This is a genomic window from Amycolatopsis sp. NPDC051128 (assembly GCF_040682715.1).
Classification (GTDB): Bacteria; Actinomycetota; Actinomycetes; order Mycobacteriales; family Pseudonocardiaceae; genus Amycolatopsis.
The window spans coordinates 1-57,408 of the sequence record NZ_JBFBBN010000018.1; the positions used below are offsets into that span (position 1 = coordinate 1).

Here is a 57,408-nt window from a genome sequence, read left to right on the forward strand (position 1 = left end):
GCCGCGAACCGCGCCCCGGCGGCGTCGTCTTGATCATCGACGCGGCGTCGGGGATCCGCGGGTTGTCGCCGCGCAGGTACTCCTTGATCAGGGCCCCTACACCGCTACATAGTTGCCAGTCAGGATCAGCAGCACCTGGACCGTGATGCCCGTTCCGTAGTAGTCCGTCGCGTCCGGGGACCAGGACGAAACGGCCGTCCACAGCTTGTCCAGCCAGGCCTGGCTGCCCACGTCCGTCATCGCCGCCACCGCGAACGGCGCCGTGAAGCACGGGTGCCGGCCGCTCTCGGTCTTCGAGCCCGACAGCGAATACCCGCTCTGGATCTTCGCCGGGTCACCGCCGGTGGCCGACTTGATCCACGTGTTCATCTTGCGCACCTGGTTCAGTGCCGCGCTGCCGGACGCCGTGATCGCGTCCGCGCCCAGCCGCCACGGGTCGCGGCAGGCGTTCCAGCTGTACTTGCCGTCGTACTGGCCCTCGAGGAAGTTCGCCGGAGCCGGCTTCGGCGTCGAGTTCGTGTTGACCACGAAGTCCGGAAGCAGGCCGGTGTTCGGCGCGTACTGCGACTGCAGCTGGCTCACCGCCGTCTCCGACCGGGTGCGGACCGCGTCCCAGAAGCTGTCGCCGGTGACCTTCGCGAACGCGCGCAGGTGCCCGGGCATCCAGTCCGACGAGCGCGAGCTGTTCTTGTACTCCGCGTCGTTGCCCCAGTCGCCGAGCAGCGTGAACTTCGTCGTGCCGTTGACTTCGCTCTTCTTGATCGCGTTGATGATCCGGACGGCTTCGGCCTTGTAGTTGACGGAGCCGGCGCTGCCCCACTTCTGGTCCGCGACCAGCAGGCCGTAGGCGATTTCGAGGTCGCCGTCGGTGGCGGAGTCGCTGCCGTTGACACTCTTGCAGTTCGCGTTCTGCTCGGCCGCGTGCAGATCCTTGTTGTTGACCGACGGGTGCGCCTTCACGAACTTCAGGATCCCGTCGACGATCGAGCGTGCCTGCGGGTCCTTGTCCGCCATCATCGCGGAGATCGTCATGCCGTACCCCTCGCCCTCGGCGACGAAGGAGTGGTCGGCGTCCTTGGACAGCACCGCGTAGGTGCCGCTGCCGCACTTGGTGGTGAGGAAGTTCTTCTTCCAGAAGTCGTAGTACTTCTGCAGCGCCTGGTCCTGCGTGGCCTGCGAGACGGACGGCCGCAGGGTGCCCGGCACGTACGGGGTGCCCGCTGCCGCCGCGGTCGCCGGCACGCTCAGCAGCCCGCCGGCGAGCGCGGCCGTGGCCGCCACCGCCCGGACGATTCTCTTCATCGCTCCTCCGTAAACAGACATCGTTGGCTGCGGCGACGGCGATCAGAGCGTGGCAGACGATTCGAGAGCCGGTCAAGAGTGTTAGGAAACTTTCCTTACTATCACCGTGAGTGGTCTCACCCCGGCGGGTCCACCCGGACGGGCTAGCGTGGACCCCATGAAGATCGACCTCGACGGCCGCGGGCCGGACTTCCGCACGTTCTGGACCGAGCGCCACCTGGCCACCTTGTCCACGGTCCGGCCGGACGGCACCCCGCACGTCGTCGCGGTCGGCGTGACCGTGGACTTCGCCGCCGGCCTCGCCCGGGTGATCACGTTCGACACTTCGGTCAAGGCGCGGCTCGTCCGCGCCGCGGGTGCCGAGGGGATCCCGGTCGCGGTCTGCCAGCTCGACGGCCCCCGGTGGTCCACTTTGGAGGGACGCGCGGTCCTGCGCGACGACCCGGAATCGGTGCGGGACGCGGAAAACCGCTACGCCGCCCGCTACCGGCAGCCCAAGCCGAACCCGCTTCGGGTGGTCCTGGAAATCACGGTGACCCGGGTGCTCGGCAACGCCTGACCGCGCGGGAGTGCACCAGCCGCGTGTACTCGGCGAGCAGGGTCGCCAGCTCGCTGTGCTCCCCCGCCGACGCCAGCTGCTGGTGCCCCACCAGCATCGCCATGCCCAGGGACGTCAGCGTGCGGGCCGTGGCGGACTCGCCGACGATGCCCTTGACCGCCTTGCCGACCGTCCGCAGCCGGGCCTCGTCGACGCGCTTCTGCGCCGCCCGCACGGTTTCGTCGTTCGCCGCCCACGCGCGGATGGCGGCCTCGGCCTCGTGCGGCAGCCCGAGCGTCAGGTCCATGAGCTCGGCGAAGTCCGCCGCCGGGCCGCCGGTGCCGAAGTCCCGCTCGCGCAGGATGAGCACCTGCCGGTTCTCCCAGTGGTCCAGGAGCTGCGCCACGAAGCCCGGCCAGCCGCCGAAGTGGTGGTAGAACGACCCGCTCGTGACGCCGAGGTCGCGGCACAGCCGTCCGACGTTCAGCTCGGTGAACCCGTGCTCCGCCAGCACGTCCAGCGCGGCCGCGAAATACGCCTGCCGCGTCACCGAAGGCATCAGACGTTCCGGTCCCGGTCCCGCCAGTACGGCTCGCGCAGGGACCGCTTGAGGATCTTGCCGGTCGCGTTGCGCGGTAAGGCTTCCACGACGTCGACGCTGCGCGGGCACTTGAAGTGGGCCAGGCGCTCACGGCAGAACTCCACCAGTTTCCCGGTGTCGAGCGGCTCGCCGGGCGCGGGCGCGACGACGGCCTTGACCTGCTCGCCCCACCGGTCGTCCGGCACGCCGATCACGGCCACCTCGGCGACGCCGGGGAACTCCGCGACCACCCGCTCGACCTCCGGCGAGTAGACGTTCTCGCCACCGGTGATGATCATGTCCTTGACGCGGTCCTCGAGGAACAGGAACCCGCCGTCGTCCAGGCGGCCGACGTCGCCGGTGCGCACCCAGCCGTCGACAATGGTCTCCGCGGTGGCTTCGGGCTTGCCGAGGTACCCCGCCATCCGCTGCTCGGTGCGGACCCAGACCTCGCCGGCCTCGGCGTCTTCGGCCGTGACCGGGTCGACGATCCGGATGTCCACACCGGACAGTGCGGTGCCCGCCGAGGCCAGCCGTTCGGGGCGCGAGGTGTCCCGGTGCGCCTCCGGGTCCAGCGCGGTGACCGCGCCGGACAGCTCGGTCATGCCGTAGACCTGCGCGAACCTGACGTCCGGCCAGGCCGCGAGCACCGTGCGCAGCAACGGGAGCGGCATCGGCGAAGCGCCGTAGCAGAGGTACTTCAGCCGGGAGAACGCCTGGAGCGCCGCCTCCCCGGCCTGCGCGATCCCGGCGACCACGGCCGGCACCAGGAAGGCGTGCGTGACACCGGCCTGGAGCGCGGCGAACAACGACGCCGCGTCCGGCTCGCGTGTCAGGTACGACGGTTCGCCGTAGAGGAAGCCGGAAACCGCGTAACAGCTGCCGCCGACGTGGAACAGCGGCATCGCGACCAGGTTGACGTCGCCGGGGCCGATCGGGAACGCGGTGCCCGCCGCGAGGCCGTGGGCGATGACGCTGCGGTGCGTCAGCACGGCGCCCTTGGGGAAACCGGTGGTGCCGCTGGTGTACATGATCAGCACGCCGTCGTCCGCGTCGAGATCGCTTCCCGGGTGCGGCGCGGCGGAAGTCAGGAAGGGCTCGTACTCGTCGTGCTCCCCGCCGACGACGACCACGCGTTCCAGCGCGGGCAAGCGGTCGCGGATCGCGTCGAGGGCGGGCAAGAACTCCGCGCCGGCGAAGACCACCTTCGCGCCCGCGTCCTTGAGCACGTACGCGAGTTCGTCGCCGGCGAGCCGCCAGTTGACCACGGCGTTGGCGGCGCCGATCCCGGCCGCCGCGAAGGTCGTTTCCAGGCAGGCGGGGTGGTTCTTGTCGACGAACGCGACCCGGTCGCCCTTGGCGACCCCGGCGACCGCGAGGGCACCCGAAAGCCGCCGGACCCGCTCGTCGAACTCCGCCCAGGTCCAGGACCGGTCACCGAAGATCAGCGCGGTGTCCGCCGGACGTTCGCGCGCCCAGTGCGCCAGGAGCTCGCCGAACAGCCGGACCCGGGGGCGGACGTCTTCGGGCATGGGAGTTCCCTTCGGGCCGGCGCTGGACCATGGACCGCGCTGTGTCATGGACCACAGTGACCATAGACTGCTCTATGGTGCGCCGCGGCGTCGCGGGCGTCAATACCGGACAACCGGTCGCGGACCGGCCCTCCGATTCGTGTTTTCCTTACGCCGTCAGCCGTCGAAGCTGCGCCGGGCGGCTTCGATGTCCTCGATGAATCGCCGGGTCCAGCCGCACATGCTGTCCACCGTCGCGCGCAGGCCCTGGCCGGGCTCGGTGAGGGTGTATTCGACGCGCGGCGGGACGGTCGGGTGCACCTCGCGGTCGATCAGCCCGTTGCGCTCCAGCATGCGCAGGTTCTGCGTCAGCATCTTGTGGCTGATGCCGTCGACTTCCTTCCGCAGCTCGCTGAACCGCAGCGTGCGGTCGCCGAGGGTCTCGATGATCAGGAACGCCCACTTGTTGGCGACGTCCGAGAAGATTTCGCGCGCCAGGGAATCCGCGCGGGCGAGGTCCGCGTCCTGCATGGTCACCATCTGGTTCCCCCGTCACCGAAAAGTGCCTTCTTCCACATGGTCCATCACTCTCCTATGGTTCCTGAGTAACCACAAGAGAGCACGGAGGACAAGATGACCGTCACCATGGTGAACCCCGGCGAACTCCCCGAGATCGACGTCTACCACCAGGTCGCCGTCGGCGAGGGGACGAAGCTCGTCTTCGTCGCCGGGCAAGTCGCCTGGGAGACCGAAGGCGACCTCGCCGCCCAGGTCGAGCAGGCCTACGTCAACGTCGGCACCGCGCTGGCCGCGGCCGGCGGATCGTTCGACGACATGGCGAAACTGACCATCTACGCCGTCGACTGGACACCCGACAAGATGCCCGCCCTGCTCGACGGCATCGACCGCGGCAGCGCCAAGATCGGGACCACGGCGAAGCCGCCCGTCACGCTCATCGGCGTCGCGGCGCTGGCCGCCCCGGAGTACCTGGTCGAGGTCGAAGCGACCGCCGTCCTCTAGGCGAACAACGAAAGCAGACCTTCGGTCGAGCGCACGACCACGTGCGCTGCGGTCCGTTCGGCGTGGGGACGGTCCGGCCGCTCCGCCTCGTGCCGCCAGCGCCGCAATGCGTCCAGGCCGGCGTCGTAGATTTCGCCCGGGTCCGCGTCCGGCTCCAGGCCGAGGCGGTCGGCCGGGGCGGTGCCCTGGGCGCCGAGCAGCCGGACCGCCTCCTCCGCGGGCTCGCCGGACAGCGCCGTCCGGCCGCCGCGGATGTCCGCGATCAGGCGCAGCTCGCGGAAGTCGTGCGCGGCCGCGGCGAACCGCTCCACCCGGGCCACCAGCCGGTCGCCGCCCGGGCGAGGGTGCGCCGCCAGCAGCGTCTCCAGGCGGATGATCGCCGTGCGGGCCTTCAACGCTTCGGCCCGCGCGACGAAACAGCCGGCCAGGGTGTCCCGCAGTTCGCCGAGGCCGCTGCGGCGGGCCAGCTCCGCGGAGAGCTTGACCCGGTCGTCGCAGCCGGTGCGGATCAGCGTGAGCGCGAGCCGGACGCCGAACATCCCGAACCGCACCACCAGCGACCGCCGCGTCTCCACCGGGATGGGGCCGGGGAACGCCGGATCGGTGAACGAGTCCACCGAGAGCACGTGCCGTTCCAGCTCTTCGCGCGGCACCGCGGCGAACGCCGCCAGCAGGTCGAACTCGTCGTCGCGCAGCGACCGGCCGCCGTACGCCAGCTGGCCGGCGACGGCGATCACGCCGAGGAAGCCCGTGCACAGCGGGTCTTCGCGCCAGGCTCGCCGCGCCAGCTGCTTCGCGGTCAGCAACGCGTCGATCCGGCCGGCGCCGACCTCGTCGGCCCGCGACAGGACCAGCACCGAGTTCACCGCGCTCTGTCGCGCGAACGGCGAGCCGGCCGGCGGGTGCGCCGCCGCGAGCTCGTCCGGTTCGAGGTGCCGGACGAGCCGCACCGTCGCGTCCGGGACGTCGTCGGCCGGGCCGGGGTCGTCCAGGAGCACGAGGTCGCGCAGCGCGCGCGTCGGCCATTCGCCCAGCGCGGCGGCGAGCGTCGTCTTGCCCGACGACGGCGCCCCGGCGAACGCGACGCGCAGCGGTTGCTCCAGCCGGTTCTGGCAGTCGTGCAGGACCGCCGAAGCGCGCGGCTCGTCCCGGTACAGCCCGGCCGCGGCGGCCAGGAGGTCGCGGACGTCCTGGGTCACGCCGAAAGCTCCCGCCGCTGCCGCCCGGCGATCGTGCCGAGCTCGCCCGCGCGCTGGTGCAGGCCGGCGAGCCGGTCGATCTCGCGGCGGATGTGCCCGGTCCGCCGCTCTCGCTCGGCGGTGCCGGCGAGGATCGTCTCGCGTTCGCGCGTCAGCTCGTCGGCGAGTTCCTCGGCCAGCGCGGTGAAGTGGTCGCGCAGCCGCCGCTGGACGAGGCGGATCGAGTCGCGGCATTCCTTGCTGAACCGCAGGAAGACGTCGTCGACGTGGCGCTGCGCCGCCTGCTTGGCGACGGCCTGGCGGCGCTGCAGCCGCATCCCGCCCTCGTCCTTGATCGTCTTCGCGGCGAACGCCGCGCCGGCGCCGATCGACACCGGGTTGATCAGCGGCAGCCCGGCGAGACTGGTGACCAGGCCGAACATCAGCACGCCGCCGTACGACCCGCGCAACCCGGTGAAGGCCTGCTGGCCGACCTTGAACTTCTCGATCTTCGGGCGCCGGACGTCGTCGAGGCCGTCGACGCCGTAGCCGTCGAGCCGCAGGTCGGGCAGGGCCTGGTCGTACTGGGCGCCGAAGCACGCCGCGACCGCCTGCGCGATCCACTCCGCCCGGTCCGCCAGCCACGTGTAGTTGACGTCGACGGCCTCGGCCAGCGCGTTGTCCAGCCACGGCGCGAACTCGTCCCACACCTTCGCGGGATCGCCCTCGTCGAAGGTCTGGTCGATCGTGGTGACGATCTTGCGGGTCCGCTCGCGCAGGTCGTACTCGGCGTCGGACAGCAGGTCGGTGATCTCGTCGGAAAGCAGGTTCTGCCACCGGGTGTTCTGCCGCCGCAGGTCGTCGGCGCGGCGCTGCGCCCGCTGCAGCAGCGCGGCCTGGCCCAGCCCGGCGTCCTGGCCCGCCGCGGCGGCGCGGTCGCGCAGCGACTCCACCAGTTCCGCGGCGGCGGCGCGCACGCCGACCGCGGCGAGCAGCGCGCGGGACTGCTCGGGCGGGCGCGCGGCCTGCTCGGCGATCCAGCCGAGCAGCTCGGGAAAACCCGAGCGGGCGTTGAGATCGGCGTCACCCGTCTTCGCGGCGGCTTGCCGCACCACGGCCGAAACCGGCATGACTGGCGCGTCGATGCCGGCCTCGGCGAGCATCGCGCGGTCGCGTTCGGCGACCGCGCGCCACCCGGGGCAGGCGTCGATCTTGGTGAGCGCCACGACGACGTGCGGGCACCAGGTGCGCACGTGCCGGGCCAGCGCCAGTTCGGCGGCACTCAGCGGCGCGGTCGCGTCGGAGACGAGGATCACCGCGTCCGCTTCGGCGAGCAGGTCGAGCGCGGCGGCGGTTCGCGGTGACCGCGGGTCACCGACCGGTGGGGTGTCGACCAGGACGAGCCCGGCCGAAAGCAGTTCCCGCGGCACGCCGACCTCGACGCGGCTGAGCGTGCCGGCGGGCCGGGCGCCGAGCTCACCGGTGAGCCGTTCGACCGCGACGGGGATCCGTTCGCGGGACCGGCCGACCAGGGTGGCGGCGGGTTCGGCGGAGTAGGCGATTTCCGTGGGCACCGCGGGAGTCGGGGCGTCGCCGACCGCGCACACCGGCGCGTTCAGCACGGCGTTGAGCAGGTAGCCCTTGCCCTGTTTGGGGAAACCGAGCACGCCGAGCCGGGTCTGCTCCGGCGGAGCGTCCCGGCGTCTGCGCAGGCGCTCGGCGAGATCGGCGCGGCCGTGCGTGCGGCACGCGTCCAGCGTCTCGTTGAGCACTTCGAGCCAAGGTGGGGCGGTCACAGCGAAGGAGTGTCCCCGGTTTACTCCCCGTACGCACACCGGGTGCCCGTCCCGCGGCTGCACCCAGACCGCGGGACGGGCACCGGTGACCGGTTCGGGGGTCAGTGCCCGATGTGGATGTCGTTGTTCGAGGCGATGTCGCCGATGTGCAGGTTGCCCAGCGCGTTGTGGCTGACGTCGGCGACGTCGGAGACCACGTCGTGGACGGCCGTGGTGTTGCCGGTGGCGACCTCGCCGACCTGGCCGAGACCGTTGTGGTCGGCGCTGATGCCGGTGGCCGAGGTCACGGTGTTGGTGACGTCGCCGAGGCCCTCGGTCGCGTGCGAAACCTGGCTGGTGACGTGCCCGAGGTCACCGGCGCCCTGGAGGACACCGGAGAAGTCGCCGACGTGGCCGACGACCGAGTTGACGGTGCCGTTCAGGTCACCGCTGACGTCGCCGAGGTGGGTCGTGGTCTCGTACACCGGCGCGGTCGCGTTGTTGGAGAGGTTGCCCACAACGCTGTTGCTCAGGGCGGAAGCCTGCTCGACGGCACCCACGGCGGAGCTGTGGTCGACGTCGGTGACCGAGTACACGAGGTTCCCGGCGACCTGGGTCGCGTCGAGGCTCGAGCCGAGGTCGCCCGCCACGCCGAACGCGCCGGTCGGGTCGCTCGCCAGGGCGGTGACGCCGGCGGCGGTGTTCGTGAGGTCGTTCACACCCGGCAGGGCGCCGACGCCCGGGACGGCCGGCAGACCGAGGTCGCCGACGCCCGGCAGTTCGCCGCTGCCGAGGTCGCCGACACCCGGCAGCGCCGAGGTGGCCGGCAGGCCGAGGCCCGCGGTGAGGGCGGTGAGCTGGTCGATCGCACCCTGGATGCCCGTGGCGTCGGTGCCCAGCGAGGACAGGTCGCCGACCTGCGGCAGGCCGCCGACGGCCGGGAGGCTGTCGACCGGCACGTAGTCGAGCACCAGCGGGATGACCTCGTGCACGTCGGCGGCGCTCACGTCGCCGAGACCGGCGAGGGCGAGGGCCTGCTGCGGGTCCGTCCCGAAGGCCGCGAGCGCGGTCGGGTCGTTGAGCAGGTTGAGAGCGAAGTCGTGCAACGTCTGCACGGAGTCCATGGGGATTTCTCCTGGTCTGGTGGATCGGGGACAGCACCGGCCGCAAGAACCGGTGCTCCGTGATCAAGGTAGGGAGCCGGTCCCCCCGGACACATCGGGGATTACTCCGAGTCGCAGTCTGGTCAGCCCATAGGGGATCGATATGTCATCGTTAGGGAGTTAGGGGCTCATCCGTGACGCGCCCAGTTGGGTTTAATCCCTCCAGGCTCTTGTCTGACTAGCCCGTTTGGGTGAGGATGCCCCCAGCCCTAGGGGGAGCCACATGCCCCCGATCGGTCGCGCGAGGTGAGGAGGAAGCGCCGTTGCCCTACGTCCTCGGGATCGATGTGGCACAGGGACGGACCCACGCCGCCACCTGCCGCCGTCAAGGCCCCGGCTGGGGTGAGCCCGAGCCTCTCTGGCTGGGCGAGCGGTCGCCCGCCGCGGCGTCCGCGCTCTTCCTGGACGACGAGGGGTACCTGCTCACCGGGGACGCGGCCGCGCAGGCGGGCGCCCGAACCCCCTCCCGGCTGCTCACCGGCTTCCACCGGCGGATCGGCGACGACGTCCCGATGCTCGTCGAAGGGGAGGCGTTCCCGCCCGAGACGCTCACCACGGTGCTCGTCGAAGGCATCGCCGAGCACGCCGCGAACCTGTTCGGCGGCACCCCGCACCACCTGGTGCTGACCCACCCCGGCGACTGGGGCACCTACCGCCGTGACGTGCTGCGGCGGGCGCTGGCCGACGCCGGGTTCACCGCCGTCACGCTGGTCCCCGGCTCGATCGCCGCGCTCGGCGCGCACCTGCCCGTCCCCGGCCCCGGCGCGCAGGTCGCCGGAGTGTGCGAGTTCGGCGCCGACGGCGTGAACGTCACGCTGGCCACGGCGACCGGCGCGAGCGGGTGGCAACCCGGCGCGAGCGCCGAAGGCGTGGCCCCGGCGGCCGCGCTCGGCACGCTGTTCGCGCTCGCCGGCACGACGTCGACGTCGCCGAAGGGCCTCGCCGGAGTGGTGTTCTGCGGCGACGTCCCGCCGCACGCGCTGCCGGCCCGGCCGCCGTGCCCGGTGTTCGCGGGACCGGTTCCGCCGGCGACCGCCGCCCTCGGCGCCGCGGCCCTCGCGGCGCTGCGCGCCGACCACCGGGGGGCACCGCAGGAGCTCCCCGTCGAAACCACGTTGCTCCCCAAGGTGGACACGCTCAGTGAGCTCGGCGAGCGGCCGCCCCGGCCGCCGGTCGAGATCACGCCGTTCGAGCTGCCCGAGCGGAGCGGCCCGATGAACCTGTTCCGCCGTCGGCGTCCCCTCGCGGCCGCGGTCCTGGTGCTCGCCGCGGCCGTTTCGGCCGTGCTGATCACCATCACCGCCCGCGAAGCCACCGCCGGCCCCGGCCAGTCCCCCACCCCGAGCCACTGCGCCCCCTCCGAAGGTCACTGTTGAACACACTGCTCACGCAGCTCCCCCCGCTTCGCGCCATCCCCGTGCACCCGGCGGCCCGGCCGCTGCTCGACCGGATCGCCGCCGACCCGGCCGCGCCGCTGCGGCTCGCCGTCGTCGCCCCCGGCGGGTACGGCAAGAGCGTGCTGCTCGCCGCGCTCGACCGCTGCTACCGGGAAGCCGGGGCCGAAGCCCTGCTCGTCGACGACGCCGACCGGCTCGGCCCCGCCGAGCTCGAGGAGCTGCTGACCGGCGCGGACGGGCCGATCGTCGTCGCGCACCGGCCGGCCGCGGTGGCGCCCGGCTGGACGTTGCTCCAGCTCGGCCCGCTCGGCGTCGAGGACATCGCGCGGCTGATGGCGGCGGTGACGGGCGCGCCCGTCGACCCCGCGAAGGCGGCCGAGCTGCACGCCCGCAGCGGCGGCGTGCCGCGGCTGGCCGAGCGCGCCCTGCTCGGGCGGCTGGAGGAGTTCCGGCCCGAGCTCGACGAGCTCGACGACGACGTGCTGCGCTACCTGATCGCGGCCGAAGCCGGCGCCGGGCGCAACCTCGACCTGCTGTGCGCGCTGCTGGACCGCGACCCGGACCAGCTGCCCGGGATCGTCGACGGCGCCCGCGCGACCGGCCTGCTCGCCCCGGACGACACGCTGCTGCCGCTGGCCGCGGCCGCCGTCCGCGACTTCGGGCCGCCCGCGCGCCGGCTGACCACGGTGCAGCGGCTGGTCGAGCTGCAGCTGGCGAACGGCCTGCCGGTGCTCGACCTGGCGCGCTCGCTGCTCGGCACCGGCAGTTCCGGCGCGTCCGCCGCGGCCGCGTTCGCTTCGGCGGCGGCGGAAGCGCTGCCGTCCGACGCGCGGCTGGCGACCCGGCTGTACGAAGCCGCCGCCGAAGCGGGCGACCGCTCGTCCGCCGTCACCGTGGGCTGGGCACGCGCGGCGGCGCTGTCCGGCGACCTGGACACGGCGCTGCGCCTCGGCGACGGGATGCTCGGCGCGGACGACGCCGAGACCCGCGCGGCCGGGGCGGAGATCGCCGCCACCGTGCTCGCGCACCGCGGCGAACTGGCCCGCAGCGCCGAGCTGTACCACTGGGCGGGCCGCGGCGGCGCCGACGCGTTCGCGGCGACGGCGCTGGTCGGCACCGGCGATCTCGACGGCGCGCGCCGGCTCCTCGACTCCCCCTCCCCCGGCGTCGCGCCGACGCTGTTCGCCGGCGCGGCGACCCGGATGGCCCGCGGCATCGCGGATTCGGTGTCCGGCTGCGCGACGGAGACGTTGTCCACCTTGCTCGGCGCGGCCGCGATGCTGGAGCCGGCGCTCGGCGGCACGCTGCTGCCGGACAGCCCGGCGGCGCTCGCCGCCCTCGCCGCCCTGCACACCGGGGAGCTGGCGCTGGCGGAATCCGTGCTAAGCCGGGCGCTGGACGGCCGGATCGGCGGAGATCTGCTGGCGGTCCGGCACCGGCTGCTGCTGGGCTGGGTCGCGATGACGGCGGGCGACCTCGCCACGGCGGCGGAACACCGCGACGCCGTGGCCGGCCGTTCTTTGGAGGCTCGCGACGAGCTGTTCTTCGCCACGCTGGAACTCGGCCTGGCGCGACGGGCCAGCGACCTCGTCGGGCTGCAACGGTCGTGGAACCGCGCGTACCAGGCGTCGATGCGGCAGCAGACGGACCTGTTCACGCTGCTGCCGCTGGGCGAGCTGGCGATCGCGGCCGCCCGCACCGGCGCCTTCCCGAAACTCGCCGGCCAGCTGGAGCGCGCCCACGGGCTGCTGGCCCGCCTCGGCGAGCCTCCACTGTGGACGGTCTCACTGGTCTGGCACGAGCTGCACGCGGCGATCACGCGGGAGGACGCGGAGGCGGCGAAGGCGCACCTGGCGACGTTGACCACGCACGCCCACTGCGGCCGCCACCCGCTCGCCCTGGCCACGGCGGCCCAGGGCTGGCTGGCGGTGCTGGGCGGCGGATTCGACCCGGACGCGATTTCCGCGGCGGCGGCGGAGCTGCACGACCTGGGGTTGCGCTGGGACGCGGCCCGCTTGGCCGGCCAGGCGGCGATCCGCACCTCCGACCGCAAGGCGATGGTCCAGCTCCTCGAGGCGGCCCGCCAGTTCCAGGGAACGGCGGCCCGCCGCGACCCGGGCACCACGGAACCAGCGGCGGCGGGCACGGGCTTGGCGGCCCTGAGCGAGCGCGAGCTGGAAGTGGCCCGGCTCGTCGTGGAAGGGCTGACGTACAAGCAGGCGGGCAGCAAGCTGTTCATCTCGGGCAAGACGGTGGAACACCACATGGCCCGCATCAGGGGAAAACTCGGCGCGGCCGACCGGCGCGAACTGCTGTCGACGCTGCGGGAGTTGCTTTCGCGCCCCGAGGCCCCGTAGGCCTGGTGACCTCGGTGCGGTGATGGCACCGAGGTCACCTGGGCGCTTCCGGGGTGGGTCAGGCCGTCGTTGTCGCCGTGAACGTGGCCGCCGGGCCGGTTCCCGTCGCCGTGATCGCCGCGACCGTGAACGTGTACGGCGTCGCCGGGTTCAGGCCGTCCACCACCCTGGTCATGCCCTTGATCGTCGGCTGCGTGACCAGCGCGTCGCGGCCTTCCACCCGGATCGCGCGGCCGTCGGACACCGTGATCACGTAGCCCAGCACCGGGGTGTCGCCCGTGGTGGCCGGCGGGTTCCAGCGGATCGAGGCCGCCGTCGCGTCCGGCAGGGCCCGGGCGTTCGTCGGGACCGCGGGCAGCGCGCCGGGCTTCGGGCCCGGCGTCACCGGGGCCGCGGGCAGAGATGGCTCGCTCGTGCCGAACGCGTTGCGCGCCGCGACCGTCACCGTGTACGCCGTTCCGTCCGTCAAGCCCGGGACCTCCGCGTACGCGCGCTTTTCGAAGCCGGACGCCGATACCGTCGTCGAGACCGTCCGGCCGCCGCCCGATGCCGTGACCACGTAGGCCGTGACCGGCGCGTTGTTGAAGGCGAATGTCGGGTTCCAGGTCGCGTACAGCTTCCCCGCGACCGCGAACGTGCCGACCCTCGACGGCGCCTCGGCCGGAGCCCGCCCGCCGACCTGCCGGGTGAGCAGGCCGCGGTAGGCCGGTTCGAGGCCCGCGTTCGCGACGATCGCCGCCGGGGCGTCGGACGGGTGCGCCAGAATCCGGTTGCCGCGGGTGATCGCGCCCTTGTCGACCTTGTCGCGGTCGCCCTGCTCCCAGTAGTTGCCCTCGATCAGCGTCGGGTCGTTGTTGCCGAGGCCGTCGCGGTAGTCGACGTGCACCGTGCCGACGTTGAAGTACGCCGTGCCGTAGAGGACGTTGCCGCGGATCGTCTCGTAGGTGTTGCCGTTGTCGGTATAGACGGCCTTTCCGAGCCCCCACTGGTCGTGGACCACGTTGCCGGTGACCTTCTCGCCGTCGTCGAGAGAGCTGCCGGTGATGCCCTGCGTGTAGATGCCGCCACCGTCGTCCAGCATCAGCATGTAGTCGAAGATCAGGTTGTCCGAGACGGTGTTGTCGTGCGACAGGTTCGGCGTCGCCGGGCGCTGGATCTTGTCCGGCCAGCCGCCCCAGCCGACCGAGATCGCCGAGTAGCCGACATGGTCGATCTGGTTGTGGGAAATGCTGTTCCGCACGGTGTAGCCGTCGACGATCGGCACGCCGCCGTGGAATTCGCGCGGCAGGCCGTAGAGGTGGTTGTCGGTGACCTGGACGTCGCGCACGACGTCGGCGTCGGTGTCCGTCACCGGCTTGTCGACACCGCCGATCTGCACGCCGTTGCCGGAGATGTCGGTGAAGACGTCGCCACGCACCCGGGATTCCTTGGTGCCGTCGATGAGGTCGAGGCCCGCGCCGCCGAGGTGGGCGAACACGCTGTCGCTGAACTCGACGCGCCGGCCGTGGGACACGGAGACGTTGGCGGGTTCGCGCGTCCACGAGGCGTACGGGCAGGTGCCGCCGGGCACGAACTGGCAGAGGCCCTGCACGGCCCAGCCGTCGGCGCCGGTGATCGTGTACCCCGCCTGGATTTCGGAGAAGCCTTCCGGCGAAGACGGCGTCAGCCACGTCGCATACGAGTACCGCAGCCCACGGAACGCGACGTCGTGGATCGGTGCGGCGGCCGTGCCGCGCGCGTCGACGAGCTTCTCCAGCACCGGCATTTCGACGTCCGCGCGGCGCAGGTCCTGGCCCGGCTTCGGCTGGTAGTAGACGACCCGGGCGGACCGGTCGAAGTACCATTCGCCCGGGGTGTCGAGCAGCTCGAAGGCGTTCTCGGCGTAGGTCGGGTGCCGGCCGTTGGTGAGGTCGGCCGGGCCGACCATGTTCACGCTGCGGCCGGGGATGTCCGGGAACAGCAGGCGTTTCGTCGAGTTGTCCCAGCACGGCTGAGCCATCGTGATCGTCGTGCCGTCGGCCCCGGCCAGCGGGCAGCGCGGCTCGGTCCACTGGCCGAGGCCGTCGCGCTGGATGTTCCAGAGCGCTTCGCCCGCGGTGTACACGAACTCGATGTCCTTGGGGTTGCGCCAGTGCGCCAAGGTGTCCGCACTCGCGGTGTACCCGGTCGCGGTGGCCTTGACGGTCACCGGCAACGGGCCGCGCGCGCGTTGTTCACGGACGCCGTCGACGTACAGCTGCCGGGTGTTGCCGAGTCCCGCCGGCGCGGGCGCGGCGAACAGCCCGGGCCGGCCCGCGACCGGCCGCCAGCCGGTGACCCGCACGCCGCCGTTCAGCTCGGTGTCGCCTCTGCCCTGCCAGATGACGCGGTGGCCGTTGCCGCCGGAGTCCCGGGCGTCGAGCCGCAGCGGGGCGGTCAGCCGGAAGACGCCGGGCGCGAGGTGGACGGTGAGATCGCGGGTCAGGTGCGGCGCCCGTTGCCGCACGAGGTCGCGGGCCTGGTCGAGGGTCCGGACGGGGTGCCCGGCGGTACCGGAGGCCCGGTCGGAGCCGTCGGGCGAGACGTAGACATCGCGGCCGGCGGCATCCGGATCGGCCGCGGCCACCGGGCCGGTCGTGGCGAGCAGCGCGCCCGCACCCAGGAGAACGACCACCGCGGTGCGGCGCCGCTTCGAGCCCCACTTGGTCAGCATGGACGAAACATAGGATCTCTTGACGCCAATGTCGACAATTTCCCGCTCAGCGGGGCACAATGTCACCTATTCATCGGATGGGCGCGCAGGTCGGCAAGGGAGGCTGGACGGCGGGGAAATGGAGCGCCGGTCGAACGATGCCACGCCCGGCGGCCTGGGGCCGCTCAGTCTCGGCCGGGGCGCTCGATCGCGCGGCCGGGGCATTCAGTCACGACTGAGGACTCGCCTTCAGCCATGACACTCAATCGCGGCCAGGGCGCTGGGCTCGGCCGGGCGCTCGGTCGCGGCCGGGCGCTCGGTCGCGGCCGGGCGCTCGGTCGCGGCCAGGGCGCTGGGCTCGGCCGGGCGCTCGGTCGCGGCCGGGCGCTCGGTCGCGGCCAGGGCGCTTGGGCTCGGCCGGGCGCTTGGTCGCGGCCAGGGCGCTCGGTCTCGGCCGGGCGCTCGGTCGCGGCCGGAGCGACCAAACACGCGATCGGGCATTCAGTCGCGGCTGGGATGCTCAGTCGCGGCTGGGGCCGAAGCGTTCCGTGCGGATGCGGTGCGGGTCGTGGCCGAGGGCGACCAGGATGTCCGCGACCGTCTCCACGAAGCCCGTCGGGCCGCAGACGAAGCACGATGCGCCGAACTCCGCCGGCCAGCCCGCCGTGTTGAGCGTGGCTACGTCGACGCGCCGCGGGATGCCCGGGCGGCCTTCGGGCAGCTCTCGCGTGTGGACGTACGTGATGTCCAAGCCCGCCACGGGCGTGCGCAGTTCCTCGGCGTAGTACTGCTCGGCCGGGGTGCGCAGCGAGTAGACCAGCTTGAACGGCGTGCGGACGCCCGCCGCGCGGCGGGCGCGGATCATCGCCATCAGCGGCACGATGCCCGAACCACCCGCGACGAGCAGCACCGGCGCCGGGTCCTCCGGCCGCCAGACGAACCAGCCGCCGACGGGGCCGCGGATCTCGACCGGGTCGCCGACCGCGTACGGCCCGGTGAGGTGCTCGGACACCTCGCCGTCGGCGACGCGCTGCACCGTCAGCTCCACCCGGTCACCGTCGGCGGGCGCGGCGAGCGAATAGCTGCGCTGCGCGCGATAGCCGTCGGCCGCCGTGAGCCGGACGTCGACATGCTGTCCCGCGAGGTGCCCCGGCCAGCCGGGCAGGTCGAAGACGAGCGTGCGGGCGGTCGGCGTCTCGTCGCGGAACCCGGCCAGCCGGGCGACCCGCCAGGCTAGTCGCCCTGATACCGCTGTTCGCGCCATGGATCCCCGTAGTCGTGGTAGCCGACGTTTTCCCAGAAACCCGGCTCGTCCCGGGTCTTCAGCTCCAGCCCGCGCACCCACTTCGCGGACTTCCAGAAGTACAGGTGCGGTACGAGCAGCCGCGCCGGGCCGCCGTGCTCGGGAGTGAGCGGCTCGCCGCCGTACTCGTAGGCGATCCAGGCCTGGCCGTCGAGCAGGTCGGCCAGCGGCAGGTTCGTGGTGTACCCGCCGTAGGAGTGCACCATGACGTAGTCGGCCTCGGTGTCGAGCCCGCCGACCAGCGTGTCCACCGCGACGCCGCGCCACCGGGTGTCCAATTTGGACCACTGCGTGACACAGTGGATGTCCACAGTGGGCTTTTCGCTCGGCAGGGCCATCAGCTCGGCCCAGTTCCAGGTGTGCTTGCCGCCGGTCTCGGTGGTGACCGTGAACTCCCACGTCTCGGTGCGGACGCGCGGAGTCGGTCCCGCCGACAGCACCGGGAAGTCCTCGGCCAGGTACTGACCGGGCGGCAGCCTCGGGTCGCCGCTGCGGGCCCGGCCTTGGAAACCCGGTGTCACGACGCCCATGCGGCACTCCTTCCCGGTCGCGCCGAGCCTACGCCCGGACCCGCAGCCCCAGCGACGTGACGAGCACCGCAGCCTGTTCGGGCGACACGATCGCGCCGGCCAGCTCGGCGTTCAGCGGATCCAGTGCCGACAGGTCGCTGCCCCGCAGCTCGGCGCGGGACAGCTTGACGGCGTGCAGCGTCGCCCCGGACAGGTCGACGTCGGCGAACACGGCGCCGCCGCAGTTCGCCCCGGTGAGGTCGGCCTCCCGCATGCGGACCCCCTGGAAGGTGACCGCACGCAGGTCGGCGCCCGCCAGCCCGGCGAACGACCAGTCGCCGCCGGTGACCCGCAGCGGGCGCAGTTCGCACTCGCTGAACGTGGCGCCGACGAGCTTGCACCCGGTGAACTCGGCGTCGAAGAAGTTGCACCGTTTGAAGGCACAGCCGGTGAAGGCCGAGTCCGTGTGCCGCGACGCGTTGAAGCGCACGTTGCCGAACACGCAGTCGGTGAACACCGAGTTCCGCGTGACCGCCTCCGAGAGGTCGACCTCGCGGAAGTCGCACCGCACGTAGTGCCGCCCGGTGATCTCTTCGCCGTACCAGTCGTCACGGAGGAACTGCTGCTCCTCGACGGAATCTTGCGTGGCCTCGGACATCCCGCCAGGCTAGCGGCAGTTCCCCGAGCCGGGAGGGATCCGCGCATGCTCGACGCCCACGACATCCGGAAGGCCGTGCCGATGACGGCCGCCGTCGACGCGGTGCGGGAGGCGTTCCTCGACTTCGCCGCCGGACGTTTCGTGGTGCCGCAACGGTGGTCGTTCGCCGACGGCACCACGCTCGTGATGAGCGCCTGCCACACGCCGTCGTCGACGACCGTCGTCAAGACGCTCAGCCTGGTCGCCGGCCGGACGCCGACGATCCTGGGGACGCTCGTGTGGAACGCCGCCGAAGGCCAGGTGGTCGCCGACGCGATCGAGGTGACGACCCTGCGCACCGGCGCCGTGTCCGGCGTCGCCACGGACCTGCTCGCGCCGGCCGGGGCGAGCAGGCTGGCCCTCCTCGGAACGGGTGCGCAGGCCGCCGACCAGGTGCGTGCCGTGGCGGCGGTGCGCCCGGTGCGCCGCCTGGCCGTGTTCGGACGCGACCGGACACGCGCCGAGGCCTTCACGGCCCGGTTGGGCGCCGAATTCCCCGGGATGACGACGCGGGTCGCCACGAGCGCGTCGGACGCGGTGTCCGATGCGGAGATCGTCTGTTGCGCTACTTCGTCTCGTGCTCCTCTCTTCGCGGTTGACGACTTGCCCGACCGGGTTCACGTCAACGCGATCGGGTCGTACCTGCCGTCCATGCGGGAGCTTCCCGCCGAGCTGGTGGCGACGGCCTCGTGTGTGGTCGTGGATCAGGTCGACGCCGTGCTCAAGGAGGCCGGCGAGGTGATCGACGCGGTGGACACCGGGCTGATCGAACGCGCCGCGTTGGTCGAGCTGGGCCAGGCCCTGCGCACGCCGCCGACGGTGAGCGGGCGGACCGTGTTCAAGTCCGTCGGCCTCGCCGTTCAGGACTGGGCCATCGCCCGCCTCCTCGGGGGCTGAAATCGTCGACTGAGCGTGGCCGGGAGTCATCGGAGAGCAACAAAAGCAGCCGAACGGCCCAATCTTCCCTCTGAAGCGTTTGATCGGTCACCCGATCCGGGAATTTCGCGGACATGTCTCCTTGGCGAACCACCACCAGACGGAACACGGCCGTGCGGGTCATCACGGCGATCGGCGCGATCTTCGCGGGGATCGAAGTGCTCTACATGATCATGGTGCTCGCCGGCGCCAACGCCGGCAACGCCTTCTTCCAGTTCATCAAGTCACTGGCGGTTCCTCTCGCCTTGTTCTGGCCGGGTCTGTTCCCGGTGGACAGCCCGAGCTTGGCCGTGATCCTCGACTTCGGCCTGGCCGCGGTGTTCTGGCTGGTCGTCACCGGCATCATCGCCCGCTTCGCGGGCCGGTGACCCGGCCTCGACCCGCTGTCCCACCCACCGAGGGACCACCCGCCGTCGCCGCCACCAGTGTTCTTCAGCGACACTGGACGGATGAGCGACGGCAGGTGGTTCGACGGCAGGTCGCCTTGGCCTGAGCTGGCCGGGCTCGCCGCGGCCGGGCGTTCGCTGCTGCCGAACGTCCCGGTCACGCCGGCCGCCTTGGCGCGCACCGTCACCGAGCAGCTCGTCGGCCGCAGGCTGACCGCGAAGGTCGGCGACCGCAAAGTCGGCCTCACCCTCACCGAACTCGACTACCCGGCCGACAGTCTCCGGCTGGCCACCGGGCGCGTCGGCGACGTCCGGATCGTCGCCGAGGACGTCGACTGGCCGGAGCCCGAAGCCGAGGACGGGGAGCCCGTGAGCATTCCGCTGCGCCGGGTCACCGTGCTCGCCGAAGACGTCCGCCTCCGCTCGCTGCCCACGCCGGCCGCCATCCCCGCACGGGTCGAACTGCGCATCGCGGTGTCCGCGGACGTGCTGCGGGACCGGGTGGCGGCGGTCCGCCCCGGGATCGTCGCGACCCCGGCCGAAAGCGGGCTGCTCCAGATCCACTGGGCCAAGCGGCCGCACTGGGGCCACCTGACCCTCGAAGCCCAGGTGGCGGACGACGCCGTGGTGCTCGTGCCGCGGACCCTCCACATCGGACGGAAGCAAATGCGCCCACCGGCCCGCTTCCAGCCCATTGTGCTTCCCCTGCCGGAACTCCCGCCAGGGATAAAGCTGACGAAGGTCGAGCCACGCCACGACGAACTCGTGCTGCACACAGTGGCGGAGGAATGGCCGGAACGGCTGTCCCGCATTCCCCTGACCGACCTGCTGAGCTGGCTGACGACGGCGGCCGTGACCCTGACTCTGCCGAAACTCGGTACGCGCCCATAGCTCTCCCCTTCGCCGATGCGAGCCGGAAGTGGCCCACATCAGCCAAGCTACTCGAACGCGCGTTCGAGCTCATCACTCACACGGGTATACCTCAAAACCCAATGACAGCAACGAAAATCAACTGTCCCGATCCCGCAGATACCGTGTGTGATCGGCCTGCCGGTCGACGTCCGCCGAGTAGAACCGCTCGGCCACCCGGTCCGCCTCCGCTTCGAGCAACCCGAGCTGCGCCACCAGTTCCTCCCCCGCGCTCACCCGGCGAGCCGCGAACCACCATGGCAGATTCAGGAAAGTCTCCAGCGACAGCGGCAGATCGGTCCCCGCCAGCCGGACCACGGCGTGCCGCAGCTCGGGATCGGTCGCGAGCCGGGCGGGCTTGCCCAGCAGATCACCCAGCACCTCAGCGATCCGCCGCACCCTGTCCACAGTAGACGCGGGCATTCGCGACGACTGCGCGGACACCGAGTCCACCAGTTCGCGCAGGGACTCCCGCAGCTCACCGGTCGTGTCCGGCACCAGCCGCACCTTCTCGCCCGGCGCGAGCAGCGCCCCGGCAAGATAGAGCGCGACCACGACGGCCCACCAGAACGACCCGACCACCCCGGTCAGGTACAGCACAATGCCGATCAGCCCGCCGACACAGCCGGCGAGGTTCTTGGTCGACCCCAGATAACCTTGCCAACGCCGCATCACTGGTACCCGCGAATCTCCTGGAACACCCGGGACAGCTGGACGTTTCGCGCGTCGAACACCTTCCCGCCGGTCCGCGTCGCGACCTGGGTCAGCTCGTCGCTGCTGCCCTCGCCGAACAGGACCGTGAACACCGGGACCTGTTTCATCGTGGGCGAAAGCGAAGCGAACGACGTCAAGAACTCCGTCAGCGACGAGCCGTTCGCATTCTCGCCGTCGGTCATCAGCACGATCGAGGTGAACCGATCGGGATCCTTGGCCGCCAAAGGTTCCAGTACCCGATACGCCCGGGTGAGACTGTCGTAGATCGCCGTCCCGCCGCGCGCTTCCAGTCCTTCGGCGAACGCCTTGATCCGCCCCAGCTCACCCTGCGGGTTCTGGTCGGGCACGGTGAACGTCTGCGCCGCCCCAGGACCGGTGTTGAACGGCAGCAGCGTCACCTCCTCCCGGCTCCGGAACCGCCGGAACCGGGCGGTCAACGACGTGTCCGCGCCCGTCAGCCCCACCAGGGCGGACCGCAGCGAGTCGATCCGGTCGCCCGCCATCGAACCGGACGTGTCGAGCACGTACAGCGTCCGTGAAGGTCGCCGGAGCTTGTCGAAGTAGGCCGACAGCAACGCGTCGACGGCCTGCTGCGTCGCCGGGAACGGCAGCTCGACCAGGTCGCGCTGCGCGAACTGCGGCCCCAGCGCGACCCCGGGCACGACCGGCCGCCGCCCGGTGGTCTCCATGATCCGCTTCTGGACCTCCGGCGTCCTCAGGTGGTCCGAAAGCCGTTGGTGGGCCGAACGCGCGTCGGATCCGGCGTCCGCCAGCAGGGACAGCGGGTAGTCCGCCGTGACGACGCCGTCGCTCGGGTAGATCAGCGTCAATGGCTCCGGCAGCTTTCCGGACGCGTTCGCGGACAGCAGTACGGACTCGTAGTTGACGAGCCCGTCGACCTTCTGGCCCGGGTCCTGGCCGGTGGCGCGCCGCGTGTACGCGTCGGACAGCCAGCCCGAAGACCCCGCCGAAAGGGCCTGCGCGCTGAAAAACTGCGTCAGCCGCGGAGTGACCGACGCGATCTGCCGGGCGTCGATCGCGTTGCCCGCGCCTGCCAGCGCCGACGCGACGCCGACCAGCGCCGAGAACCCGGAGTTCGACGCCGACGGGTCGGTCATCCCGTAGCTGAAGGCCTTCTTCCCCGCCTGGGCGGCGATCTCACCCCAGCTCACCGGCTTGCCGGCCCAGCCAAGCCGCTGGACGACCGATGCGGCCAGTCCGAGCACCACCGGCGAGCTCATGATCTTCACCTGGTTGCCCAGCCGCTTCGCCGCTTCGGGAATGCCTGCCGGATAACGGTTCGAGGAGAACCACACGGCGTCGTACTTGCCGTCGACACTGCCGTTCGCCAGCGCTTCGGCGCCCTCGAGGGTTCCGGTGAAGGTGAACTTCACCTTGATCCCGGCGGCGCTCGCGGCTTCGTCGAGCACCGGCTGCATGTCCGCCAGCTCACTTCCCGCGAGAATCCTGAGCGTGCCCGGCTCAGCCTCCCCCAGCGGTGCGGACGAGGAGTCCGAACACCCCGCCAGCAGCAGCGCGCCCAAGACGAGCGCCAGAACCTTCCTCATCAGTCCCCCTCGTGTGAACGGCGCAGGTGGTCCTCGGCGCGGCGGATCTCGCCGGACAGCGACTCGACGGTGACCGCCATCGCGGCGACGGCGTCGGCGCGGAACCCGTCGATCGCGTCGAGCGTGGCGTAGATCCGGTCGAACGACTCGCGGATCGTGCCGACCGCGACGGCCGGGTCGCTGCTCACCTTCCGGATCTCCGCGGCCTGCAGGCCCAGGAGCTCGGTGTTGGCGCGGATCAGCCCGTCGGTGGTCGCCCGCAGCGCCGCAACCTCGTCGAGCACGTCCCGCTGACCCGCGAGGGCCGCCGAAACGAGCAGCGCCACGCGCAGCGCGGACACCGTCGTCGACACCGCCCGCTCCACGCCGCGGATGAGCTCGTCGTTGGTGCGGCGGACCAGGTCGAGCGCGAGGTACCCCTGCGCGCTCACGGCCAGCTGGGTGAGCAGGTCCTGGTGCCGCTGCCGGATCGGGTACAGGGCGTCGCCGCGCAAGGCCTGCGCGCGCAGCGGGTCCGTCAGGTCGAAGACCGAAGCCTGCCGCTCGATGGCGGTGTCGAAGGCTTCGGCGAACGCGGCCGCCTCGGCGAGCTTCCCCAGCACCTTCCACAGCCGCTCGCGCTCGCCCTTGATCGCGGAGTTGTCGCGCCGCAACCGGTCCTGACGCGTGCGCAGGTCGACGACGAGCGCGTTCACCGGCTCGTTCGCCGCGTGGTAGCGATCCAACGCCCGCTTCGCACTCCCCGCCAGCGGGAACATCCCGAGCAGCTTCCGCCCGGTGAGGGGCAGCTTCGCCGGGTCGAGCTCGGCGACGGTCCGGCGCAGCCCGGCGAGGCTCGTCGTGACCTGTTCCTGCGGGGAAGCGGCGCCACGCAGGGAGCGGTCCAGCATCGCCCCGGCGACCACGGCGGCCGCGCGCATGTCGGCCTCGCCGACGGCCAGCAACTCGTCCAAGAGGTCGGTGAACTCCGGTGAACGGACGTCCAGTGCCTCAAGGCGCGAAGCGAAGACGTCCGCTCGGGCGGTGATCTCGGCCCGGGTGTCGTCCCCGAGCGTGACGAGCCCGGCAGCGCGCTCGGCGGGGATGGCGGTGACCGGCGTCAGTGCGTCCATGTCAGTACTGCTTGCCGACGGCGTCGAGAAGCCGCTCGAGGGTCTCGAACGACGGCGGCTCGATCGCGTCGACGAGGTCGGCCGGCGCCTTGGCCTGCGCGGCGACGGCGGCGAAGTGCTTCGGGTCGGTGGTGCGGAACCCGAAGGTCGCGGCGAGCTTGCCCAGCTCGGGGTCGGTGGTGAGCAGCTGCCCGACCCGGTCGCCGTCGGACGTCAACGGGACCAGCGTGTGCTTCGAGTACACGGTCGGCGCGGTGTAGAGCATCCGCATGTCCGGCCGGATCGACCCGTCGCCGCGCACCACCCGGTCCACGAACTGCGACTCGTAGATCAGGGCCAGGGGCGTCTTGCCCATCCCCGCCGACAGGTAGTCCTCGAACGGCCCTTCGGTGCTGTTCTGCGTGTACCCCTGGTCGAGGAACAGCTTCGACACCGACGGCAGCACCTTCGCCTCTTGCTCCGGCGTGCTGACGACGGCGTTGCCGTTGGCCACGAAGGAAACGATCGACAGGTACATCGCCGCGGAGTTCGACTCCCGCGGGTCGGTCGTGGTGACCAGGACGTTCTTGCGGGCGGGATACGCGGTGTTGCCGGGCAGCTGGTCCCAGCGCGTTCCCGCCAGCTCCAGGTACTTCGCGACGTCGAGGACGTCGTATTCGCCGGCGCCTTTGTGCACCACGCCGTTCGCGCGCAGCAGCGCCACGACCGGTTCGAAGGTGGCGATCGCCATCGGCGACTGGAACGGCGTGTACACCGTGGTCACCTTGCGGTCGCGCTGGATCTTCTGCGCGGCCGGCGACGACGACGGGAAGGCGAACGCGTACTTGCCGACGTCCACGGTCGTCGCGATCTGCCGCGATCCGGCCGTGTCGACCTCGACCTTCAGCCCGTGGCGGGCGAAGGCGTCGACGACGCGCTGGTCGGTGAAGAACGCCTGCTTCTCGGACCCGATCACGCCGCGCACGGTCGTGGCACCTTGGGCGGTGTCTTCCCCGCGCCCCCAGATGATCACGCCCACGACGGCCAGCAGAAGCACCACGGCCAAGCCGATCGACACCCGGCGTTTCACGAGCCACTCCCCTCAGCCGCCTTCGCCCATTTGACGCGGGAGGGAGCCGGTTGGAAGTGAACAGCGGGTGAAGGAACGGTCTCAGGTCACCGGGAACCAGGTCCCGGACGCCCATTCCGCGTCGCCCCAGGCTTTTCGCTCGTCCGCTCGTGGGTCGAGCACCAGATCCGTGTCTTCCCGGAAAACCAGTACCGGCCGCAATTCGGGGCCGTACGGCGGCCATTCGGGCCCGTCGGCGGACGCGACGCCGTCGTGCACGAACCGCACCCAGCAGCGGTGAATCAGCAACGCCGCGCGCTCGCGGGCGGGGTTCACGTCAGTCGCTTCCGCGTACAGCGGCAGCGGGGTCTTCCACGCCATGGTCGTCTCGGTGCCGTGGCCGCCGTCGAGCTGCTCGGGCACGCCGGGTGCCGCGATGTCGATGCGGTAGCGGTAAACGGGCGCGTACGCGGACTGCGCGTCGGCCAGCCGCTGCGTCGGAATGCCGTACCGTTCGTCGCCCATCGCGGCGATCTTCGCGGCTTTCAGATCGGGAACGCGGCGAAGGTACGTCTCGAGAAGCCGCGAAGCGCCTTCGTCGCCGAGGATGGTCGCGAGCACATCGGACGCCGGGGCCGTCGCGACGTCGTCGCCGAGCATCATCGCGTACGTGCTGCCTTCGTTGCTGTTGCAGCCGACCAGCAACGGGATCCCGGCCGCGCTTCCACGCCGGATCAGCTCGATCGGCACCTCCGGCAGCACACGCGGGTGCAGCGTCGGCCGCCAGAGCCACAGCGCCTGGAACCCGCTCAGGATCCGTTCCTGCGCCTCGACGAACTCCTTGGCCGGCAACGCCCGCAGCGCGTCGACGTCGTGGCAGCCGACCTCGTCCAGGAGCCGCCGGGCCAGCGCCGTCCCGGCTTCCGGCGTCGCGACGTGGTCCGCGCCGCCGCTGCTGCTGATCGCCTGCGCGAACAGCCCCGCGCCGAGCGGGCTGCCCATCAGGTTCCCGATGCTCTTCGCCCCGGCCGAAACGCCGTAAACGGTGATCCGCGCCGGGTCACCGCCGAACGCGGAAATGTTGCGGCGCACCCACTTCAACGCTTCGATCTGGTCGAGCACGCCGCACACCCCGGCGTCCGCTTCGGACTCGCCGAAGATCCCGGCCAAGTGCAGGAAGCCGAGCGAGCCGAGCCGGTAGTTGATCGTGACCACCACGATCCCGGCGCGCGCGAACTCCTCGCCGTCACCAAGCTGCTCGCCGTGTCCGACGCGGTAACCACCGCCGTGCAGCCAGAACAGCACCGGCCACCCGCCGTCGGGGGCGGGCCCCTCGGGCGTGCAGACGTTGAGGTACAGGCAGTCCTCGTCGCACACGGCGGACGGGTTCATCGGGTCCGGCGCCTGCATCGCGTGCGGACCGTACTCGGTCGCGACGTGCACACCGCGCGGCAGCGACGGCGGCCGCGGCGCTTTCCACCGCAGCTCACCGACCGGCGGGCGGGCGTACGGGATCCCGCGCCAGACGCGGACGCCGTCGCCCGCCAGCCCGACCAGCGCCCCGAGTTCGGTCGTGACCGTCGGGACGGAAGCCATCAGAGCGAGGCCTGCTCGGCCGTCGGCAGGCAGACCTCGAACCGGGTGTTCCCCGGCTCGGACTCGACGCGCAGGTCGCCCTGGTGCCGTTCGACGACGATCTTCCACGAGATGTCCAGGCCGAGCCCGGTGCCCTCGCCGACCGGCTTCGTGGTGAAGAACGGCTCGAAGATCCGCGGCTTGATCTCGTCGGGGATGCCGGGGCCGGTGTCGCCGACCTCGACGCGCACCTGGTCGCCGACGCGCCAGGTGCGCAGCGTCAGGGTGCCTTCGCCCTTCATCGCGCCGAGGGCGTTGTCGATGACGTTCGTCCAGACCTGGTTCAGCTCGGCCGGGTACGCCGGGATCTCCGGCAGGCTCCGGTCGTACTCCTTGACGACGCGGACGCCGTCGCCGATCTTGCCGGCGAGCATGACGAGCGTGGAGTCGAGGCCGTCGTGGACGTCGACCCACTGGTGCGGCGCCCGGTCCATCTGGGAGTACTGCTTGGCCTTGCCGACCAGGGCCGAGATACGCGTGGTCGAGTCCTCGATCTCGCCCATCAACATCTCGGTCTCGAGCGCGTAGGCGAGCCAGCGGACGGCACCGTCCATGATGGTGTCCCCGACCTGCTCCAGGACGTTGTCCAGGTCGGCCGTGGTGAGCCCCGCCCGGACGTAGATGTCGGCGAGGTCCCAGCCCTGGTCGATGCCGTGGTCGTCGAACCAGTCGCCGATCTGGTCCTCGCGGTCGGACTGCTGCATCGCGCTCAGCTTCGGAGCCTGCGCGACCTGCTTGACCAGGCGTTCCTGGACGTCGATGAGCTGGTAGAGCAGTTCGGGATCGATGTCCTTCTTGGCCAGGAAGGCGAGCTTGTGCCGCATCCCGGCGACGCGTTCGCGCAGGGCGGACGTCGCGCGGACGGCGGCCGCGGCCGGGTTGTTCAGCTCGTGCGTCAGGCCGGCCGACAGCTCGCCCAGCGCCAGCAGCCGGCGGCGCGAACCGATCACGGTGTCGCTGTTGCGCCAGCCGAGGTACATGCCCTCCAGCAGGTGCGTGGCCATCGGGAACCACTGCCGGAACTCGACGGCGAACGCCGCGGCGGGCAGCGCGAGCAGCGTCAGGTTGCTCAGCGCCTGCACCGACGCGCCGTAGCGGTGCTCCGCTTCCTGGTGCACGAAGAACTGCGTCGCGCCGAAGTAGGCACCGCGCTGGTCGGAGCGGTTGGTCTCGACCTCGGTGCCGCTGACCAGCCGCGTCATCCGGACGGCGCCGTTCAGGATCACGTAGAAGCAGGTCGCCTCGTCGCCCTCGCGGATGACGAAGGTGTCGCCCTCGTACTGCTCGAGCACGGCGTTGGCGGCGACCCAGTCGAGCTGGTCCTCGGAAAGGTGTTCGAACAGGAAGAGGCCGCGAAGCTCTTCCCGCGGCAGTGCGCTCATTGTTCCTCCAGGTACCGGTGTACCAGCGTCACGGCCATCGCGCCCTCGCCGACCGCGGACGCCACCCGCTTGACCGACTGCGACCGCACGTCACCCGCCACGAACACGCCCGGGATCGACGACTCGAGATAGTGCGGATCACGGTCGAGCGGCCAGCCCGCCGGCCGCTGCCCGGCGCTCAGGAGGTCCGGCCCCGTGCACACGAAGCCGTGCTCGTCGCGGTGGATGGCTTCGCCGAGCCAGTCGGTGCGCGGGGCGGCGCCGATGAAGATGAACAGGTGCCCGCTCTCGACCGTCTCGGTGACGCCCTTCTCGCACAGCGTGATCCGTTCGAGGTGCCCATCACCGTGCACCTGCTTGACCGTGGTGTGGGTGCGGACGTGGATGTTCCCGATGCCGGCGATCTGCTCGATCAGGTAGTGCGACATCGACGCCTCCAGCGACGCGCCGCGCACCAGGATCGTGACGTCGCTGGCGTGCTTGGCGAAGAACACCGCGGCCTGCCCGGCGGAGTTGGCGCCGCCGACGATGTAGACGTGCTCGCCCTTGCACTCGGGCGCCTCGGTGGCGGCGGAGCCGTAGTAGACGCCGCGGCCGGTGAGCTCCTCGACGCCGTCGGCCTCGAGGGCGCGGTAGTTGACGCCGCTGGCGAGGATCACCGAGTGCGCGGCGATCTCGCTGCCGTCGCCGAAGGTGATCACCCGCTGCGAACCGCGGGCCTCCAGGCCGACGACGTCGCGCGCGGTCAGCACCTCGGCGCCGAACTTCTGGGCCTGGCGCCGCGCCCGGTCGGTCAGCTGCGCGCCGGAGACGCCGTCGGGGAAGCCGAGGTAGTTTTCGATGCGTGAACTCGTGCCGGCCTGGCCGCCGGTCGCCTTCTTCTCGACGAGCACCGTGCGCAGGCCTTCGGAAGCGCCGTACACCGCGGCGCCGAGGCCGGCGGGACCGCCGCCGATGACGACGAGGTCGTAGAACTCCTGCGCCGGCCGGGTCGACAACCCGACCGCGTCGGCGATCTCGCCGCCGGTGGGGTTCTTGAGCACGGTGCCGTCCGGGGTGACGACGACCGGGATGTCCTTTTCGGTGGCTTCCGCGGCCTGCAGGATCCGGCAGCCTTCGTCGTCCTCGACCGAGTACCAGCGGTACGGAACGGCGTTGCGCGCGAGGAAGTCCCGCAGGTGGAACGACGGCGAGTTGTAGCGGTGGCCGATGAGCTTGACCTCTTCGACCGGCTTCTCGCCGACGGCCTTCCAGGTCTCGACCAGCGCGTCGATCACCGGGTAGAGCTTCTCCTCCGGCGGGTCCCACGGCTTGAGCAGGTAGTGGTCGACGTCGACGACGTTGATCGCCTGGATCGCGGCGTCGGTGTCGGCGTAGGCGGTCAGCAGGGCGCGGCGGGCGTGCGGGAACAGGTCCATCGCCTTCTCGAGGAAGGCGATCCCGTCCATCTGCGGCATCCGGTAGTCGGCGAGGATCGCCGCCACGGCGTCACCGCGCAGCTTGATCTCGCGCAGCGCGTCGAGGGCGTCCGGGCCGGAGTCGGCGCGGATGACGCGGTAGTCCTTCCCGTAGCGCCGGCGCAGGTCGCGGGCGACCGAACGGGACACGGCGGGATCGTCGTCGACGGTCATCAGGATCGGCTGGCTCACGAACGCAGCCTACGGCGCTCGGTGCCCTGCGGGGGAGGACCGCCGTTTCGGCACCTGGACCCGCTCCAGGTCCTCGGCCACGACGATGTCGCCGTCGAACTCGGCCCTGGCCTCCTGTTCGAACCGCTCCGATTCGGGATAGCGCTGGGAGAAATGGGTCAGCACGAGCTGCCGGACGCCCGACTCGGCGGCCACGCGAGCCGCCTGCCGCGCGGTCAGGTGCCCGAAGTCCTGGGCCAGCCGCGTGTCCTCGGCGAGGAAGGTCGCCTCGATCACGAGCATGTCGGCGTCTTCCGCGAGCGCGTACACCGCGTCACACAGCCGGGTGTCCATCACGAACGCGAACCGCTGGCCGGGGCGGCGCGCGCTGACGTCCTCGAGGCTGGTGTTCCCGAGCCGGCCCTCGCGCTGCAGCTTGCCGACGTCCGGGCCTTCGATGCCGTGTTCGCGCAGCCGCTCGGGCAGCATGGTCCGGCCGTCCGGCTCGACGATGCGGTAGCCGAACGCCTCGACCGGATGACTCAGCCGCCTGGCTTCGAGGGTGCCGAACTTGCCCGTGGCGATCGGCCCATCCTCGGCGATCGGGTGTTCCCGCAGGTCAGCCTGCTCGTAGAACGCCGTCGCGTGCCGCATCCGCGCGAAGTAGTGCGCGCCCGAGGCCGGGAAGTGAGCGTGCACCGGGTGCGGCACCTGGTCCAGCGAGAGCCGCTGGATCACCCCGGGCAGCCCGAGGCTGTGGTCGCCGTGGAAGTGCGTGACGCAGAGGCGCGTGACGTCGGTCGCGGCGACGCCGGCACGCAGCATCTGCCGCTGCGTGCCCTCGCCCGGGTCGAAGAGGACGCCTTCGCCGTCCCAGCGCAGGAGATAGCCGTTCTGGTTGCGGTGACGCGTGGGCACCTGGCTCGCGGTGCCCAGCACCACCAGTTCGCGGGTCGACACCCCCGCACGCTACTCAGGTGGCCGGCGTGGTGTCCCCCAGTTTCCGCAGCCGGAAGGCCAGTACGAGCAGGATGATCCCACGGCGCACGCCGGTTGCTCAGGGGTAACTGACCAGGTTGACCGGCTTGGTGCCGTGAGCAGCGTGATCACCCGCCGTCTCGTCTTCATCGAGACCTCCTCTGCGGCGTCCGCGGCGTTCATCGAGCACGAAACGGCAGAGAGGTGCCCGGTCTCGGAGACGCGGCGTAATGGGCGGGACCTCGGCGTCACCACCGCGCAAATGTCACGGCGGCCACACTGGGGAGTCAATACATGGCTAAAAATAAGATATAAAGATGCTGGTCACGGGGTTGCGCGTAGCGCCGAAGCGATGAGGACACCCCCGTGCGAACGGACTCTTGAGCGGGTGTACTGTATGGCCATACGAGATGCGGAGTTCACCTTCGCTCCGGGGCTATGGCGCAGCTGGTAGCGCACCTCACTGGCAGTGAGGGGGTCAGGGGTTCGAGTCCCCTTAGCTCCACATCGTAAGGAACCCCTTCGTTTCAGCCTTCCGGGCTGGTCGGAGGGGTTTTCTGCATTCCCGGTTCGATCTTCGGTGATCGTTGTGCGGCGTGATCTTGTGCTCCTGGTGGGGCAAAACTGGAGCACTACCCCAGCCCCGACACGGCACCCGCCCAGCGTTCTCGCTGCTCCCCGCCTCGGTCGGCGGTTGACCCCCACCGTGGCGAGGACAACCGGCACCACCCGCCCACTGTCGACCACACTCGGTGACGGTGTTGGCGGTCGGGGTGCTGCGGTGTGCCAGCGCCGCTCGAGGTCATCGAGCAGGCGCTGCTCGACCTCCGGGGCGACGTGGGAGTAGGTCTCGATGACTCGGTTGTCCAAGTGATAACCGAGCCGGCGGGCCTGGGCGATCTCCGGTGCACCGCCCGCAATCAGCCACGTCTTGTGACTGTGCCGCAGCCCATGGAAGGTCAATCCCGGCCGCACCGCCGCACAGTCCGCCTTCGTCCCGGACGCGTCGCTGCCGTCAACCGCCGGGCGGAACACGCGCCGCAGGAACGTCGAGCGCCATAGCCACGTTCCGCTCGGCGTAGTGAACACGAACTCGTACCGGTGCCAGGCGAGGTGCGCGCGCAGCAGCAAGACCAGGAACGGTGGCAGCGCGATCGTCCGGGCCGAGGCTCGGGTCTTCGGCGGCCCCAGCCAGCGCATCGCCCCCGACTCGTGCAGCGCCCCCACCATTGGATCGATCACGATCACGCCGCGTCGGAGATCGACGTTGTCCCGGTGCAAGCCTGCCAGCTCACCCCACCGACAGCCGGTCCACGCCGCGGTGATCACCAGCAGCCGCGCAATCGGGCCACCAAGGAGGCCTGCCTGCTCGGCGATCCGCACCACCTGCTCCGGCGTCGCCCAGATCCGCTCCGCCACGGCCCGCCGTGACCGCCGACCACGACGCCTCCGCCGACGCACCGGATTGAACGGAATCAGCCGCTCATCGGCCGCATCGGTCAGCAACATCGACAACAAGTTCAGCTGCGAACTCACCGTCGACAGGGCGTACCCTGCTCGCTCCAGCTCCCGAACCCACTCGGTCACACCCAGCGCCGTGATCGCACCCAACGGCACACCCCCGAACTTCGGCAGAATGTGACACCGCAACCGACTCCGATAACTCTCGATCGTCCGCGGATCCAGATCCAGCGACCGGAACCACCGCCCTGTCCAATCCGCCACCGTGACCGCACTATCGGCCGGATCGATCCACACCCGCCGACGCCGATCCACCTCCAACCCGGCAGCGTCACGCCGCGAGCCAAATCCGGACACCGAACGAACACCGAAACCTTGCCGCCGATACCTCACCCGCCACGACCTGCTATCGCACTGCTCCACCCACGCCACAACAACCTCCCACACCTGGCTGAGACCAACGAGGCGTTGGCCCCAACGGTGGAGTTCCCCGGCACAGACGTCTTCAGCGTCCGCCCTCAAAGACGACGCCGGCGCCAGCCGGCATCCAGATGCGCAAACCGGAACGACCAGTCCGTACGCACTCTCATGCCCGACGACCGGACGGCGCCGGCTTGGCACCAGGTCACCACCGCCGAAAGAGTACGGAGTACTGCCTCGAGAGGGTTCACCGTTCGGTGATCGCGAAGCTGTCGTCGAGCTTGGCCACGAGGTCCCCAACCATGCCGGGCGCAAACTCATGCGCCCATTGGGTGGCTGCGTCCAAGAAGCCGAGGAGGTCTTGGTGCGTGCTGTGCAGTTGAGCGGTGACGATATCCAACGGTGCCGTGATCGCGTGCTCGATCGGGGGCAGGGCTTCGCCGAGGCCACCGTCGGGCCAGATGCGCACGGCGTTGTCGAGGTGCTCCACCCACGGTGCGGGGCTGTGGCCGAGCCACGGCTGGCCACCGTGCGGGACGGTGGTCCATTCGCGCCAGCCCTCCAGGCCGCAGCAGCAGCTCGGCGGGATAGCGACCCCTGTCTGCGAGTCGCGGGCCAGCAGACCGCCGGCGGCGATCAGGCAGCCGGTCTCGATGATGGCCCGAACCACGGCGACAGCGTCACGAGGATGTGCAGCAGAGGCATCGGAGCCCTGAGGCTGCAGGGCCGCCATCACCGTGCCGACGTCGAGCGAGGACATGCCCGCTGACATGTGGATAAAGAAACGCCCGACACGGGCTGCGACCGGCCAGAGGGTAAACCCGGTCGCGTCGGCCGCGTCGATCACCGTTCCAGGACGAGCATGGCGGTCAGTCTTCACGGGCAGTACACCAGCCGCAACGACGTTTGCTCGGCGCTCTGCACACGGCCCACCACCTTCGCACCCACCCGAGGCACGATCCCGATCGACCAACCCCACTCACACCGCTGTTCCCCGCGCACTCGGCGAGCGGCAGCCCCGGTGTTGATCCAGGCCGGCCGGTTCGGCGTCCGCACTGCCGCCAGCCGCGGACACCGGTTGACGCACGCTCATGCCGAATTGCGAGCACAGGGGCCGAATCAGCCGCGGCGACCACTCCGGCTCCGGAGTCAGCCAGTGTGACACCAGTCAGACCACCTCTGCTGTAGATAGTTCAGGAGTGTGTTGTGGGGCCGATGGGGCGGATCATATGACTGGCGGTGTAACCCCGAGGAGCGAGCGAGGGCATGTCGCCAAGCGCAGTGTCGGGCCCCTTGTGCTACGTTGTCGCACTCACTCCAGGGTAGTGAGAGCAGGCTTGCATGGCCTGCCCGTTACTCCGCGTAGTTGCGCGCCGGATCCTCTCGGACGACACTCGTCTCGGGATCAGTGGTGCGTCTCGGAGTGAATGCTTTCGGAGAGACCATTGGCGTTGGGTGTTGGTCCTGACCGTCCGTGCATTTCCCCTGTTCGGCCATTGCTTACGGGCGATCGGCTCGAAGGACGCTCGGTGGCTGGTTTCGCGTGGGCGGGACAGAGCGGTGCCGGTGTGTCCACCCATCTCGATGACAGGCTGCTGTTCGACGGCGACGAATGCCTCTCGGCGCCGCCAGATCGGCCGGTTCCGCAGACTGCGGACGGAGCCGAACCCGTGGCCGTCATGCCCCCGGACGACCTTCCTGCTGGTTATGTGCACGCCGCGAGCTCGCTGGGGACTACACTTCCGTTGCGAGCGGGGGCGTTGCTGGACCTGTCAGGTGCGCCGTGGCAGCCGCTGATCCGACCGCTGCTCGGGGCCGTGCATGCCGCAGGCCACCGGGCATGGCTGTCCGGCGGAGCGGCTCGCGACCTCGTGGCTGATGTGCCGCTGCACGAGGTCCAAGACCTTGATTTGGCCGGAACTGTACCGCCAGGACGGTTCGCCGACGTCACTCGTCAAACGCTGCGCGCAATGGGGATGTCAGAGTTCCGCACGACGATCACCCCGTCCTCGCTGGTGTGTTCCGTGGTCCGGCCGAAGTCGAACAGTCGGCTCATCGAGTACCGTGGACTGTCCAAGGGAGGATTCCACTTTCCGGTGGTTGGCAGCCGGCTCGCAGAGGATGCTGAGTACCGGGATTTTGCTTTCAACGCGCTGATGTACGACGTTCTCGGTCACATCGTGATCGACTCGAGTGGGACAGGGCTCGACGACCTGCTCGGCCAGAAGCGGCGGTTCACTCCTCAAAACGTCAGCACCGACCCGTTCACGCAAGCGGAAGTCGTTCTGCGGGCGGCCAAATTCGCTCTGCGCTGGTGTGAAGGATCACCCCTGAACCTGGCATCAGTGGACCTGGCGCCGCTGAAAACTTGGATAGCCGCGTTACCGCCCGCTCTGTGCCAAATGCTCACGCGCGCCCAGTTGAATGGTCTGAAGACCATGTACCACCGAACTATCCGTGCGTCTCCGCAGCATCAGCGTGAGTTCGCTGCGAGACTGCCAGAACCTGGCCGCAAGCTGATCGAGACCCTGATCGGAGGTGCCCGATGACGTCAATCCACCGTCCGCTCAGCGCATGGATTGCCCACCTTGTGCCGAACACAAACGAGTTGGGCTTGGTCAACGATGGCGACCACCGGTCCGACGCGCGGGAAATGGCCTACTTCGTCGATGGGTGGTGCCGGGTCGCAGTGCCGTGGGGCGTCGACTCTTTCGCGCTCGGACTGAAGCGTGGCGACGACGTGGTCGTGGTGGAACTAGACGACGTCGGTGCGCCGATCACGATCAGCCCCGAGGCGCTTGAGGCAATAGATCACATTGAGCAGCGCTGGCCGGTCGTCGACGGCACGGCCGCCGACGCGCTTCTCCGGCTAGCTGATGCGCCGCTGCCGGTGCGCTACTGGTTACTGGAGCGGCTTGACGCCGAAGGTGACCCGCCTGACGAGGTCTTCGCGATCTTGCCCTGGGATCTGCTCGATCGGGCGGTTGACGCGGTTGCTGCCGGGCTGGATCTGCGTGGCCAGGTTGGGGCATTGGTCGAGATCCGGCACTGGCTGACGCCGGCCGTGCGAGGCCTGACAGGTCCCATTGAGCAGCTCGACCATGGGCTGCGCACCGGCGATCGTCTGATTGCCAGACTCGGCGCATCCGCACTGCTGGCCAACCTACGCGACATACCAATGTTACGCATTCCCGAGCGCTCTCGGACCGGCCTCAGCCGCCTCGTCACCCTGCTCGGCCGGGTCGACCGGTCGTACAGCCACGTCTCTCGTGTCTTGGCGGCACAACTGACAGGCCAGTCAATGATCCCGCGGATACGGGCCGATCTGTATCCCAACCTCGAGGCGGCGGCGGGAACCAAGCACGTCCGCGAACACATCGAGCTCCTCGGCGATGACGTCCAACAGGTTCAACTTGTCCAGACCCGGGCTGGGTGGCTGCGGGCGACGGCACGAGTGGCTCGAGCGAACACTGTCGAGAGTCCGCTCGCCGAGCGGGTGGGAACCTTCCTCCCGATCCGAGTCCTGCCTCACGACGGCGCACCAGAACGGCGGCTTTGGATCGCTTTGTCCGTCGAAGGTGACCATCTCGTAGGGACTGTTTCCATTGCTCTGCCTCAAGGGCTATCCGAGTTCGATGCAGACGATGCTCCAGTCGGTGTGCACGAGCTGGCCTCTGCCGACCCGGAGGAATTGTTGGACTCTCTGCACGCCAGTACTGCGATGACCGCCAAGCGTTGGCTCGATATTGCCGACGAATTGTCAGACCGTCACCCAGTGCGCGTCGCGGCGAACGAATTCGAGGAGTCGCTCTGACTATGACTTCCGCGATGAACGACAACGTGCTAGGCATTGCCGACCTACTAGCCGAGAACATTTCCGGAGAGGAGTCACGTCGGGTCGGGTTTCAGTTGACCGACGCTCGGCAGCGACTGCTTGAGATTATCCGGGAACGTGTTGCCCATAATGATGTCGATAGCCTGTCGAAACTATGCAACGGTCGCTACGCATGCCACAAAATCCTGGACCACATTGAGACCCGGCTGACGAGAATCCGCGAGCTGACGGGAGAGCCATTCAATGGTAACGAGGTCGCTCCGATCCACGCGGCTCGGGCGCTGGCGTCATTGGGGCTCGTGCTGGTGGCTGGTCCCGAACACGCGAGTATCCACTTCCCCACGTTCCGCCGATGGATCCGCTGTTCTGGTCTAGAGGTGCCCGGCGAGCAGGTCCGTAAAATTCCGACCATCATCGACACGCCGCACGCATCGGTGATGCGTTTCCTAGCCGACGCTGGAGACCTGGATCTGCTGTCGTTGGTGTGGATGACGGAACTTGACGGCTGGGTGCGCCAAGGCCGTTCAGAAGCGGTGCGACCCGGGCCGGGTATTCAGGTTCTGCTCGATCGCGGGCGACAGGGCCAGAACGCTGTGCTGAGCTTGTCACGTGCGCCCGGACTCCCCGCGGGGCTGATCCCCGACCCGGCGACCATGACGCTGTCCTCGGCGGACGTGAAATTTCAGTCCTCGCTGGCCACCGCGTGGAAGGTCGCCGGCGGCTCCTCGCGTGGTGCGGTGCTGTGGTCCCTGGGCGACAAGACCGGACCCGTAACCAGGGTGACCGACGAGTCGTTAAGCCTGGGATTCACCGCCCTGTTCGACGAGCAACGGAGGCTCGCCAGGCCGCTGCTCGGCCTGCTGACCGTGCGGAGACTGCGTCCTCGCACGGCGATAGTTGGTCGGATAGATGAGGACGCACCGGACGCGGCGTCCTCGGTGTCGGGTTACGACGCAAAACTCAGCGTCGTAGACGAGAACACGCGAGTCGTGGTGCCCCACGTCGACTATCGCGCCGCCGTCGACGCGAACCACAAGTACGGGGACAACGCGCAACTCGTCCCGGTGAAGACCTGGCGGCAGGCCGCCACCGCAGGACGGGCCGTCGACCGCAGGCGACTCCTTATGATCAGCGTGGTAATTCTGCTCATCCTCGGATCAGCCATGTTCGGTCTGTACCGAGTAACGGAGGCCCGGCGTGATGCCGCGTCCCGGGCGGCAATGGCCGATGCCGCGGCACGCGCGCTGCTGGAAAGATCGACGGACAGCCGATGGGAGAGGCTGCAGCTCGATCTCCATGCTTACCGCACTCATGACGGACTCGACACCAGGAACAGAATTCGCGCCTGGGCGCAGCAGCTGCGATTCGCTGAAACGATGATACCGATTGACGACACCGCCACGGATATCAACGCAGATGGATCCGCTGCGGTCACTCCGAACCCGACTGAGTCGGACCGCCTGCTCGCCTGGGACTTCACGACCTCCCCCCCGACGAAGTTTTCCGCCGACGCTGACGGCAACGGCCCCACAGTTGCTGCTTGGTTGGGTCGGGATGTCGTGGCTGTATCGCGCTCCCACGGGAAAACCGCGCTGTGGAACGTGCGGACCCAGCAACGGGTGCGCGAGCTAGACGCCGGTGGCGACGAACTCGTGGGTGATCCGACAGGACGATGGCTTGGGTACGGGTCTCTGGGTGCCAACGAATTCCGAGTGCTCGATCTCCAGCGTGGAACCGTCGACACGGTGCGTCTGCCCGGTCCGTTGCAGCACTGGGGACTGCGGCAGGGCATGCTCCACCCCAACGTCGTGGTCGAGGGAATCCTCACCTCCGGCGAGTTGGTTGTCGCCTACAGCGATAGGGTCATCGCCCTGTCCCGCGCGGGCTTCCACCCGCTCGACGACCGGGCCTATCTAGCGCAGGTCGTCGACCTGGGACAAGGGCAGGCCGTTGTCGAGCGAAATACCCACGGCGAATACCAGCTGTTTGGCCTGGAGAGCTCCACAGTCCTAGCCACCCACTCGACGCCTGACGGCTCCAACGAAGACATCCCTGTTAGGTTCACACCTGATCTCAGGCAGGCGATCACTGTTGAGTCAGTACCTGCGCCGAGAGGCCGGCCTGAACCGGAATCTTACGTTGTGCTGGGTACCGATAGCGACACCAAGTTGGCACGCCGTGTCGAAATCCCGGCCGGATACCATCTGGCACGCGCAGCCACGGAGACATCTGGGGCCTATCGGTTGATCCTTGAGTCTGCCGACTCCCTGTTGGTCCTGCGGGTGCTGCCGCCGGATGCAATGGAAGAGGCTCTGATCCAGGCTCAGGACGCGGTGGTGACCAACGACGAGCGATTTCTTGTGCTCCGAGGAGACGAAAATCGGGTGGAAAGCTGGGACATCGGCGCACGCAGACTTGTAAGCATCACGGCCCCTGGCTCCTCCGAACTAAGCCAAGAAGGGAGCAAAGCTAGCCTTGTAATCTCGCCGGATAGCAGCACGCTGGTCACGGTTTTCCACAACCGACCGGCAAAAGTGTGGCGGTTGCCCGATCTGCAGTCGCTGGGCGAAATTCCCTTGCCCGCTGCGTCTCAAGCCTTCATCGACGGTGTCGAGGAAGAGATTGGTGCAACTGCGAGTTTCGTGAGCGACCGGATCTTGCAGGTGGGTTACGGTGACGGGTTAAGCACGTGGAGCCTTGCCCCGCTTGCCAAGCGGACCGTGGCCCAGATACCGCTTCCCGATGCAGATGCACCCGGGGAGTGGCGCGTTGTGATGCCCGGCTTCCAGCAGCTGCTCACTGTGCGCGGGAATCACGTGCAACGTAACCAGCTCTCCGACGGCGCGCTCGTGTCCGGGTCCGCGTTCAGTCTTGGCGACTCGGCGAGCCGAGACTTCCAGGGGTTCCGTCCCGTCGTCGATCCCAGCGGCACGCTGATAGCCGTCTTCCATGGTGACGCCATCGAGATCTGGGACCTACTCGAACATCGCCGGGTCGACCGACGCCCCTTGGCCGACTATACAGGTGTCGATCACATCCGATTCATTGATGACACCAACGAAATCGAGTTCGCGCTCATGGATTACCGAAGTAAGAACACGACAGGGATCGTCACCCAGCGCTGGCACAGGAGTCGCGGCTTCGACGTGCTCGACTGGCTGGGGCTCGGCGGAACGGAAATCGAACAGGTCCCGGACAAGATTCCCTCAACCTTCGCCGCCTGGCCGGGTACTGACGCCACACTCGAGCCTGTCACGCCGCTGGCCTGGATGGACCAAATTTGTCAGACTTTACCTGATATGAAGTATAAGGATCTGATGGCACTTCCTGAAGCCTCCTGGCGCGGCGACGTGTGCGCTAACCGGTAACCGCGGGGGCCGGTTTGAATCAGCAGGTGCGAAAGAATCGCTACCACTCGAAGTCAACACGGGGACAAGAGGGAGAGCGACTCCGAACGTACTCACATGCCGCAGAGCGCGCGCCCTGGCGAGCCAACCTCAGCGGACATCTCGGCTCGAGACGGGCTTGCTAGCCAAGGTCGCTCGTTACGCTGGTCCGCTGCACGACACGGGCTGGGCGATCCTGATCGGCCGGATCCAAGCTCACGTCGCTCGCCGAATGCGCCAGATGTTCGACACGCCCGCGGCGCAGTCCTCTCACTGATTTCACTGGGGCACAGCTGGGGCAAACCCCCTGTCACAACTGCACTCAACAACACACAGTTGCAAAAAACGGCGATCAAGCGCACCATTCCACTAGGCGATTCTCTATCGCCGCAGGTCAGGACCATAATCGACCCTCACTGGCAGTGAGGGGGTCAGGGGTTCGAGTCCCCTTAGCTCCACTCTCTCGCAGAACCCCTTCGGTCATGCCGTTCCGGCAGGTCGGAGGGGTTTCTTTGCGGTGGGCTGATCTTGGGTGATCGACTGCGGCGGGCGCGCAGGTGTCCCTCCTGGGGCATTTCTGGAGCACCACGCTCCCGCCCACGGGGCCTCTGGCGCGACGTCGCCGCCGCTCCCGGGCGGTGCCGCTGACGTTGTCCCTCCCGCCAGCGGCGATAGGGGCACACCCGCACCTACTCGTACCCGCTTGACTGGCGGGCCCGTCCGCGGTCGACTTTTCGCCGCCGCCGTCAACTTCGGCCCCTTCGGATACGGACTACGGGTGGCCCTCTGCCAGCGACGCTGCAAATCGGCCAGCAACCGCGTCTCCACCTCCGGCGCCACATGCGAATACACCTCCACCACCCGATTCGGCAGATGATGACCCAACCGACGGGCCTGCGCGATCTCCGGCACTCCCCCGGCGATCAGCCATGTCTTGTGGCTGTGCCGCAGCCCGTGGAACGTCAACCCCGACCGGACCGATCCACACCTTTCGCCGTTGATCAGACTCCATCTCACCGGCTTAGGCCTCCGCACTCCGGCGACTCGAGAATCCCGGCACCGACCCAATCGTCCGTCTTGCCCGGCGGAACCGGACCCGCCACGAAGCCTGACCGTCTGCTCCACCCACGCCATGACGACCTCCAAGCCACCGAATCTCAGATAAGGCCGTTCCAGCATCACCCTCGACGCAACCCGAAGCCGAACCAAACCCCGTGACCTTCCTTCCCGATGTCCAAACAGGTGGGAGGTGCCTGGCATGCACCACTCCAGCCATCCAGTCACACCGGGGACCACGCTCCGAGCTCGGATACGACTGCGACTCTCATCCATCGACGGCTCACGCCGTTCGCAGAACCTCAGACTCGCTGAGCACGCGACTCTGCTGCGACACCAGACCATCAACCCGCCGACGCGTTGGCACACACGAAGCGCGCTCGGACCGCACCCGAGACGAAATGACCACGTAAGTCGTCGCCGCAGCGCCTTCCAGAACTCACACCACCGCTCGAACGGCCTCTTCTGCCGACGCAGTGGATCACTGCACGGCACGGGTTCGACGTATGAGAGTTCCCCGCATCTGTAACCCGCCGGGCGGTTGCAGTGATACCCAGAGGACAACAGTCACTGCGGAAGGAATCACGTGGGCGACACCGAATTCACCACGGCCCAGGTCGACAGAGCAATCGACCACGTGATCGACAATGGTGCCTGCAACAACGGATCGACCATTCATTACAGCCTGGTGTTCGCCGCCGCTGGCCTGGCTGCGCCGCAGGAACTGCACAACGGAGGTGACTCCAACCTGGTCAGCAAGTTCATGGAAGCCTTCCACCATCGGTGCGCCGAACGCGATCTCCCGCCGTTGGACGCGCTCGTCGTGCATGTCGCAGGCACCCGGAAGGGACAGCCCGGAGGCGGCTACTTTCGGATCAACGACCTACCCGACCCCTTCGCCCAGCGCACCCCACCTGGGCAAGTCGTCAGAGCAGGACGCTCCTGGGAGGACCAGAAGCGCAGCTGCGCAAACTGGGCACTCAACGACGCCGCGGCCAGATCTAACATCGCCACCTACGCGACCGCATCGCGGAGACTCGAATGAATGGCCGGCTTGGTACTCCAGCCGTAGATCGTGATCACGGATGGGAAGGTCAGGCCCGGGACGCTCCGAGGAACCGCAGCACGGCCAGGACGCGGCGGTGGTCCGCGTCGACCACGGGCAGGCCAAGCTTGGCGAAGATGTTGTTGATGTGCTTCGCCACGGCGCTCTCGCTGACCACCAGCGCCTGCGCGATGCCGGCATTGGAGCGCCCCTCGGCCATCAGGCCGAGCACCTCCCGTTCGCGGGGGGTCAGCCGCGTGAGCGGGTCGTTGTCGCGCCGCAGCAGCAACTGGGCGACGACCTGTGGGTCCAGGGCCGTGCCCCCGTCCGCCACTCGCCGGACCGCCGCCACGAAGTCGGCGACATCGGCAACCCGCTGCTTGAGCAGGTAGCCCACACCGCTGGTGTTCGCCGACAGCAGGTCAGCCGCGTACCGCTCCTCCACGTACTGCGAAAGCAGCACCACCGGCGTCCCCGGCCAGCGCCGACGGATCTCCATCGCCGCCCGCACCCCCTCGTCGGTGAAGCCGGGCGGCATCCGGACGTCGATCAAGGCGAGTTCGGGCCGGTGCTCCGCCACCGCCGCCAACAGCCCCTCCGCGTCGCCGGCTTCCGCGGCGACCTGGAACCCGCCCATCTCCAGCACCTTGATCAGGCCGACCCGCAACAACACCGAATCCTCGGCGATCACCGCGCGCACGGCAGCTCCGCGGTGATGGTGGTGGGCCCGCCAACGGGGCTGCTGACGTGGAAAGCCCCGTCGAGGGAGCCGACCCGCTTGGCCAGCCCGGTCAGCCCCGTGCCGGCGGCGGCGTCGGCACCGCCCAGCCCGTCGTCGGTAACACGCACTCGCAGCACCTCACCGACCTGACCGACTATCACCTCCGCACGCACCGCGTTGGCGTGCTTCGTCGCATTGGTCAGCGCCTCAGAGATCACGAAGTACGCGACCGACTCCACATTGGGCGCCACCCGCTCCTCCAGATCGACCCGCAGCCGCACCGGCAGGGGCGTGCGGGCAGCCAGCCCGGACAACGCCGCGTCCAGACCTCGGTCTTCGAGCACGGCCGGGTGCAGCCCCCGCACCAGGTCATTGAGTTCGGCGATCGCCTCCTTCGCCTCCAGGTGCGCTCTCGCGATCACCTCGCGGGCATCACTCGGCAGGTCCGGGCGGGTGGCCATGGCCAGACCCAGGTTGACCGCGAGAGACACCAACCGCTGCTGGGTGCCGTCGTGCAGGTCGCGCTCGATCCGGCGGCGCTCCGCGTCGACGGCCTCGATCAAGTCGGTCCGGCTCACGGCCAGCTGATCGACCCGCTCCTGGAGCCGCTGCGCCCGGCTGGGCCCGAGCAGGCCCAACGCCAGCCGCGCCTCGGCCCGGGCTGCTGCCCGCGCGGTCCAGGGCAGGGCGCACAGGAGGAGGAGACCAGCCGCTGTGTAAGCCGGCAGCTGGGTCAGGTAGCCGAACCAGTCCTGGCGGATTCCGGTTGGCAGGGCCCATGACCAGGCGTAGGCGCTGACGCCCGCCAGGCACGCCGCTGCCATCGCGAGCACCAGCAACTCCAGCAGCGCGAGCAGCGGGCCCAGCAGGAGGTGGTAGCCGATCTTGCGCCAAGGCCGCGTCGCCGCGAGCCACCGGGCGGTCGAAGCCCACGTCCATCGTTCCGGGGCGGTGGGGGTGAGCCGGGGGACGTCCACACCGATGAGCACCCGGTGGCGAGCCCGCTGAACGGACGTCAGCACCGGGGTGCCGAGCAGGACCAGAGCGGCCGACACGGAAACCGTGAGGAGCCAGTTCCCCGTCCTGTCGGTAGTCGTCGTCGCCCAGGCCCACACGGGCACCAGCGCCAGGTGCGGCAGCACACCAGCGGCGAGAAAGCCGGTGTCCCGCCGCGCCCGGAGGACCGTGCGTCTCAGCCCGGCTGGAATCGTCATGGCACGACGCTAGGGCACCGCGGGAGGACGGTGCCATGAAACCTGTACCCGATCTCATGGTGAACCTAGTACCCGGTGGAACAGGCACTGTGCCCCGGTGAGCATCGTCATCAAGGTGGGAGGGCATCTTCACCGTTCGGAGCTTTGAGGAAGTCCTTGACGACGATGTTCCCGAGGCTGTTGTCGACCCGGCGACGGCGAGGGTCCGCTCGTCCTCGTCCTCGCCGTCTCCGGCATCCTTCGAGAGGCCCTGTGCACTGCCGTCGAGCAACGGCTCGCTGAAGTCAGCCGGCTGTGGGTGGCCGAGCGGGCGGCAGACAGCGAAGTCTTCGATCCCGAGATCGCCGTGTGGATCCTGAGCGGCTTGGCGTGGTAGCCGAGCTGCCGCCCGGTCGCTGTAAGGCCGCGCCAAGTCCATCTTCTGGCGGTGACCGGCGGGAGGTCCAAGCCGAGCACGGCGCGCAGCCGGTTCCACTGAACCACGGTCAGCACCGGGGACACGGCCAGCAGCACGAGAGCCGTGAAGACCACGCCGCCCAAGGCGATGTCCCGGGCGAACTTCACCTCGGTCAGGTGCAGGCCAAGCCAGAGTGCTGTGGTGATCCCCAGGGGTGGTCAGCTGCACGGACACCCCAGCCGCGACGAACCTGAAAGCCGCCGAACCACCGGCCCGCGTGCGTCGTGCCGTGTCCACGATCCAACGCTAATCGAGACCGGGCCGATGGCAACATCATTCAGGCACCCGGGTCGGTGCGGTAGCAGGCACCACCACGAAGTCGGAACCACGGGCTACTGATCTCGGCAGGCCGCGGCGGCAAGGTTTCGCCGCAGGGCCGCCGACGCCGGCGGCATCACCACGAATTCGGTGGAGGAATTCTCATGACCGTTCGGACGATGCCCCGGCCGCTACGCCCGGCGAGGTCGCCGGGTGCCCGGGCGCGACCCCGGACCAGCTGGGCGCCCAGGGTGCTCGGCGCGGTCGCCGCGGGCATGGTGCCGTGGGTGTTCGTGCTGGGCCGGTCCCTGCCCGAGACCACGCAGGTACGGCACTGGCCGGCCGTGTGGATCGGACTCGACCTGACTGTGGCGCTCGGCTGCGCGACCACCGCGCGCTTGTTCCACCGCGGCGATGACCGCGCCCGCCTGTCGGCATCAGCCGTCGCGGCGCTCATGGTGATGGACGCTTGGTTCGACGTCCTCACCGCCCAGGCCGGCACCGAATTCACCCAGGCCATCGTCTGCGCAGTTCCGGAACTGGCCTTGGCCGGCCTGTGCACGTGGCTCGCCCTGCGCAACGCTGAAAGGGTGTCATGACGATGAGAGCATCAGCGGCGGCGCGCCGGAGACGGAATCGGCTACCGGGCTCAGAGCTGAGCGTTCGTCGCAAAACCGGTCAGCCTTCGGTGACGTTCAGCGGCTGGTTGTTCCGTCGCAGCAGGAACGCGGTCAGGACGCCGCCGATTGCGGACGCGATGCCGAGGACGGCGAGCGCGCCTTGGAGTCCGCCGGCGCCGGTACCGATGGCGGCGAGGGCGAGCGGGCACACGAACTCGCCGAGGAACAGCGTGCCGGTCCACAAGCCAGTGCCGCGACCTCGCTGGTCGAACGTGAGCCGGTTGACCGCCCACGTCAGCAGGGTGGGCAGCAGCATGCCGGTGCCGAAGCCGGTGAAGACCGCACCGACGGTGATGACGATCGGTGAGGCGGTGGCGAACACCAGGAGGAGGCCGACCGCGGAGAGGCCGAACTCGACGGGCAGCAGGACCCGGGGTGTCTTGCCGGACAGGCGGCTGAACGCGATCGCTCCCGCGGCCGTCGCCAGGGACATGATCGCGGAGACCGCGCCGATGGTCCCGGTGGAGTCCACTCCCACGCCGGTGAGCACATAGGACAGTTCGACGATCAGCGCGTAGAACACGACGCCGCCGAACAGGGTGACGAGGCAGGGCGCGGCCAGCTGCCGCCAGGGCAGTTTCGTCAGGTGCCCGGTGGTGGCCGGCCGGCCTTGCGGCTGCCAGAGCTTGAGCGCCATGGGGATCGCCAGCGGGGCGGCGACGGCGTACAGCCAGAACGGCGTGCGCCAGCCCGACGCGCCGAGAACACCGCCGAGAGCCAGGAACGCGGTGGCGGACAAAGTGGCGACCAAGGTCTGCAGGCCCAGGTAACGCGCCCGGCGCGCGCCGGACCAGTAGTCACCGATGAGGGTGGTGCAGCAGGTCATGACCGCGCCCTCGCACAACCCGACGAGCACCCGGCTTGCGAGGATCGCGCCGAGCGAGTCCAGGTAGAGGGGAGCCGTGCCGAACACGGCGTAGGCCAGCATGGCCAGCAGCAGCAGCCGTTTCCGGTCGATCCGGTCGGCGACGACGCCGGCGAACGGCGCGGTCAGCCCGATCAGCAGCGCCGGCGCGGTCAGCACGATCGGGACGAGGACACCGGCGCCGGGCGTGTCCGCGAACGCCCGGGTCATCTGCGGCAGGACGGGCGCGATGAGGACGGCGCCGAGCACCGACAGGCAGCTCCCTGCGAGCAGCAGGACCAGCTGGACCGGGCCGGCGGTCGCACGTTGTCCGGTGGAGGAGTCCGCCGTGGACAGGTTCACGGTTGGGCTTTCGGGCATTTCGGCACCTGAGTTCCATCGTTGGGTCAGGGAAGGTGCCGAAAGTGTGAGTTCCGCGGCGGGAGAGCGGAAATCACTTGTCCCGAAGCGCGGTATCAGCGCGGTGGATGCTCGGTGACGTCCGCGGCGATCCGCGTCAGCAGTACGCGCAGGTACTGGTGCTCGGGATCGTGCTCGTACATCGGGTGCCACCACACCGCCTCGACCAGCGGCCCGGCTTCGAACGGACAGGGCAGCGCCCGCACGTTCGTGTCGGCCGGGATGCGCTCGGCGAGCCGGCGCTGCAGCAGCGCGACCCGGCCGGTCCCGGCGACGAGGCCCGGGACGGTCAGGAAGTTCTCCGTGACCACCTGGACGTGCGGTTCGATGCCGAGCATCCGCATCTGCCGCACGACCGGGGTCGACGCGGTCGGGCTGTGGTAGGTGACCACCCACGGCATGGTCCGCAGCAGCTCCACCGTCAGCCCGTGCGCCACCGCCGGGTGCCCGGCGTCGACCAGGCAGACCCAGTCGTCGCGGTGGAGGTCCTGGTGCGGGAGGCCTTCGAGGAAGCCGTGCGGCAGGACCAGCAGGTCGATGCCGGTGAGTACCTGGCGGGCGTTGTCGACAATCGCCGGGGTGTTGGCGATGAACCGCACGCGCGCGCCGGGCGCCTCCTGCGCCAGGGCGGCGGCCAGCGCGACGCCGAGGATCGCGACGCCGTAGTCGGTCATGGCGAGGGAGAACTCCCGGGAGGTGGTCGCGGGGTCGAAGTCCGGCTCGGCGGCGAAGACGCGCTCGACGCCGTTCACCGCCGTCCGCACGCGGCCGCGCAGCTGGACGGCCAGCGGGGTGAGGCGGTACTGGTTGCCGTAGCGGGCCAGCAGGTCGTCGCCGAAGTGCCGGCGCAGCCTCGCCAGCTGGGCGGACACCGCGGGCTGGCTGAGGCCGACCTGCTTGGCGGCCCGGCTCACGCTGCGGTGTTCGAGCAACGCGTCGAGCGTCACCAGCAGGTTCAGGTCCAGGCTCGCGAGGTTCACCACCTGAGGTTATCTATCGCGCTGATAGTTCGCATTAGCTATTTCGTCTTCCCTGATGCGGTGGCGTGCCGCACCGTGAGCGGCATGGACCGCACCGATCCCGAAGCCGCGATCGCCGCCGCCGCCAAGCGCTGTTCGAACTGGGGCCGTTGGGGTGCCGACGACGTCCTCGGCACCCTGAACTTCCTCGACGACGCCAAGCGCCGCGAAGGCGCGGCCCTGGTCCGGCGGGGCGTGAGCTTCTCCCTGGCGCAGCGGTTCGACGCGGACGGCCCGCAGAAAGGCTGGCGGCGCCGGACGAACCCGGTGCACACCATGCTGGACACCGGCCTGGAGGCCGAGCGCGGCACCCAGGGCTTCCCGCACGGCATCGGCGGCGCCGACGACGTCGTCTTCATGCCGCTGCAGGCGTCGACACAGTGGGACGGGCTCGGGCACATCTTCGACCACGGCGTGGCGTGGAACGGCCGCCGGGCCGGGGACGTCGTGACCAGTGAAGGGGATCGCGTCACCGGCATCGAGACCGCGTCGGGCCGGATCGCCGGACGCGGGGTCCTGCTCGACGTCGGCCGGGCGCTCGGCACCGACGGCGAGTTGCCGGACGGGTTCGCGATCACCGTGGAGCACCTCGAGGAAACCATGGCCGCGCAAGGGGAAGCCGCGAGAGTTGGCCGCGGAGACCTGCTCCTGGTGCGGACCGGGCGGCTCGCCCGGGCGCGCCGCGAGGGCTGGGGTGACTACGCGGGCGGCCCCGCGCCCGGGCTGTCGTTCACCACCGCGGACTGGCTCCACGACAGCGAAATCGCCGCGATCGCCACCGACACCTGGGGGTTCGAGGTCCGGCCCAACGAGTTCGACGACGCCTTCCAGCCGCTCCACCAGGTCGCCATCCCCCACCTCGGGCTGTACCTCGGCGAGATGTGGGACTTCGACGCGCTGGCCGCGGACTGCGCCGCCGACGGCCGGTACGAGTTCTGGCTGACCGCCGACCCGCTGCCGGTGACCGGGGCGGTCGGCGCGCCGGTCGCCCCGATCGCCGTCAAGTAGCTCCCGGACCGGACGAAGGAGTCCCATGCCCGCCGTGCACACCGTCCTCGTGGTCGGCAGCGGCCTCGCCGGCACCGCCGCCGCGATCCACCTCGCCGATCACGGCGTCGCCGTCGACCTCATCGAGATCAAGCCGGACATCACCGCCATCGGTTCCGGAATCACCTTGCAGGGCAATGCCTTGCGCGAGCTGCGCGAGCTCGGCGTCTGGGACGCCGTGCAGGCGCACGGATACAGCTTCGACAGTCTTGGCCTGCGTGCCCCGGACCCCGCGGGGACGCTGCTCGCCGAGATCCCCGATGTCCGGACCGGCGGCCCCGACCTGCCGGCCACGGTGGGGATGCCCCGGCCGGACCTGGCGCGGATCCTGCACGAGCGCGCCGGTTCGGCCGGGGTGAAAATTCGGTTCGGGCTCACGGTGACCACGGTGGCCCAGGACACGAGCGGGGTCGACGTCACGTTCTCCGACGGTTCGACCGGCCGCTACGACCTCGTCGTCGGCGCCGACGGGATCCGCTCGGCGGTCCGCCGGCTGCTGGGCATCGACCCGGAAATCCGGCCGACGGGCATGGGCATCTGGCGCGCGTTCGGCCCGCGCCCGGCTTCGGTGACCCGGACCGATCTGTTCTACGGCGGCCCGTCCTACATCGCCGGCTACTGCCCGACCAGCGAGGACACGCTCTACGCCTACGTCGTCGAGGACGCGCGGGATCGCAGCGGCCTGTCCCCGGCCGAACAGCTCGCGACCATGCGTGAGCTCGCCGAGGCGTACCACGGCCCGTGGGACGACGTCCGGGCGACGCTCACCGACGCGTCGCGGATCAACTACACCCTGTTCGAGACCCACGTCCTACCGGCGCCGTGGCACCGGGGGCGGGTGGTGCTGATCGGCGACGCCGCGCACTCCTGCCCGCCCACCCTGGCCCAGGGCGGCGCCCAAGCCCTCGAAGACGCCGCGGTCCTGACCGAACTGGTGCTGGCCGCGGAAACCCTCGACGACCGCGTCTGGGCCGAGTTCGCCGACCGCCGCTGCGCGCGAGCGGCCACGGTGGTCGAGGCGTCCGTCCAACTCGGACAGTGGCTCCTGGATCGGGAGCAGGGCGACGTTCCCGGGCTGATCGGCCGGATCGCCGCCCTCGTCGCCCAGCCCGCCTGACCCTTCCGGAGGAGAACGAGATGATCACGCACCTGCGGCACATTGACCTCGCCGTGCCGGACCTGGCCCGCCAGCAGGACTTCTACGCCGGCGCCTGGGGCCTGAAGACCGAGCACACCGATACCGGCGTCGCGTTCCTCGCCGCGGAAGGCTCGCCCGAGCAGTACGTGGTGCGGCTGCGCCAAGCCGGTGACAAGCGGATCGACCTGATCGCCTTCGGCGTCGCCACGCCTGCCGACGTCGACACCCTGGCCGCCGGGCTGGCCACCGCGGGCGTGACCCTCGTGCACGAGCCCCGGACCCTGCACACCCCGGGCGGTGGCTACGGGTTCCGGTTCTTCGACAACGAGGGCCGCACCATCGAGGTCAGCGCTGACGTCGCCGTCCGCGCCCACCGCCGGATCGAAGCGGGCGAGTCGGTCCCGGTCCGCCTGTCCCACGTGGTGATCAACTCGACGAACCCCGAGGCGACCCGGGCGTTCTACGAAAAGCACCTCGGGTTCCGGCTGTCCGACATCCTGATGCACCCGCGGATGGGGGAGATGATGTGGTTCCTGCGGGTGAACTCGTGGCACCACAGCATGGCCATCGCGCGCTGCCCGCACCCGTCGCTGCACCACGTGTCGTTCGAGATGCGGGGCCTGGACGAATACATGCGCGGCACCGGACGGCTCCTGCGCGCGGGTGTCGAGAAGATCTGGGGCCCTGGCAGGCACCTGGCAGGCAACAACACCTTCAGCTACTTCCTCGACCCGCACGGCAACACGGTCGAATACACCACCGAACTCGAGCTGATCGACGAGGACACCTGGCACCCGCACCTCTACGACTTCAGCGACCCCGAGGTGTCCGACCAGTGGGGCACGGCGAACGCGATGAACGAGTTCGTCGCACAACGGTCCTTCAACGACCCGGACAAGGGCCTGTTCGTCGCCCCGCCGGTGTGAGGAGACCCCGATGAAGTTCGCGACCGTCGAGGAACCCGGCGGTGCCGTCCGCTGCGGCGTCGTCGAAGACGGCATGCTTCTGCGGCTGCCCGCGGGAACCACCGTGCTGGAGCTGATCCGCACCGGCTCACTCCACGAAGCGGGCGCGCGGGCCCGCGCGACGGGTGACGCGGTCCCGCTGACCGGACGGCGACTGCTGCCGCCGCTGGAGCCGCCATCCATACGGGACTTCGTGGCGTTCGAGGAACACGTCGAAGGCATGGTGGCGCCGGGTTCCGTGCCACCGGAGTGGTACGAGGCGCCGACGTTCTACTTCACCAATCCCTGCGCACTGATCGGCGCGCACGACGACGTGCCGATCCCGCCCGGCTCGCGGCTGTTCGACTTCGAACTCGAGGTCGCCGCCGTGCGGGGTCCCGCCGGGATCTGTGGGTACACGATCCTCAACGACTGGTCCGCCCGCGATCTCCAGCGCCGCGAGATGAAGGTCAACCTTGGACCGGCCAAGGGCAAGGACTCGGCCACGACGCTCGGCCCGTGGCTCGTCACGGCCGACGAACTCGAGCCGTACCGCGACGCGGATGGCTTCCTGGCGCTGGACATGCGGGTGGCGGTCAACGGCTGCGAAGTGGGGCAGGACCTGCTGTCCAACATGGGCTGGCCGTTCGAGGAACTGGCCGCCTACGCCGGCCGCGGCACGCGGCTGCGCGCGGGTGACGTGCTGGGCTCCGGGACCTGCGGCAACGGCGGCTGCCTGGCGGAGCTGTGGGGACGCGGCGATCCGCGGGAGTCGCTGCGGCCCGGCGACGTCGTGGAGATGACGGTCGAAGGCATCGGGACGATCCGCAACACGGTCGTGCCCGGCGTCGAACTGCCGCCGGTCCGGCCGGCCCGTGCCCGGCCGCGGCGGCGGTCGCGGTGACCGGCAAGGTCGTGGTCGTCACCGGTGCGGGACAGGGCATCGGCGCGGCGACCGCGCGGCTGCTGGCCGCGCAGGGGGCGAGGGTGATCGGGGTCGACCGTGCCGAAGACCCCGGGCTGCCCGGCGTCGAGCACCACCGGCTCGACGTCACCGACGACGCCGGCTGGGCCGGGCTCGCCGCGAGCCTCGACCGGGTCGACGGACTCGTCGCCGCCGCGGGCATCACCTGGCGGGCCCGGCTCGGCGAGCTGGACCCCGCCGACCTGGCGCACGTGCACGACATCAACGTCGGTGGCGTTCTGCGGGCCGTGCGGGCGGTGGTGCCGCGGATGCCGGCCGGCGGCTCGATCGTCGTGACCGGCTCGGCCGCGGCGCTGACCGGCCACTACCCGCTCGCCTACACCGCGAGCAAATGGGCGCTGCGCGGCTTCGTCAAGGCCGCCTGCCTCGAACTGGGGAGCCGCGGTATCCGCGTCAACGCTGTGCACCCCGGGTACATCGAAACCCCGATGACCGCCTCGGCGCCGCGCGGGTTCCGGGCCGCGAACGTCGCCGAGACCCCACTCGGCCGCACGGGGACCGCCGAAGAAGTCGCCGCGCTCGTCGCGTTCTTGATCGGTGACGCGGCCTCCTACATCTCCGGCGCCGAGATCCCCGTCGACGGCGGCATGACCGCGCACGGCGGCGTCAAGTCGATCAGCGAAGCCGCCCGAACCTGAGAGGAACACCCGTGTTCGAATACTTCCCCGGCAACTACGTGTGGAACCTCGGCGTGGTCGCCGCGCTCAACAGCGGCGGCCTGATCGACGAGGTGGACCGCGCCTGCCGGCCCCTCCGCGAAGCCGCGGCCCAGGGCTCGGACGCCGGAACGCCCGACTTCCTGCGGGCCTGGACCGCGCTCACCGACCAGCTCGTGACCCAGGCCGAACAGGCCGAGAAAGCCGGGCACACCCGCACCGCCGGCGAACTGTACTTCCGGGCCACCACTTACCTTTGCCAGGCCGAGCGCATGCTCGCCCACTCCGACCCGAACCGGCTGCCCACCTACCGGCGGGTCCTCGAACTCGCGCAGAAGTCCTTCGATCTGCGCGACCGGCGGATCTCCCGGGTGGCGATCCCGTACGAAGGCACGACCCTACCGGCCTACCTTTCCCTCGCCCCGGCCACCGAAACCGGGCCGGCGCCGGTGATCGTCCTGGTCAACGGCCTGGACTCGAACAAGGAACACATGTACGGCTCGGCACACTGGCGGGAGCTCGCCGACCGCGGGATCTCGTGCCTGATGCTCGACCAGCCCGGCACCGGGGAAGCCCTGCGCCTGCAGGGTCTGACCGCCCGCATCGACGCCGAAGCCTGGGCGGCCGCGGCCGTCGACTGGCTCGAGACACGGTCCGAAGTGGACAAAGACCGGATCGGGATCGTGGGCTGGTCCCTCGGCGGCTACTACGCACCCCGCGCCGCGGCGTTCGAGAAGCGGTTCGCGCTGTGCGTCGCCTGGGGTGCCAACCACAACTGGGGCGCGGTGCAACGCCGCCGGCTCGAACGCGAAGGCGAACGGCCGGTGCCGCACTACTGGGAGCACGTGCTGTGGGTGTGGGGCCACGACGACCTCGACGCGTTCATCGCCTTCGCCGACGGCGTCCACCTCGACGGCGTGGTCGAAAAGATCACCGTCCCGTTCCTGATCGCCCACGGCGAGAACGACCGCCAGATCCCGCTCGAGTACGCCCACCGCTCCTACGACCAAGCCGTCAACTCACCCCGGCGCGAGCTGCGGGTGTTCACCCCGGAGGAAGGCGCGACCGAGCACATCGGACTCGATCACCTGCCCCACGTCAGCACCTTCATCGCCGACTGGGTGGCGGACACGTTCCGCGAACGGTCCTGACCGGTCAGATTCACCACGCTGGCGAAGATCAGCAGTCGCCGAGCTGGCCGTAGTTGCTCCGGCGTCGCCCCTGCCAGGGCCAAGTGCCGACTGCCGAGCAGGAGCCCGAGGATCGACAGATCGACTGCAGGTGCGACGAGCGGCGCGACCCAGACCGGGACTCCGAGCCGGAGTGCGAGGTTGAGGACGTTGCCGAAGCCGAAGAGGAAGGTGCGGCCGACGACGACGCCCATGATCACGGTGAGGACGTGAACGACAGAAGCCCTGTCCGAACCTGATCGAGTTCGCACAGCTACAGGCCGGGTCATCGACCATCACTTGCCTCGACGCGCGGACGCCCGTGGGTGCTCACCCAGGGCACAGCCAAGATCATCAGCTCGTGGCTTCCCGTCGATCGGGCCGGTTGGTCTGCGCGGCCCGGGTCACTGATGGCCTGGGCAGCTCCGAGTTCGGGGTGCAGTCATGGCCTGCCCGCCTCGTATCCGGCGGTACGAGAAACCCACTTCCCGGACACCATGTCCGGACACTCTGTCTTGACAGAGTGTCCAGACAAGTTCACCCTGGTCGGGACCGATAGGGAGGACCGCTTATGAATACTCGTGTGTCCCGTTGTGCGGCTGGGGAAGCCCAGTGACCGCGGTGCTGTGGGTGGTGCTCGGCCTGGGATGGGTCGCGTTCGCCGGCACCGCCACGCTCTGGGTGTACCTGGCGCGGCGGAGCCGGCGTGGGGACACAGGAGCCGACATGCTCCTGCTCGCTCTGACGCCCTTGCTGATCGTCGACTTCGTGCTCTCCGTGCTTGGCGCAGTTGCGGGCGGCTGGCTCGCCATCCGGCTCGACGGTCTCGGCGCCCGGCTGATCGCCGGCATCGGGGCCGCGGTGCTGCTGGCCCGCATCGCGCTCGGGGCGGCGCAGACGTGGTGGTCTCGGTCGGCCGAGTGACTCGCCTCTCGGGCGGCGCCGGGCAAATGTCACCGCGGCACCGTCCGCTTCTGCCGATGTGTGGGCGATGCGTGCTGGTCCCTTCGCGTGGACCACGACCGCGAAACAGGATCCTCGACAGTCCGTCCTCGGCGGGTAGGCGAGCCTGAGCGGATCGCCGCGATGGAACACCGGCCGCGGCGAGTCCGCCGAATCACTCACCAAGTTGGCCGATCCATCAACCCACTCGACCATCGCCCCGTCGGGGCTACCGGGAAGAGGGTTTGCGCTGGCGGATCGAGTCGAGCATGGCGCTCAGTATCGTCCTGGTCGTGCAAGACGACAGCGCCCGGAGCGTGCGTGTGGCGAAGACAGTGGTCATGACGCTGGGGTTCGTCTTGATCGCGCTGGGAATCGCCGCCACGGGCGCGCTTCTCCTCATCCTTGCCCTGGCGCGCGGCGGTCGAGACTGGGCCGGCTCTGGGCCGACGTTCGCCGTGTTCGCCGTCGCCGCGGGATGGACGGTGCTGGCTGGCGGGTTCGCGGTCTGGTCGTCGCGGCGGACGCGTAGCCGAACGATCTGGCTCGCCGGCCTGCCCTGCGTCGCGCTCGGCGCGGTGCCCACCGCCATCGTGGCGGTGGATCTTCTGTTCCTCCTCCCCCGCTGAGACTGGCGATCAGGCAGGGGTTCGAGTCCGCCGTTCACGAACTGATCCACCGAACTGCCCTGGGAGGGCCGAGATCATCTCGCCCCTCCCAGGATCGTTCTGTCCGTACGTCGCCGTTCTGCGTCCGGTAGCTGCTCATCTGCCGGAGTAGTGCGAGTGAGGTTCCCCAAGATCGTCGAGGCGTGGACTATGAGGATCAGATCTTGCCCGCGGCCACGTCGGCGAGGGTCACGCGGGAGGACTTGTAGTTCACCACGTAGCGCTTGGACGATTCCGCCGAGGTGATCTCCTCACGGATCGGCAGGCCATTGTCGGCGTTGATGGTGAGGACGTCCGCGCCGCCGCCCAGGATGGCGGGGGGCGGAGTGAGGGTCAGCGCGGCCTGGCCGTCGACGTTGGTCTTGCCGACGACCATGTCCGGGATGGTCGCGTACAGCTTCAGCACGCCCGCGCGGACCTCCGAATCGGCGGCGTTGGCGAACAGCGCATGTTCGGTGTTGCTCCACAGGTGGTTGTTGACGAGGTTCTCCAGGTCCTTGCCCGTCGGACGCGGTTTGGGGGCCGGCACCGGCTTGCCGAGCTTGCGGAACCTCTCCGCGTTCTCCGCTTGGTAGGCCGCCCAGGCCTTCTCGGCCTCGGCGGGGCTCAGGCCGACTCCCAGAACATTGTTGGACGCGGTGATCATCGCGATCCTGGCCTTGTCCACGTCGCCCTTCGCGGCGAGACGGGCCGCCGCCATCACCTTCCCGTCGTACGGCGTAGCCGGCTCGGCATGACCCTGGGCGACTGCGTCCCCCAGGGTCTTCGCCGAGTCGCCCGTGAACTGCTGGCCCTTGTCGGTGTAGAGGGTGTAGTAGAGGTCCGGCTTGTCGTCCGGCCCGAACTTCGTGTTGATGATCAGCGACGCGTCTCCTGGCTGCGTGCCGGCCGCCTGGACCGCGGAGGCCAGCTTCACCAGCGGCGCCTCGACCGCCTGCGGGGCCGCGTCGGACGGGCCGGCCGGGACGCTGCCGCCTGACATACCCATCACCACAGCCGCCGCGACGGCCGCCGCGCCCACGGCGGCGACGCTGACCTTGGGCCAGGAGAACCAGCGCTTCGGCCGCACGACCGTGGCCGCGGGTTCCCCCATCGCCGTCCGCAGTGCCGTACGGGCACGGTCATAGGCCTCGGGACCGGGAGACGGCACGTCACGCAGTTTCTTCATGAGATCCATTTCATCCATGGGTCGTCTTTCATGTTGTCGGGACTCGCAGCAGCGCGACCACTTCGGGGGCTTCACGCAATGCCTTACGCGCCTGGTGCAACAGGCGGCGGGCCGTGCCGGCCGGGATGTCGAGCACCCGCCCGGCCTCGGCGACGGTCAGGTCCTCCCAGGCGACCAGGCCCAGGACTTCCCGCTCTTCCGGTTTGAGCCGAGCCAGTGCCCTGCCCAGCAGTGCCTGCGTGTCCACGCGGGCATCCACCGCCGGCCAGGGATCCCAGTCACTCGCCACGCCGGTCAGGTCCGGCGCCGGCTCCTCGGCCGGCGCGGACCGCCAGTGCCGGCGCAGCCTGTTCAGCGCGACGCCATACAACCAAGGCCTGGCTTCGGGATACGAACTGTCATAGTTCGCACGGGACTCGTAGGCCGCCACCCACACATCGCTGAGCACGTCCTCGGCGGCCTGCCGCCCCACTCTGCGCGCCAGATAGTTCCCGAGCGCGGTCTCGTGCCGGCTGATCACTTCCACGAAGGCATCGGTGTCTCCGCGCAGCGACCTACCGATCAGTTCCGCGTCTGACGACATGAAGCTCCTCGGGTTGCGCTTCGCCCTGACACCCCGTCGTTGCCAACGCGCGCCCAAAGCGTTCAGGTTAGGTCACCCCATGACGAACATCGCTGGTCAGGCGACGTGTGCGATGTCGGTACGCATCGGCCATGGCACGGAAGGACCGTTTGGGGGCGAGGCTGCCATCGGGCATCAGCTTGCAGACCTCTTCGGCGCCGACACCGCTGTCGGAACCCGGCTCGCCACCGCCGGCCAGTTCATCGAACAGCTCGGCAACGACATCCTCCGCGCCGTGGAAAAACGCGCACGAGCGATTCCCGCTGCCGGAACCAAGCGCGCCCGTGCGTCTGCGTGACAATCCACCGGGCGGCGCGGGTCGATCTACAAGTCGAGGCCGGCCTCGGGTCACTCGAGGAAGCGCTCGGCCACCGTCTGACCGTGGAAAGTCTGTCCGGTCGGAGTAAAGCCCAGCCCCAGGTAGAACTTTTCGGGGCCGTCGGGATGCGGCACCCACAGGACAGTGACCCGGTGTCGGCCGCGGCGACGAGCCTCGACGCAGAGTTGCTCGACGGCGAACCGACCACATCCGATCCGCTGGTGGCCGGCCGCGACGTTGAGCCGCCAGATGCCGCAGCGGAAGTAGTCGATCGGGCAGTTCGGGTCGAAGGCGCCCATGATGAACCCGACGAGCTGGTCGTCGAAGTAGACCAGCCGGGGCCATGCGATGGCGGGTCGGGTGTAAGCCTCGGCCAGGGAAACTGCGACCGGCGCGACGAATTGCTCCTGCCATGGCTCGACTCTCAGTGCGCGAGCGTCCTGGACGTTCTCGGGTGTCACGGTTTCCAGTCGGAGAGGCATGACCGGGGAGTCTTGACGGGCGCCGGGGCTCATGTCCACGCGCGAGCGGGCGGGATCACACTCGGCGCGGTTCGCGGTCATCGACAAGGCGGGCGTTCCACGAGGCACCCGTCCGCGAGCTGCGACTGGTCGTCTCGCAGTACGTGTGCAGTGCG

48 protein-coding genes, 1 tRNA gene and 2 pseudogenes are annotated in these 57,408 nt (G+C 69.8%); 22 read left to right on the plus strand and 29 right to left on the minus strand.

The genetic code is table 11. The features are described 5' to 3' along the window. Positions 1-96: 96 nt before the first annotated feature. Positions 97-1,302 carry a glycosyl hydrolase family 8 gene (locus tag AB0M82_RS19815; RefSeq protein ID WP_364723574.1) on the minus strand — a complete coding sequence of 402 codons (1,206 nt, stop codon included), beginning with the start codon at positions 1,300-1,302 and terminating at the stop codon, positions 97-99. Positions 1,303-1,459: 157 nt separating this feature from the next. On the opposite strand from AB0M82_RS19815, the gene AB0M82_RS19820 reads away from it, so the two are divergent. Further along, the gene (locus AB0M82_RS19820) at positions 1,460-1,861 is read left to right on the plus strand and encodes a TIGR03618 family F420-dependent PPOX class oxidoreductase (protein ID WP_364723577.1); all 402 of its coding nucleotides are present in this window, start codon (positions 1,460-1,462) and stop codon (positions 1,859-1,861) included. Here AB0M82_RS19820 and AB0M82_RS19825 read toward each other — a convergent pair. The 3 genes from AB0M82_RS19825 to AB0M82_RS19835 form a co-directional block, all read right to left on the minus strand. Continuing rightward, positions 1,830-2,399 carry a TetR/AcrR family transcriptional regulator gene (locus AB0M82_RS19825; protein ID WP_364723580.1) on the minus strand — a complete coding sequence of 190 codons (570 nt, stop codon included), beginning with the start codon at positions 2,397-2,399 and terminating at the stop codon, positions 1,830-1,832. The two genes, AB0M82_RS19820 and AB0M82_RS19825, sit on opposite strands and share 32 nt — an antisense overlap. Further along, positions 2,399-3,952, minus strand: coding sequence for a long-chain fatty acid--CoA ligase (locus AB0M82_RS19830; RefSeq protein ID WP_364723583.1), 1,554 nt, complete (start codon positions 3,950-3,952; stop codon positions 2,399-2,401). Before AB0M82_RS19830 ends, AB0M82_RS19825 begins: the two co-directional genes overlap by 1 nt. 156 nt (positions 3,953-4,108) lie before the next feature. Continuing rightward, positions 4,109-4,471 (minus strand): helix-turn-helix domain-containing protein, encoded by a 363-nt coding sequence (locus AB0M82_RS19835; protein ID WP_364723586.1) that lies wholly within the window; start codon positions 4,469-4,471, stop codon positions 4,109-4,111. Positions 4,472-4,564: 93 nt separating this feature from the next. Here AB0M82_RS19835 and AB0M82_RS19840 point away from each other — a divergent pair, with 93 nt between their 5' ends. After that, complete coding sequence (locus AB0M82_RS19840; RefSeq protein WP_364723589.1) at positions 4,565-4,951, plus strand: RidA family protein; 387 nt, start codon at positions 4,565-4,567, stop codon at positions 4,949-4,951. On the opposite strand, the gene AB0M82_RS19845 is transcribed toward AB0M82_RS19840, so the two are convergent. The 3 genes from AB0M82_RS19845 to AB0M82_RS19855 all read right to left on the minus strand — a co-directional run bounded on the left by AB0M82_RS19845 (position 4,948) and on the right by AB0M82_RS19855 (position 9,028). Further along, on the minus strand, positions 4,948-6,150 hold the full coding sequence (locus tag AB0M82_RS19845; RefSeq protein ID WP_364723592.1) for a GTPase: 1,203 nt from the start codon (positions 6,148-6,150) through the stop codon (positions 4,948-4,950). The genes AB0M82_RS19840 and AB0M82_RS19845 overlap by 4 nt on opposite strands. Further along, positions 6,147-7,925, minus strand: coding sequence for a dynamin family protein (locus tag AB0M82_RS19850; protein WP_364723595.1), 1,779 nt, complete (start codon positions 7,923-7,925; stop codon positions 6,147-6,149). Before AB0M82_RS19850 ends, AB0M82_RS19845 begins: the two co-directional genes overlap by 4 nt. Positions 7,926-8,026: 101 nt before the next feature. Beyond that, the gene (locus tag AB0M82_RS19855; protein WP_364723598.1) at positions 8,027-9,028 is read right to left on the minus strand and encodes an IniB N-terminal domain-containing protein; all 1,002 of its coding nucleotides are present in this window, start codon (positions 9,026-9,028) and stop codon (positions 8,027-8,029) included. A gap of 302 nt (positions 9,029-9,330) precedes the next feature. Here AB0M82_RS19855 and AB0M82_RS19860 point away from each other — a divergent pair, with 302 nt between their 5' ends. Continuing rightward, entirely contained in the window at positions 9,331-10,443 is a 1,113-nt protein-coding gene (locus AB0M82_RS19860) for a molecular chaperone DnaK (protein WP_364723601.1), read from the plus strand. Beyond that, positions 10,440-12,821 carry a helix-turn-helix transcriptional regulator gene (locus tag AB0M82_RS19865; protein ID WP_364723604.1) on the plus strand — a complete coding sequence of 794 codons (2,382 nt, stop codon included), beginning with the start codon at positions 10,440-10,442 and terminating at the stop codon, positions 12,819-12,821. The genes AB0M82_RS19860 and AB0M82_RS19865 overlap by 4 nt, the downstream gene beginning before the upstream one ends. Positions 12,822-12,879: 58 nt before the next feature. Here the strand turns inward: AB0M82_RS19865 and AB0M82_RS19870 are convergent, their stop codons facing one another. The 4 genes from AB0M82_RS19870 to AB0M82_RS19885 form a co-directional block, all read right to left on the minus strand. After that, entirely contained in the window at positions 12,880-15,513 is a 2,634-nt protein-coding gene (locus tag AB0M82_RS19870) for a fibronectin type III domain-containing protein (protein WP_364723605.1), read from the minus strand. A 499-nt stretch (positions 15,514-16,012) separates the two neighbouring features. Then, positions 16,013-16,756, minus strand: a complete 744-nt coding sequence (locus AB0M82_RS19875) for a ferredoxin reductase (RefSeq protein WP_364723608.1) — start codon at positions 16,754-16,756, stop codon at positions 16,013-16,015. Continuing rightward, positions 16,726-17,325 carry a sulfite oxidase-like oxidoreductase gene (locus tag AB0M82_RS19880; RefSeq protein WP_364723610.1) on the minus strand — a complete coding sequence of 200 codons (600 nt, stop codon included), beginning with the start codon at positions 17,323-17,325 and terminating at the stop codon, positions 16,726-16,728. Before AB0M82_RS19880 ends, AB0M82_RS19875 begins: the two co-directional genes overlap by 31 nt. A 28-nt stretch (positions 17,326-17,353) precedes the next feature. Beyond that, positions 17,354-17,962, minus strand: coding sequence for a pentapeptide repeat-containing protein (locus AB0M82_RS19885; protein WP_364723613.1), 609 nt, complete (start codon positions 17,960-17,962; stop codon positions 17,354-17,356). Between the two features lie 45 nt (positions 17,963-18,007). On the opposite strand from AB0M82_RS19885, the gene AB0M82_RS19890 reads away from it, so the two are divergent. From AB0M82_RS19890 to AB0M82_RS19900, 3 genes are all read left to right on the plus strand, one after another. Further along, on the plus strand, positions 18,008-18,898 hold the full coding sequence (locus AB0M82_RS19890; RefSeq protein ID WP_364723615.1) for an ornithine cyclodeaminase family protein: 891 nt from the start codon (positions 18,008-18,010) through the stop codon (positions 18,896-18,898). Positions 18,899-19,050: 152 nt separating this feature from the next. Then, on the plus strand, positions 19,051-19,305 hold the full coding sequence (locus tag AB0M82_RS19895) for a hypothetical protein (protein WP_020643997.1): 255 nt from the start codon (positions 19,051-19,053) through the stop codon (positions 19,303-19,305). Between the two features lie 81 nt (positions 19,306-19,386). Further along, positions 19,387-20,214, plus strand: a complete 828-nt coding sequence (locus AB0M82_RS19900; protein ID WP_364723617.1) for a hypothetical protein — start codon at positions 19,387-19,389, stop codon at positions 20,212-20,214. A gap of 117 nt (positions 20,215-20,331) precedes the next feature. Here the strand turns inward: AB0M82_RS19900 and AB0M82_RS19905 are convergent, their stop codons facing one another. From AB0M82_RS19905 to AB0M82_RS19940, 8 genes are all read right to left on the minus strand, one after another. Further along, positions 20,332-20,904 (minus strand): hypothetical protein, encoded by a 573-nt coding sequence (locus tag AB0M82_RS19905; protein ID WP_364723619.1) that lies wholly within the window; start codon positions 20,902-20,904, stop codon positions 20,332-20,334. After that, positions 20,904-22,514 (minus strand): extracellular solute-binding protein, encoded by a 1,611-nt coding sequence (locus AB0M82_RS19910; protein WP_364723622.1) that lies wholly within the window; start codon positions 22,512-22,514, stop codon positions 20,904-20,906. Before AB0M82_RS19910 ends, AB0M82_RS19905 begins: the two co-directional genes overlap by 1 nt. Continuing rightward, a complete protein-coding gene (locus tag AB0M82_RS19915) occupies positions 22,514-23,626 on the minus strand; it encodes a toxic anion resistance protein (RefSeq protein WP_364723624.1) in 1,113 nt (370 codons plus the stop codon). Before AB0M82_RS19915 ends, AB0M82_RS19910 begins: the two co-directional genes overlap by 1 nt. A 1-nt stretch (position 23,627) precedes the next feature. After that, positions 23,628-24,695, minus strand: coding sequence for a hypothetical protein (locus tag AB0M82_RS19920; protein WP_364723626.1), 1,068 nt, complete (start codon positions 24,693-24,695; stop codon positions 23,628-23,630). A gap of 81 nt (positions 24,696-24,776) precedes the next feature. Then, positions 24,777-26,270 (minus strand): carboxylesterase family protein, encoded by a 1,494-nt coding sequence (locus AB0M82_RS19925; protein ID WP_364723628.1) that lies wholly within the window; start codon positions 26,268-26,270, stop codon positions 24,777-24,779. After that, on the minus strand, positions 26,270-27,691 hold the full coding sequence (locus tag AB0M82_RS19930) for an ATP-binding protein (protein WP_364723631.1): 1,422 nt from the start codon (positions 27,689-27,691) through the stop codon (positions 26,270-26,272). Before AB0M82_RS19930 ends, AB0M82_RS19925 begins: the two co-directional genes overlap by 1 nt. After that, positions 27,688-29,340, minus strand: coding sequence for an FAD-dependent oxidoreductase (locus AB0M82_RS19935; RefSeq protein ID WP_364723634.1), 1,653 nt, complete (start codon positions 29,338-29,340; stop codon positions 27,688-27,690). The genes AB0M82_RS19930 and AB0M82_RS19935 overlap by 4 nt, the downstream gene beginning before the upstream one ends. A gap of 9 nt (positions 29,341-29,349) precedes the next feature. Continuing rightward, entirely contained in the window at positions 29,350-30,279 is a 930-nt protein-coding gene (locus AB0M82_RS19940) for a ribonuclease Z (RefSeq protein ID WP_364723637.1), read from the minus strand. A 450-nt stretch (positions 30,280-30,729) separates the two neighbouring features. Here AB0M82_RS19940 and AB0M82_RS19945 point away from each other — a divergent pair. Next, positions 30,730-30,802 (plus strand) — tRNA-Ala (locus AB0M82_RS19945). Positions 30,803-31,137: 335 nt separating this feature from the next. Here AB0M82_RS19945 and AB0M82_RS19950 read toward each other — a convergent pair. After that, positions 31,138-32,499 (minus strand): annotated as a pseudogene (locus tag AB0M82_RS19950) (tyrosine-type recombinase/integrase); the annotation flags it as partial. Next, positions 32,426-33,025 carry a hypothetical protein gene (locus tag AB0M82_RS19955; protein WP_364723640.1) on the minus strand — a complete coding sequence of 200 codons (600 nt, stop codon included), beginning with the start codon at positions 33,023-33,025 and terminating at the stop codon, positions 32,426-32,428. The pseudogene AB0M82_RS19950 and the gene AB0M82_RS19955, both read right to left, overlap by 74 nt. A 682-nt stretch (positions 33,026-33,707) precedes the next feature. Here AB0M82_RS19955 and AB0M82_RS19960 point away from each other — a divergent pair. The 4 genes from AB0M82_RS19960 (at position 33,708) to AB0M82_RS19975 (ending at position 41,500) form a co-directional block, all read left to right on the plus strand. Beyond that, entirely contained in the window at positions 33,708-34,727 is a 1,020-nt protein-coding gene (locus AB0M82_RS19960) for a hypothetical protein (RefSeq protein ID WP_364723641.1), read from the plus strand. After that, entirely contained in the window at positions 34,724-35,992 is a 1,269-nt protein-coding gene (locus tag AB0M82_RS19965) for a hypothetical protein (protein ID WP_364723643.1), read from the plus strand. Before AB0M82_RS19960 ends, AB0M82_RS19965 begins: the two co-directional genes overlap by 4 nt. A gap of 14 nt (positions 35,993-36,006) precedes the next feature. Beyond that, complete coding sequence (locus tag AB0M82_RS19970; RefSeq protein ID WP_364723646.1) at positions 36,007-39,381, plus strand: hypothetical protein; 3,375 nt, start codon at positions 36,007-36,009, stop codon at positions 39,379-39,381. 1,660 nt (positions 39,382-41,041) lie between these two features. Continuing rightward, a complete protein-coding gene (locus AB0M82_RS19975; RefSeq protein WP_364723649.1) occupies positions 41,042-41,500 on the plus strand; it encodes a hypothetical protein in 459 nt (152 codons plus the stop codon). Between the two features lie 49 nt (positions 41,501-41,549). Here AB0M82_RS19975 and AB0M82_RS19980 read toward each other — a convergent pair whose 3' ends face one another. Beyond that, positions 41,550-42,200 carry a response regulator transcription factor gene (locus AB0M82_RS19980; protein WP_364723651.1) on the minus strand — a complete coding sequence of 217 codons (651 nt, stop codon included), beginning with the start codon at positions 42,198-42,200 and terminating at the stop codon, positions 41,550-41,552. Then, on the minus strand, positions 42,188-43,435 hold the full coding sequence (locus AB0M82_RS19985; protein ID WP_364723653.1) for a histidine kinase: 1,248 nt from the start codon (positions 43,433-43,435) through the stop codon (positions 42,188-42,190). The genes AB0M82_RS19980 and AB0M82_RS19985 overlap by 13 nt, the downstream gene beginning before the upstream one ends. Before the next feature lie 879 nt (positions 43,436-44,314). On the opposite strand from AB0M82_RS19985, the gene AB0M82_RS19990 reads away from it, so the two are divergent. Beyond that, the gene (locus AB0M82_RS19990) at positions 44,315-44,749 is read left to right on the plus strand and encodes a hypothetical protein (protein ID WP_364723655.1); all 435 of its coding nucleotides are present in this window, start codon (positions 44,315-44,317) and stop codon (positions 44,747-44,749) included. Between the two features lie 79 nt (positions 44,750-44,828). Here AB0M82_RS19990 and AB0M82_RS19995 read toward each other — a convergent pair whose 3' ends face one another. Together AB0M82_RS19995 and AB0M82_RS20000 are read right to left on the minus strand one after the other, a co-directional pair. Then, positions 44,829-46,055, minus strand: a complete 1,227-nt coding sequence (locus AB0M82_RS19995) for an MFS transporter (RefSeq protein WP_364723658.1) — start codon at positions 46,053-46,055, stop codon at positions 44,829-44,831. A gap of 95 nt (positions 46,056-46,150) precedes the next feature. Further along, entirely contained in the window at positions 46,151-47,074 is a 924-nt protein-coding gene (locus tag AB0M82_RS20000; protein ID WP_364723661.1) for a LysR family transcriptional regulator, read from the minus strand. A gap of 84 nt (positions 47,075-47,158) precedes the next feature. Here AB0M82_RS20000 and AB0M82_RS20005 point away from each other — a divergent pair, with 84 nt between their 5' ends. Genes AB0M82_RS20005 through AB0M82_RS20030 form a run of 6 tightly spaced genes read left to right on the plus strand, consistent with a single transcriptional unit; the run spans position 47,159 to position 53,034 of the window. Next, positions 47,159-48,121, plus strand: a complete 963-nt coding sequence (locus AB0M82_RS20005; protein WP_364723664.1) for a cyclase family protein — start codon at positions 47,159-47,161, stop codon at positions 48,119-48,121. Between the two features lie 25 nt (positions 48,122-48,146). Continuing rightward, positions 48,147-49,277 (plus strand): FAD-dependent oxidoreductase, encoded by a 1,131-nt coding sequence (locus AB0M82_RS20010; protein WP_364723666.1) that lies wholly within the window; start codon positions 48,147-48,149, stop codon positions 49,275-49,277. Positions 49,278-49,297: 20 nt separating this feature from the next. Then, on the plus strand, positions 49,298-50,224 hold the full coding sequence (locus AB0M82_RS20015; RefSeq protein ID WP_364723668.1) for a VOC family protein: 927 nt from the start codon (positions 49,298-49,300) through the stop codon (positions 50,222-50,224). 10 nt (positions 50,225-50,234) lie between these two features. Continuing rightward, positions 50,235-51,146, plus strand: a complete 912-nt coding sequence (locus tag AB0M82_RS20020; protein WP_364723670.1) for a fumarylacetoacetate hydrolase family protein — start codon at positions 50,235-50,237, stop codon at positions 51,144-51,146. Further along, positions 51,143-51,865 (plus strand): SDR family NAD(P)-dependent oxidoreductase, encoded by a 723-nt coding sequence (locus tag AB0M82_RS20025; RefSeq protein WP_364723673.1) that lies wholly within the window; start codon positions 51,143-51,145, stop codon positions 51,863-51,865. The genes AB0M82_RS20020 and AB0M82_RS20025 overlap by 4 nt, the downstream gene beginning before the upstream one ends. 11 nt (positions 51,866-51,876) lie before the next feature. Continuing rightward, positions 51,877-53,034: an alpha/beta fold hydrolase gene (locus AB0M82_RS20030; protein ID WP_364723675.1), complete on the plus strand. Its 1,158-nt coding sequence runs from the start codon at positions 51,877-51,879 to the stop codon at positions 53,032-53,034. 11 nt (positions 53,035-53,045) lie between these two features. On the opposite strand, the pseudogene AB0M82_RS20035 reads toward AB0M82_RS20030, so the two are convergent. Beyond that, positions 53,046-53,342, minus strand: a pseudogene (locus tag AB0M82_RS20035) (hypothetical protein); the annotation flags it as partial. A 322-nt stretch (positions 53,343-53,664) separates the two neighbouring features. Between AB0M82_RS20035 and AB0M82_RS20040 the strand changes: the two are divergent. Then, positions 53,665-53,976, plus strand: coding sequence for a hypothetical protein (locus AB0M82_RS20040; protein ID WP_364723678.1), 312 nt, complete (start codon positions 53,665-53,667; stop codon positions 53,974-53,976). Between the two features lie 287 nt (positions 53,977-54,263). Then, the gene (locus AB0M82_RS20045) at positions 54,264-54,623 is read left to right on the plus strand and encodes a hypothetical protein (RefSeq protein WP_364723680.1); all 360 of its coding nucleotides are present in this window, start codon (positions 54,264-54,266) and stop codon (positions 54,621-54,623) included. Positions 54,624-54,819: 196 nt separating this feature from the next. Here AB0M82_RS20045 and AB0M82_RS20050 read toward each other — a convergent pair whose 3' ends face one another. Both AB0M82_RS20050 and AB0M82_RS20055 read right to left on the minus strand, forming a co-directional pair. After that, the gene (locus AB0M82_RS20050) at positions 54,820-55,830 is read right to left on the minus strand and encodes a hypothetical protein (protein WP_364723683.1); all 1,011 of its coding nucleotides are present in this window, start codon (positions 55,828-55,830) and stop codon (positions 54,820-54,822) included. 28 nt (positions 55,831-55,858) lie between these two features. Then, complete coding sequence (locus AB0M82_RS20055) at positions 55,859-56,413, minus strand: sigma-70 family RNA polymerase sigma factor (RefSeq protein ID WP_364723686.1); 555 nt, start codon at positions 56,411-56,413, stop codon at positions 55,859-55,861. Between the two features lie 79 nt (positions 56,414-56,492). On the opposite strand from AB0M82_RS20055, the gene AB0M82_RS20060 reads away from it, so the two are divergent. Beyond that, the gene (locus AB0M82_RS20060) at positions 56,493-56,750 is read left to right on the plus strand and encodes a hypothetical protein (protein WP_364723689.1); all 258 of its coding nucleotides are present in this window, start codon (positions 56,493-56,495) and stop codon (positions 56,748-56,750) included. A gap of 50 nt (positions 56,751-56,800) precedes the next feature. Here AB0M82_RS20060 and AB0M82_RS20065 read toward each other — a convergent pair whose 3' ends face one another. After that, entirely contained in the window at positions 56,801-57,253 is a 453-nt protein-coding gene (locus tag AB0M82_RS20065) for a GNAT family N-acetyltransferase (RefSeq protein WP_364723913.1), read from the minus strand. Between the last annotated feature and the right edge of the window lie 155 nt (positions 57,254-57,408).

Bases quoted from the DNA above. Each gene is read 5' to 3' on its own strand.
- AB0M82_RS19815 (WP_364723574.1), bottom strand. From the start codon at position 1,302: ATGAAGAGAATCGTCCGGGCGGTGGCGGCCACGGCCGCGCTCGCCGGC.
- AB0M82_RS19890 (WP_364723615.1), top strand. From the start codon at position 18,008: ATGCTCGACGCCCACGACATCCGGAAGGCCGTGCCGATGACGGCCGCC.
- AB0M82_RS19820 (WP_364723577.1), top strand. From the start codon at position 1,460: ATGAAGATCGACCTCGACGGCCGCGGGCCGGACTTCCGCACGTTCTGG.
- AB0M82_RS19825 (WP_364723580.1), bottom strand. From the start codon at position 2,399: ATGCCTTCGGTGACGCGGCAGGCGTATTTCGCGGCCGCGCTGGACGTG.
- AB0M82_RS19915 (WP_364723624.1), bottom strand. From the start codon at position 23,626: ATGGACGCACTGACGCCGGTCACCGCCATCCCCGCCGAGCGCGCTGCC.
- AB0M82_RS20005 (WP_364723664.1), top strand. From the start codon at position 47,159: ATGGACCGCACCGATCCCGAAGCCGCGATCGCCGCCGCCGCCAAGCGC.
- AB0M82_RS20045 (WP_364723680.1), top strand. From the start codon at position 54,264: ATGGCGCTCAGTATCGTCCTGGTCGTGCAAGACGACAGCGCCCGGAGC.
- AB0M82_RS20060 (WP_364723689.1), top strand. From the start codon at position 56,493: ATGACGAACATCGCTGGTCAGGCGACGTGTGCGATGTCGGTACGCATC.
- AB0M82_RS20015 (WP_364723668.1), top strand. From the start codon at position 49,298: ATGATCACGCACCTGCGGCACATTGACCTCGCCGTGCCGGACCTGGCC.
- AB0M82_RS19855 (WP_364723598.1), bottom strand. From the start codon at position 9,028: ATGGACTCCGTGCAGACGTTGCACGACTTCGCTCTCAACCTGCTCAAC.
- AB0M82_RS19995 (WP_364723658.1), bottom strand. From the start codon at position 46,055: ATGCCCGAAAGCCCAACCGTGAACCTGTCCACGGCGGACTCCTCCACC.
- AB0M82_RS19880 (WP_364723610.1), bottom strand. From the start codon at position 17,325: ATGGGCGTCGTGACACCGGGTTTCCAAGGCCGGGCCCGCAGCGGCGAC.
- AB0M82_RS19985 (WP_364723653.1), bottom strand. From the start codon at position 43,435: ATGACGATTCCAGCCGGGCTGAGACGCACGGTCCTCCGGGCGCGGCGG.
- AB0M82_RS19840 (WP_364723589.1), top strand. From the start codon at position 4,565: ATGACCGTCACCATGGTGAACCCCGGCGAACTCCCCGAGATCGACGTC.
- AB0M82_RS19835 (WP_364723586.1), bottom strand. From the start codon at position 4,471: ATGGTGACCATGCAGGACGCGGACCTCGCCCGCGCGGATTCCCTGGCG.
- AB0M82_RS19900 (WP_364723617.1), top strand. From the start codon at position 19,387: ATGAGCGACGGCAGGTGGTTCGACGGCAGGTCGCCTTGGCCTGAGCTG.
- AB0M82_RS20050 (WP_364723683.1), bottom strand. From the start codon at position 55,830: ATGAAGAAACTGCGTGACGTGCCGTCTCCCGGTCCCGAGGCCTATGAC.
- AB0M82_RS20010 (WP_364723666.1), top strand. From the start codon at position 48,147: ATGCCCGCCGTGCACACCGTCCTCGTGGTCGGCAGCGGCCTCGCCGGC.
- AB0M82_RS19885 (WP_364723613.1), bottom strand. From the start codon at position 17,962: ATGTCCGAGGCCACGCAAGATTCCGTCGAGGAGCAGCAGTTCCTCCGT.
- AB0M82_RS19910 (WP_364723622.1), bottom strand. From the start codon at position 22,514: ATGAGGAAGGTTCTGGCGCTCGTCTTGGGCGCGCTGCTGCTGGCGGGG.
- AB0M82_RS19970 (WP_364723646.1), top strand. From the start codon at position 36,007: ATGAACGACAACGTGCTAGGCATTGCCGACCTACTAGCCGAGAACATT.
- AB0M82_RS19830 (WP_364723583.1), bottom strand. From the start codon at position 3,952: ATGCCCGAAGACGTCCGCCCCCGGGTCCGGCTGTTCGGCGAGCTCCTG.
- AB0M82_RS19990 (WP_364723655.1), top strand. From the start codon at position 44,315: ATGACCGTTCGGACGATGCCCCGGCCGCTACGCCCGGCGAGGTCGCCG.
- AB0M82_RS19870 (WP_364723605.1), bottom strand. From the start codon at position 15,513: ATGCTGACCAAGTGGGGCTCGAAGCGGCGCCGCACCGCGGTGGTCGTT.
- AB0M82_RS20065 (WP_364723913.1), bottom strand. From the start codon at position 57,253: ATGCCTCTCCGACTGGAAACCGTGACACCCGAGAACGTCCAGGACGCT.
- AB0M82_RS19925 (WP_364723628.1), bottom strand. From the start codon at position 26,270: ATGGCTTCCGTCCCGACGGTCACGACCGAACTCGGGGCGCTGGTCGGG.
- AB0M82_RS19965 (WP_364723643.1), top strand. From the start codon at position 34,724: ATGACGTCAATCCACCGTCCGCTCAGCGCATGGATTGCCCACCTTGTG.
- AB0M82_RS19905 (WP_364723619.1), bottom strand. From the start codon at position 20,904: ATGCGGCGTTGGCAAGGTTATCTGGGGTCGACCAAGAACCTCGCCGGC.
- AB0M82_RS20055 (WP_364723686.1), bottom strand. From the start codon at position 56,413: ATGTCGTCAGACGCGGAACTGATCGGTAGGTCGCTGCGCGGAGACACC.
- AB0M82_RS19930 (WP_364723631.1), bottom strand. From the start codon at position 27,691: ATGAGCGCACTGCCGCGGGAAGAGCTTCGCGGCCTCTTCCTGTTCGAA.
- AB0M82_RS19875 (WP_364723608.1), bottom strand. From the start codon at position 16,756: ATGGCGCGAACAGCGGTATCAGGGCGACTAGCCTGGCGGGTCGCCCGG.
- AB0M82_RS20020 (WP_364723670.1), top strand. From the start codon at position 50,235: ATGAAGTTCGCGACCGTCGAGGAACCCGGCGGTGCCGTCCGCTGCGGC.